A 57671-nucleotide genomic window follows, 5' to 3' on the forward strand; every position below is an offset into this window, starting at 1 on the left:
GTCATAAGTTATTGCACTCTGGTATGCATTTGGCTGGRCACTATAACTAAGTCTGTCACTGTATATCCAGCCCCACTGAGTAGCTTCAATATCTATCTCATTGGTATCGTTATGGCGGAAAAACATAGCAGCTACAATATTCGGATCGAGATTCAGTATTGGTGATGAAACCGTCCACTTGTATACACCATAGCTATAGTCAGTGGACGTTGTGTCAACTTCTGTTGAATACCAGGTATCTCCGACTTTCTGGATTGTAAGGTGTAGTTTCTGGTTTTCATCAATCCAAACATTATTGCTGGAACTGCTCCAGTAGTTACCACCAGGATTACCAGTTCCACTTCTTACCCACCACTCCTTACCACACCAATTTAAATAGGTGTCTGCAGCAGCGGTGTTTGCAATCAAAAGCAAGCCTAATGTACTTAACATTACTAGCTTTAGATATTTTTTGTTCATATTACTCATAATATGAATGGCATAACTTGATGAAAAATTAGCATGTTTTTCTTTTAATAGAAAAGTTCAAATATCTCAGAATTAATATAGAAGTTTACAAAATTTAAGCATTAATGATAATTAATTGGAGAATAAAGATTACTAAATCTTAAGACAGCATTTAAGAGGAAAAACACCCTCAATGACCAGACCCACTGTAATTTTTGGCGTAGTATAAATTAACTATTTATTTGTAAACATAACTATTTATATATATCTTATATCTAAAAGTCGTACTTCCTTTTCTATAAACTTCCTTTTCTATAATATAGAGCCGTAAAAGTATTTTTTGCTCTATTTAGTAATTCAGAATGTTCACTGATGGTAATTGTCCTTCTTTCTCGAACAGTAGATTTTTGCTTCAATTTGCAGTTTCCACAATCTTTTTTATTAAAATAGAAAGTGATCTTCATTGGTCATCGTTTAAGGAATTTTTTTGCCTGAAAGCTATTGATATTGCATTAGAAGCCGGCCTTAAATTTTGGCCTATTAAAATGAAATTGATACCTGGGTCCAGCTCATAATATACAAAATATTCGATAAATGTTAAGGGCATTAACGCAATTTGTCACGTTTCCTCACTTAAACAAAGATACATGAAAAAATACCTGCCTGAATACTGCGGCAACACTTTTAATACTATATATATTATAAGATAATCACTTTAAAAAACAGTGTTAATTTTTCAAAAAATATAAATATAAAAAACTGTAATAAGAGAAAATAGAATTGATCATAAAATGTTCCATCTTGTTAAATTAAACATAATATTTTTATTTATTAACTTCTATGTTCTTATTCACACATACTAACTAAAATTTATACTAATATTTCATTAAAAACAGAAAGTCAGATTAAATAAACTTTAGATTTTACAATTATACCTTAAACTCAAAAAATTAACAGGTTGTAACAGACTCTGACAACATATATGGAATATTTTTATTTATTATCATACACGTTTTATCGTTTCCACTTAAAGCAAAAGATCACTTGAAAAAGTAAAAGATCACTTTAATTCTGAAGATTTGTGAATGCAAAATTCAGGATATAAAGCTTGTATTACTGAGCTAAAATGTTTGCGTTTTAAAATAAATGCAAAAATAAAACATGGATTGAACAGGAAATAGTATCTTATGAACTCAATTTCATTTTCCAAACACAGACCTCATGTCCCTGAAATAAAATATATCCTATTGGTGTTCTTCAGTACGCGAATAATTTTGAGTATAATCGGGGTAATATCCCGTAAAATTTTATCAGTATACGGAGAGTCTCAATTCGCCTGTCAACCTAACTGGATAGGTCATGTCTGGCTGGATATATGGGGTGTTTGGGATACAGGCTGGTATATGAAGATTTCTCAGTCCGGTTACACTCCAGTTTCTCTGGGTCAGGTTATTTCACAGGAGACTAATATCGCATTTTTTCCCTTATATCCCTTACTTATGAGACTTTTAAGCCTGGTTACAGGAAATGAGTATCTTGCCGGCTTAATAATATCAAACTTTTGTTTAATAATTTCTTGCGTTTATCTTTACCGGCTTGTAAGGCTTGATTATGATGAAGACACCTCCATTAAATCAATAAAATATCTACTTCTTTTTCCGGTCTCTTTCATCCTTTCGGGAGTTTTCACCGAGTCCCTTTATCTTACTCTTACTTTGATGTGTTTCTATTATGCCAGAACAAGTAAATGGTACATAGTTGGAATCACAGGGTTCTTTTTATCCCTAACAAGGTCTACTGGTGTTCTTATCATTTTACCTTTACTTTACGAGGGCCTTATGCCCTTGATAAGAGATAAGGAAAACTTAAAAAACCTTAAAAACTCCATGCATAAGATACTGCCTCTGTTTTATCTCTCCCTAATTCCCCTGGGCACAATTTCTTTCATGATTTTTAACTATCACCTAACTGGAGATTTCATGGCTTTTGCACATGCTCAGGTAATGTGGCAAAGACATTTTGGAAATCCTCTGGAGACTCTACTTAACGGTTATCATGGGAATACTTGCACAGCCTTCGAGGCAGTTTTTGCCGTTATTACTATCTTTATAGTTATATTGTTTTACAGAAAGATCCGGTTTTCTTACTGGTTGTTTTGTATGTATTCTCTTTTCGTCCCACTTTGTACAGGAATTCAGTCCATGCCTCGTTTTATTCTTGTAATTTTTCCGATTTACATACTCTTTGCGGACATTACTAAAAACCACATTTCAGAAGACCTTGTTACGCTATCTTTTGCTCTTCTCCAGGGTTTTTTAATGGTTTTCTGGACTAATAGTTTCAATTTGGTGGTATAAAATGAGATTTTTTATAAATTTCATACAAGTACATGATTATTATTTTGCTTATTATATTTAAGTCACAAGTTGGAGTTAAAATGTATTCTAATTATGAACTAACAGTAATTATTCCCACCTTTAATGAAGAGGTCAATATTGCCAGGATGATCGAAGCTGTGAATTCAACCTTTTCATTAAATAAAATTCATGGTGAGATTCTTATTGTTGATGACGAATCTCGCGACAAAACTATTAAAATTGTCGAGGAGCTTATGCTGAAATACAATAATCTGAGAATTATTGTAAGGCACACAGACCATGGTCTTTCACAATCTGTAGTTGAGGGCTTCAGGCAGGCAAATTCGAACGCTTTTATGGTAATCGATGCCGATTTTTCTCATCCTCCGGAATTAATTCCTCTTTTTTATGAAGAAATAAAAAAAGGGACAGATATCGTCATAGGAAGTCGATATACTCGAGGAGGAGGCATTAAACAATGGCCTCTTAAACGTCGGATTTTATCTCTTGGAGCAACTGGCCTCGGAAGAATACTATTTCCTGAAATTACAGACCCTGTAAGCGGATTTTTTGCCCTAAAAAAGAAAGTGGTCTCTGGAGCTCAACTCCACCCAAGAGGGTATAAAATTCTGATGGAAGTACTTGGGAAAGGAAAATGGAATTCAGTTGTCGAGATCCCATTTACATTTACAGATCGGGAGAATGGAGAGAGTAAGCTCACTTTTTGCATCATAACTGACTATGTAAAACAAATTTCAAATATCGCTAAGTATTCTCTTGTTTTTCGTAATAACCATGTCTGGAATGAATGGGAAAAAATGGGAAAATTCTGTTTTGTCGGATTGTCCGGGGTACTGGTCAACGTAGGGTTTTTATATTTATTTACTGAATATATAGGCCTTTATTATATTATATCCAGTTTAGTAGCAATCGAAATATCTATCCTGAGTAATTTTTTCCTGAATGACTACTGGACATTTAAACTGAAGGATACGGCCAACAAATATACACAAAATAGATTTAAGAGATTCTTTTCTTTCCAGTGTATCTCAATTGTGGGGCTTATTATTAATATAGGAGTACTGTATTTCCTGACAGATTTCTTTGGTATCTATTATCTGGTTTCAAACCTCATAGGCATAGTAATTGTCTTTTTTTGGAACTATCTTATGAACAGACATGTTACATGGAAACTGAAAACTTACTAATAAAAGAAAAGAAGAATACATAGCATAGAAGTGCCGCTAAACACAGTACGAAAATTCAGTACGAAAATTCAGTACGAAAATTCAGTACGAAAATTCAGTACGAAGTATTGCCGAATCCCTCCTTTAATCATGGCTTTGTCAGCATTCTGTATTTCAGCGAAGATAACCATGGTTAAACTTTATTTCAAAGAAGTGCGATTTTTGCTTGGATTTCTCTTCAAAGCCACTATCAGATTTACATTTCGACCCTAAATTCCGCCTTTTTAGGCGCCTATATTCTTTTCTGTATTTCTGTGAGGTCAGAGGATTGCGATTTAAAAATTTTACCTTACATATGATGTGCCTAAGTCTAAGCACATGTATCGATGTCTAACGACATTTATGTGCCTAAAAATGCGGAACTAAGTTTGAAAGATATTACTGAAAAAAACTTTGACAAAAAAATCCATTTAATGTCGTAATCAATATTATGAAAAATAAATTCTGTTTAATTTTTAAGGGGGGTCGAAATCTAAAATATAGTACATATTTTACTTTTGGACATAACTTTATATCCAAAATACCAGATAGTTTATCATATTACGTGTTATCAATGAAATACGAAATCAGAGATTAAACATCTGATTTGATAGTTTAATGATATAGCTAAAAACTTTGTGTTTTATATAGAATGCATTAGTATTAAATTATGGAGTTCAAAGATCTCTGAAAAACCAATTGAATCCAAATGCTCAGAGACTTAATTAAGTTAGCTTTAAACGTTTAAGGTTTACTTAATCCTGTCTCTGGAGTCAAATCACGGGGTGAGAGGAAATGACAACAAGAGTACACCTATAAACGGTGTACTCTTGTTGCTTTCCTGCTGGAAAATATTGAGGCTACTATGGCTTCTTGAGAGAGTCGCTATAGTATTGTTCTACAATTACTGCTCCCTAAATAATTTATAACTATTTTGGGGAGTACACAAAAAGCTCTGTGATTGGAAACTGGTGAAGTTGTATGGAGAAGTAACTGAAGATGTGTACGGCGATCAGATAACCCTTTTTATGTAGAATAATCTTCAACGACTCAGTACCAAAATCTAGTGCATTGATTCCAAGTATGTCCAAAACGGTTTTTTTGAAAGCCGCGGAAAGTACTGAAGACACGGAAATAATTAGTAAAGGCGTGTTTCTTCCGTGTTTTCTGTGTTTTCCGTGTTTTCTATGTTTTTTGTGTTTTCTGTGTTTTCCGTGTTTGTGTTTTCCATGTTTTTGTGTTTTCCGTGTTTTTGTGTTTTCCGTGTTTTTGTGTTTTCCGTGTTTTTGTGTTTTCTGTGTTTAGCATGAAAATACTGTCATCTGCAAGCGCTTTCATTGGTTGTGCATGTTATTCAAAGAATATCATGTTTGTTTTCTGTGTTTTCTGTTTTTACCGTGTTTGTAATATCCAGACCGAATCACTCTGTGACCGGCTGCGTTTTCTGTGTTACAAAATTCCTGTGACTTTAAAATCAAATTGCGGGCGGCCACCCCACCCTAAACAGGCTGTCCTACAATTATTGGTAGTAATAAAAAGTGATATAAATAAAGCAAATAAGACCTTTAAATCAAAAAAGAAGGAATCCTTTTATTGCCAAAAGTAATTGTTGGGCAGCCTGTAAAGGACGGGGTATTCGTGACCCTCTGCGCTCCCGCAGTAATAAACAGTGATGATTTACTAATTTTAAAAAAGATCATGATGCTTAATGAGTATGACAACACAGTCCTATTCTTGACCCCACAAGCCTTTTTGTATACTCATCAGAAGGTGAGAGCATCACATCGTGGGAATTTCCCATCTCGACAATCTTTCCGGAATTCATAACGGCTATTCTGTCAGCAATCTTTAGTGTCAGGGAGAGATCGTGTGAAATATATATCATTGCAAACCCTCTCCTGTTCTGAAGGCCCTTTAAAAGACGCAATATATTTGCAGAGGTTGAAACATCCAGAGCCGAAGTTATTTCATCGGCAATAAGAAGTTTTGGCTCCATAACCATTGCTCTTGCTAGTGCAACCCTCTGCCTCTGCCCGCCGCTGAGTTCCCCGCAATATTTACTGAGGAAATTGTCAGTACTGGGAAGACGAACAAGTTCAAGGGTACTTTTAACCATTTTCAGTCTATCTCCATTGGATCCGATCTTATTGATATAAAGAGGCTCTTTGATTGCATCAAGCACAGTAAACCTGTTGCTGGTTGAACTGAATGGGTCCTGGAATACTATCTGAATACCGTTGAACCTGCTTCCATAGTTTCCCCCGACAACATTCCCATCCATAAACAATACCTCTCCGCACTCGGGCCTTATTACATTTGCAAGAATATGTGCGAGGGTCGACTTCCCCGAACCGGTCTGGCCGACAATTGCAAGAACCTCTCCTTCCCTCACTTCCAGATTAACGTTGTCAACTGCCTGAAGATCTTTTCCATCTGGTAGACGGTAGCTGAAACTCAGGTTTTTAGCCACCAGAAGGTCTGCTATGCCCCCTCTATGGCATGCAATTTCCCTCCCATCTCCTATCGGCGTCAGAACCGGAGAAACTTTACTGCAGATCTCGATTTTTTGTGTACATCTCGGGCTGAAAGGACAACCCTTAAACTCATCTCCTGTCGGAACATCCCCGGGAATTCCCCATAAATCTTTATAAACGAAAATATCCGGGGTAGAGTGGACAAGGCCCCTTGTATAAGGATGACGGGGAGATACGAGAATATCCCTTACAGGTCCTGTTTCAACAACTCTTCCTGAATACATAACAGCAATCCTGGACGCAACAGAAGATACAAAAGTGATATCATGAGAGATCATTAACATCGTATACCTGTTCTTCTTTTGAAGGTCGACCAGAAGGTCCCTGATTTCCTTTCGGGTAAATGCGTCAAGGGCAGAAGTAACTTCATCGAGAATCAGTAATTTCGGGTCGCATGAAAGAGCCATTGCCAGAAGAACCCTCTGTCTCATGCCACCGGATAGTTGATGCGGATATGAATCCATCCATTCAGGATCAAGACCAACTTTCCTGAACAGATCAGCACATTTACTCTGTGCTTTCTCAGGGCTGATATCAAGGTGCTTTATCATCGGTTCTCTTACCTGAACGCCCACTTTCATAACAGGGTTCAGCACCTCAAGACTGTTCTGAAAAACTATTGCAATATCCTTCCATCTGAATTTGTCCATTTCAGGTTCAGGCAAAGAGGAGATTAGCTCATCCCTGTAAAGAATTTCCCCTGAAATAGCTGTATTTTCCGGTAATAGCCCCATAATCCCGAGAGCAACAGTGGTCTTGCCACTTCCTGATTCTCCGACAATGCCCAGAATTTCTCCTTCTTCAATCTCAAAAGAAATGCCGTCAACAGCCTTAACAGTATCAATGTCAGTCAGATAGTGGCATTTAAAATCATTGATTTCGAGCAGACTCATGATCAGAACCCTTTTTTTATCTTTAATTTCGGATCCAGTATCCTTTCCATATCCCTGCTTATGAACGCAAGACAGAGCAGGAGGAAAATGAGCATAAACAACGGAGGCAATAACCACCATTTCCAGTAAGGTGTAAAATATATCGAACGGAAACTGGTTGCATGATTAAGCATCATTCCCCAGCTCTTGGAAGTAGGATCTCCGAGGCCCAGGAATGCAAGTCCTGCTTCGGCTATGATTGCGTGTGAGGATATGCCGATAACAAGCACAAAAAGGACAGGCAGAACTTCAGGAAATATATGCCTCCAGAGCAGGTAAAATGGTTTTGCGCCGTAGTTCCGAGCAGCAATAATATAGCTGTTCTTCTTTAGCGACAGTGTCTGGGAACGCGCAATACGTGCGGGTTTGGCCCAGCTGAAAAGAACAAGTATAAGAATCACGTTAAGAATACTTGGCCCAAGAAAAGCAGATATTACAATAAGAAGAGGAAAGCTTGGAAGAGCCATTGTTACATCAATTACTCTCATCAGGCCCTGATCAATGTACCCTCCACTATATCCTGCCAGTATTCCAATAGCTCCTCCCCCAAAACCTGCTATAAAGGCTACTGCAAGCCCTATTGTAAGGCTCATTCTTGCACCGTAACATATCTGTGACCAGATATCCATTCCGAGTTCATCGGTTCCAAGTATGTGTCCGGGACCGGGAGGTTCAAGTGAATCCCCTGTGATCTTCTGAGGAGGATAAATTGTAATCACAGGAGCAAAAACTGCCATTAAAATGATGCAGAGAATTCCAAAGATCCCAATTTTACCTTCAGTACTGAACCTGGAGAATGGCTTAACTATACTGCTGACAATTCTGTTTATACTGCTAACAATTCTGTTAATTCGGTCAATATTCAAAGCCTGAACAAACGAAAGTATTCCGGCATTTCCAGAGGCAGCAGTATCCTTTATCATATCACAACCCTCGGATCAAGTTTCCCGTATATTTTGTCAACCAGAAGGTTGCAGATAAGTATGGAAACTGCAATTACCAGGAGAATACCCTGAATAAGCGGATAATCCCGGCCGACTACAGCACTTCTGAGTGTCATCCCTATGCCTGGATAGGAAAAAACATTCTCAACTAGGACAACACCTCCCATCATTATGCCGATCGTAAAACCTGTTCTTGTCACTACCGGGAGCAGTGCATTTCGGAGTGCGTGCCGGATCCAAACTTTTTTTTCACCCAGACCTTTGGCTCGGGCAGTTCGGATGTAATCCTTTGTTGTCACTGTAATCAGTGTGTTTCTGGTGAGCAGGTACACGCCGGTCAGTTGTGAAAGTGAGAGAGTCAAAACAGGCAGAAAGGCATGGTACGATATATCCAGTATCTGCTCTGCCAGACCATTATAGTTTGCAAAGGGAGTAACAGCACCTGCAAGTGGAAAAAGCCTGAGATATACACCAAAAATCAGAAGAAGGATCAGGCCAAGCAGAAAGGAGGGAATTTCTGCAAAGGCAATCATACACGTCATCATAATTCTATCACTCCCCTTCTTCCGGTTCTTTGCCGAAAGTGTTCCGAGGATCACACCGGAGATTGTACTGATTACTGTAGCACTCACGACAATCAATATAGTCCAGGGAAGATGGAGCACTATTACGTCACTGACCGGCATTTTGTAATAAATACTCCTCCCAAGATTGCCAGTCATCAGGTTTTTCATATATGCTAAAAACTGTTCGGGCAACGGCCTGTCAAGTCCGTAATAGTTTATGTAATAAAGATGCTGCTCCTCTGTCATTACAATAATATCTTCCCCAACTTCATCTGCGGAAGTGGTTGAGAATGGGTCTCCAGGCATCATCCTTGGTAGAAAAAAATTAATGACAAGAATTACAAAAAGTGTTGATAACAACCTGAAAATAAACGAATTCCTGTCATTTACCATCCAATCATCTTACCCCTTTACTATCCAATCATCTGCCGTTAACTTCCCAGGTCATCATACCGGTATATACATCAGACTCAGAATGGTAGATTCCATCCACAGAGGCGTTTTTATAATAATCTCTTATTTTTTCTTTTGTCTCGTCATCAAAATCGCGTCCCCTTCCGATGAAATCTATTGCCTGGTCTGCAGTTTCTCGCCAGTCTGTTTTTTCATCCCATTTAGAATAGTTAACCCTGATCAGTGGCCTGTAGCCTGAGATATAAAGATACATGAATGGAAAAACTATACCGTTCATATTATTCGCAGAGTTTTCACCGAGTATTGAACTCCTTATATCACGATATGCCCTGTCCTCTTCTCTTCTCAAAAAATTACTATAATAACAGAGATTTTTTGAGCAAGCCATCATCTTGTCAAAACTTTCGATATCCTTTACTCCAGGGGTCATGGATGCAATTACCAGGTCAAATTCATTCCGGAATCCAAGCTCGTCTATGTCCGCGGTCCACCAGGAGCATTCAATGATATCTACCGGAAGAGACTCTTTTTTCACAGCATCTTTCAGTCTGTCGAGCATTCCGGATGAGATATCAAGTGCTGTCACCTCTGCTCCAATTTTTGAAAGAGGAAGAGTGAGGGTGCCGGGCCCGCACCCGATATCCAGGACTCTGGAACCTTCCGGAGTAAAGCCGGATTCTTCAAGTAATTCGAGAATCTCATCGGTCCTCTTTTTTCTGTTATCTTTTTCAATGTTATTGGCATAGTTTCCAGACCGTTTGTTCCAGAACTCTGCCATCCTGCCCTCATCCTGGATCATCCCATTACCTGTAGCTTTTTTCCAGCATTCGATCAGGTTATCCATGTTATCTTTTTGCTGCAATTCCATCCCTCTCTAAATACGAAAGAATACACTGTGTTCTCGCATGATGATCGTACCTGGTCATCCAGCCGTCATATTTTGAAATACGCCATACATCATACGATATAGTATAATAGAGCGGTATTGCGGGTACATCATTAGCAAGCACGGTCTGCATATTATATACTATTTCTTTTCGTTTACTATCGTTCAATTCCTGCAATTCCTGGGTGCCAAGATCATTCAGGGTATCGTTGTGGTAACCAAATATTGCTGCTCCAGATGATACACTTCCTGACTGTGAACCTGTATCACAGTACCTTGTACGGAGATAATCTGCGTCTGCCCCCCAGCCGCCAAAGCCGCTTATCGCAAGTTCAAAGTCTCCGCTCTTTAGATTGGCATCACGGGATTTGCTCTCAAGGGATTTTACCTGAACGTCAATTCCCACTTCACTTAATCTCTCTTTTATAAGTTCACCAATACGGACTTCGCCACTAGCAAGAGATAATACATATGACAGTTTTTCCCCATTGTTGTCACGTATTCCATCTCCATCTGTGTCAGTCCATCCGGCTTCTTCAAGCAATGCTCGAGCTTTATCCGGGTTGTAGTCATATTTCGGCTGGTCAGAGTTATACCAGATATGGTCTTCAGGGAGTATGCCCATTTTACCGGCTTTCCCTGCACCTCTTGCGATCTTTTCCACCAGTTCATCGCGATCAATGGCGTAAGCAAAGGCCTGCCTTATTCTACTGTCATTTAGCTCAGGACAGTTTTTCATATTGAAATAAAACTGGTAACCCCAGAAAGCCGGCTGCTGGACTATTCTTATATCAGAGTCTGATTTGAACCGGTCAAGAGTATCAGGCGATATACTTGTGAAATCTATTTGTCCCTGTTCAAAAGCTATTAATGAGTCGCTGACCGGAATAAACTCGACGGCTTTAACGACAGGCTCTGGTCCCCAGAAATTCTCATTTGCTACAAACCGATATGTTCCATGCTCTTTATTGTACTCATCAAGAAGAAACGGGCCAGTACCAATGACTGCTTCTGGATCAAGGAAGCTGGTAGGATCGGAGACATTTTCATATATATGCTCAGGTATGATTTTAAAACTCGTAAGCTTATATATGAATGTCGAAACAGGTTGAGCAAGTACGAATTTGACTGTACTGGAATTCACTACCTGAACATTATCTATAATACCGGACTCAATTCCACCTGCTATGGGTACATTATTCTGCTCATAATCGAAAGTAAATTTAACATCATTTGCTGTAAAAGGCACTCCATCGCTCCAGTTGACACCGTCACGGAGATAAATTGTATATTCTGTTCCATTTGAATTGACATCCCAGCTTTCAGCCAGCCAGGGAATTATACCTTTTTCATCCCTTTCGAACAGACTGTCAAAGATCATTCCAACTTTTGATGACCCCGGACCCCTCGGATATATCGTAAATGGCTGTGGATAGCCACAATCTCCTCCACTTAGATTAACAACATTCACATACTTTGATCCGTTGGAAGGGTTCTCAACCAATGCCCCGGTCTGATCAGAACTGTTTTCAGCCGATGTCCCTGCCTGAGCACTGTCCTTATTAGTACAGCCCGCTGTCATTAAAATCAGGGCTATCAGGAAAATAGAAAATAATAACTTTTTTTTCTCCATCAAAGAACACCTATTTTGTGAATTAACCTGCCTAATCACCTGCAATAGGAATAAAGATACTAATAACGCCTACGTGTTATTACTTAAAACTATAAGAGTATTACTAAATGTATTTGAAATAAAAAAACTTTATTAAATAAACTCCCAAAAAAATATATTAATTTGACAAGAATTTCCCAAAACAAAGTCAACCCGTTCAAAATATAGTTCTTGCCAAAAAAGAATTACTTTTCACTGAACTTTCATCCAGAATTATAATTCCATCTGCATAACCCAAAGAATACTCTCATTCATGGCTCTACAGAAATCTCGGAAAAAATGCAAAACGTAATCAAAATCATAGAGGTTTATAAATGTAAAAAAACGGACAAAATAGATTCAGAAGTAATTGCACAACTTGCATTGAATAAGATGGTTCAACCATCAAGAGTTTTTCCGAAAAGGCATAGAGAATTCAGGTCATACGTTAGGTTCAGACTAACTATTGTAAGGAAAAGAACCGATATTAAAAATGAAGCTCATGCTATCCTTTCTTCCGAAATGTTACATCTGGGTGATGTACTTACTGATATTTTTGGAAAAAATGGGAGAGCAATTCTAGCTGGAATCTCTTCAGGTAAGAATGTTGATCATATTATAGAATCACTTTCTTCAAATGTAAAGAAAAAAGGTATTCAGATAAGAGATATTCTGGACAGAGAAATCTCCCAGAGTGCTGCAATCAGACTTCAGATATGCCTGAACCTTATAAAACATTTAGATGATGAAATTGAAGTTATGGAAAGGGAAATTTTCAATTATGCTTATCAAAAGCATAAAAGGGAAATGGAAATTTTGATGTCAGTTCCAGGTATTGGAGAGCTTGGTGCGGCAACTCTTATTGCTGAAATAGGTGATTTCAGGGATTTTTTATCGGGAGATAAACTTGCTTCATGGCTTGGTCTGGTTCCAAATGTGTATCAATCTGCAGATAAATACTATAACGGCAGAATCACAAAGAGAGGATCGAAAACAGCAAGATGGATTCTGATACAGATTGCTCAGGCAGCAGCAAGAACGAAAAATAGCAAGTTAAAAGAGTTTTTTAACAGGAAAAAGAAGTCGATTGGACATTCTAAGGCAATCGTTGCTCTGGCAAGGAAAATTGCAACAATAATATGGCATCTTATCACAAAGGATGAGATGTACGAAGATGAAAAAGGATATAAAAAGGGAGAAATTCAAAAGAGAAAGATTGTTGAGACTGAGATATTCTCGGTTGATGAACGGATTAAAATAATTAGTGGAATATTCGCAATTATGGGAAAAGAGGGACGAGAGAGTACATGAGGAAGATATCTTCATGTACTTTCATGCTAAATAAATTAAATAAATGTTTTAAGTGTTTTATTTCAATAATTTCAGAGCTTCTCGGCAAGCAGCAACAGCGGGAGCTCCTGAGGTGATAAAGATAACTTCCATGGCTTCCATGATTTCTTCTTTAGTGACTCCATGATTAAGAGCACTTTTCATCTGCGCCACTGTACAGGCCTCACACTGCTTAGATGCCACAACTGCAAGAGCCATAAGGATTTTTGTTTTTGCAGGCAGAGCCCCGTCAGATAATAATTTTCCATCACAACGTCTGTACTTTGTAAGAAACTCAGGATCAAGTTCTTCAAGTGTTTCTAAGATCTGGGGCTTAAATCCCATTTTCTTTTCTATACTCTCTACTGTTTTATGGTCTGCCAAATTATGTCACCTACCTATAGAATAATATGTAGAAATATCAGACATTTCTTTTTATATTAAGACTTGACTGGTAAATAAAGAACTGCACAACTATAAATTTATAGATGAATCTTTGATTAAGCCCGTTCTGACCGATTTTCAACCCTTCTAGATTAGTACTTAGGGGCAAAGAAATTAGGGGCAAAGAAATAATGCCAATAAATTAAATTGGAACTAATCCTTCGGTCTGATGGACAAACTGTAAAAATTTCGAAACCAGCTTTTTAGACGCAGCCGATGTCCCCAATAGTGGCTTCAATGCATTCACGACACATCATTCTGGGAAGATCTTTTTTTAGTGTCAAATGGGGAAGTGGATATCCTCCTTTCATAGGTAACTCTACTTCTTTGATATGATCCATGCAGAGACCTTTTCCACAGACAATGCAAACTCCTACTGCCTCACTTACTTTATTTTCTTCAGAGCAATCATAACATTTCAGCATTTTTTATCACCTCAACAAACTCCATTATCAACAAACTTCATTAAATAGACAGTTTTCCTTCAGGGCATCATGGCAAGAGTAGCACATAATTCTTTTAATGTGCTCAATGTCAGGCTTCAGTTCAATTGGATAACTTCCTTCCCAGACAGGAGTTTCCTCGCGGATAAGATGCTCTTTGCAAACCCCTCTACCACACGCAATACAAATCCCAACGGCGTCCGTGTCTTTACCTTCTTTAGCGCATTCATAGCATTTCATAAGCTTTCCTCCAGGTAAGAAAAAAATTGTTTATTTATCTGAAAATTTGGTTAAGGAATGATAAAAATATAACTTCAAATTTTCAGCTTGGGAATTGATCTGCAGTTACATTTCCCTAAATAATCATTTTTGGCAACAAAAACCTTTGATATTATATTTGAATCATTCCTAAATGCATGAAAGTATAATTTATTAATTAAGTTATACGGATGATTTTATTCCTCAACAAGAGTCATTTCCTGTCCACAACAAACAAGAGTTCCTCCACCTACTTCTTCTACTACAACTTCGTTACCGCATATCTCACAAAGATATCTTTCCCCTTTAGCAGATACACCCATAAACCTTTCACTCCTGTTCCTTTAAGTTATTATCTCAAAGCAATTTAATTAAACTTTCCTGTTGCTAGACTTATTCCGTTTTTAGAGAACAATCCAAAAATTCAAAGCCAATTCTCTGAAAACTTTAATAACAAAAAATTAAGTTTGCTATGGGTGAGATCTTAAAAGACATATGTCTTTATGTACCGTAAAAAGGTTATCAAAGAACAAGGCACTATTATCTTTTCATGTTTTTCATAAATATGGAACGTGCTTGTTTTCTGATTTTATTAAGGACTCACCCACTAGCGAGAGCCTGCTTACTTGCAGGTGTCAAGAAGCCCTTTCTTTTTACCTCCCCTTTGTTCAGAGGGGCGTATCGGCTCAACTTTTGCTTCTTCTTCCTTTGTTTCTGCCTTCTTTTCTTTTTCATGATGGGTCATAGATTCAACTCCTAAATTAGTTATACTTTTAACAATTTTTATAGATTATTATAGTTTGATCAAATTTATCAACTTTCAAATGATTTCCAATTTTTATGATTCTCAATTTTCATGTTATGTTCAGATTGCTCCTGCCAACTTTTTTAAATACATTGACAGTTTTTTCCCATCCCTCCTTATGACCAATAAGACATCAACTGAATCAAATTTGAGAATATATACACAATTTAGATATTTCATTATCCTGGGATCACAAAATTTGAGATTGATTCTGCTAGTAATTAACTGAAATCAATCAAATTCTTTTATGTTACAATAAATAATTCTCCCAGTAGTTACTCAATTATCCTCTTAATTATTTTAAATTATTTATATGAAAAATTGTTTCTTAACAAAAGACAGTTTAGCATAAAATATTTTAAAGCCGGAAAATAATTTTATATTAATAAAGTATGCTGATTATCTGTATAATATCATTTTTTCCTTGTGCACAGACATTACAACAAAACCTACGCATTGAGATTTTTTAAAATAAATTTTATGTCAAGTGGGTAAATCAAAGTTGCGCTGGCGCATTCCGCAACAAGTTATTGGGATATTCGACTGAAATAAAAAGAGGAACAGGAGAGGAAATACTTCCGATCATAGAACTAACAGAGTCTTATATCTTACAGATTGTTTTAACTAAAAATAATCAAAAAACATACATGATATTCTTCGAATAACATGCCCCAAAAATGAAAGTACTTGAGAGCACTTTCATGCCAAACGTACATGATACTCTTCGAATAACATGCACAACCAATGAAAATGCTTGCTTGATGGCAGCATTTTCATGCCAAATATAAAGAAATGAGTAAAGAAGAACAGACCTTTTCGATGAAAATGCCTCCAAAAATTAGAGAGTTTTTTGGAAGGGAATATTTTTGCGCTGAAATTTTTTTGATGGCTAACCAGTAGCTACTTTTACGACTCTATCTCCTTCTGAAGTTACATGAATTTTCTCACTAACAAGTAAAATAAAACAATAAAGCAAAGGATAAGGAATAAGTGCATCAATGCTCCAAGCATCACTTCAGAACTTACGTCGTGGTCTTTAAAATAAGGAATATTTTGTTTCAAAGTGGAGAGGAGATTGCCAATCGAGTCTGTCATGGTTGTAAAATAATTTTTCCTATATATAGAATTATAGTTTTGAGTTTCTTGTAACTTTTCTGATAATACCCGATTCTGCGCCGTTTCATTGAGAAAATGATCAGGGTTCAAGTCTGATTTTTTGAGATCCTGAATTTTACAGTTCAATATAGAAAATTTAAAAAGCTACAATACAATAAATATTGATAGTATATTTGTCGGGCATCTTCCAGGCAAATAAAAAGTTAACAAAGGGAAAGAGATGGCCAGTTATAAACATCCGTGTAACTACTGCGGTAAATTAATCGCTCGTGATTCTAATTTCTGTCCTTTCTGTACGCATGAGAACCCTCTTGGGCCTATGAGATGCCCTGTATGCAGGTACCCTCTTGAGGACGGGGCAAAAGTCTGCGGACACTGCGGCGTTTTGCTGTGGATCACATGTCAAAGTTGCGGAAAAGAAACATTTCTCGGGGATAAATGCAGCAATTGCAGTGTTCCTCTTTTAATTGTCTGCCCTAATCCTAAATGCAGGACTGAACAGTCCCCTGCAAGCAAGAATTGTATCAAATGCGGTAAACCGTTGAGGTAATAATATGGGATTCAAGACATCACAACTCCAACCTTTTACAAGGAACTATGAAGACAACAGTTCAGAAGCAGGTTTCCAGTTTACTTTCTACTGTGACATCTGTGAAGACGGCTACAAAACAAGATTCATCGAATCCAAAACATATAAGAAGACAGGCCTGTTTGGCATGGTTGGAAGAGCCCTTTCTGCAGGCTCCGACCTTGTAGGCCAGTACGGTGTTGGAAATGCACTGGAAAGAGGCGTGGATATACTCAACGACCGAAAGCAGGGAATGTCTCCTGAATGGCGCAAGGAGTGGGAAGATGCCTTTGAAATAGCCCAGAATGAGGCAAAAGAACATTTCTTCAGGTGCCCAAGATGCAAGCACTATGTCTGTGAAGCCGACTGGAATGAACAGGATAATCTCTGTGTAGAATGTGCACCAAGGGAAAATGTTGAGCTGACTGCAATTAGAGCAGAACGCATGGTAGATGAAATGAGGGACAAAGCTGAAAATGCAAATGTATTTAAAGGAAATATAGAGAGAAGGCAAACTTTATGTCTGGAATGCGGCAAACCCTCAGGTGAAGGAAAATTCTGTAATAACTGCGGAGCATCCCTTACCCTTACAAAATGTCCAAACTGTGGCAACAAGGTCTCCATTGGTACCAGGTTCTGCGGAGAATGTGGTACAAAGTTAAATTAATCTCTCTGAGTGAACTACTCCTCCCTGAATCCTTCGCCTGACAGCTCAGGTTCGAGGTAGGAGCTTTTGGTTCATTATTTTTTCTATTGAAGGATAAGACACACAAGTCCTTCTTTGCGTTCCGCGGGTGTCGGATAACTAAATAATTAGTGGAATATTCGTAAATTTATTTGATTTTTAAAAATTACCTCTCATGCCCTTCTTGCAGCATGGACAAACATACGTTAACCTTCCAATCCCTGACCGGAGGTTGCCCAGCCAAAAACTATATAATTAGGCAATACCTAACTAACTATCCAGATCCAGCATGACAGAGAAAAAAGAGCATTTGTTATTAGTCTTTGAAAATCTGATCAAAATCAAAAGCGAATGCTCCTGTGAGATCCTCTCTCAATGCGGGTTATCGGATATCACTATAAAACAGATTGGGTATCTGAAGATTATCGATGAACATGGGGACGTGACTTTTAGCAGGCTTGCTAAGATCACCCGAAACTCAAAGCCAACCATCACAGAGATGGTAAACAAATTCGTAAAAATGGACTGCGTGTACAAAGAAAAGTCCTCGGAAGACGGGAGAATATTCTACATTCGCCTGACTGAAAAAGGACGGAGAATAGCTCGTGCCGAAGAAAACGCATTGTTGAAGGTCATTGAAAAAATGGCAGGATCTCTGGACGAGAAAGAAATTGACACGCTTATCGACCTCCTTGAAAAGGTGTGGTGATTTTTTTTGTCCAGCGAAAAAGTTAGGTTAATTCAAACTAAATAATTGGACTGACCTGGTAGACAGAAGAACAAATTCAAAAAAATGAGACGATTGACAATGTATCCAGAACAACCCGATGAAAACAGAGAAAGCATCGTAATGCCGCTCTTTGAGGTAGTTGTCTACCCGAAAAGCCGGGCCAAATTCCTTGCTGACAAAGTCACAGGAGAAACCCTCCTGAATGACATGAAAAACGCTGAATCTGTATATGCCATCGGGCTGACAGTACAAAGCGGCACAAAACCTTCCGACCTAACAGAGGATAAACTGTACAGAACTGGAAATCTCCTTTATATTAAATATGTCCAGCCTGCCGATAACGGATATCTCGTTGTTGCAAGGGCTCTCGAAAGGGTAGAGGCTATTTCTCTGTATAGGAAAAATGGGCTGTTCTACACAACTTACAGGCCTGTCCATGATCTACCGGATTTCGATGAGGATGCTGAGACCGAGGTAATGGCAAATATAAAAAAGACAATTCACGAGATCAGCAACAGGTTCCAGGGCTCCGAGAAGTTTACCCGGTCAATAGACAAGATGGACTCCATTGACCAGATAATAGGCTTTGTCATGCCGTATATACCCGTAAAACTTGCCGAAAAGCAGGACCTCCTGGAGCTTGCCTCGGTTCGTGAGAGGCATCTTGTGTTCCTTCATATCCTTACAAAGCATAAAGAAAATATCAATCTCCAGATCGAAATGGCAAGAAAAGTCACTGACAAAATAAGCAAGTCAAATCGAGAGGCAATGCTCCGCGAGCAACTGAAAGTGATTCAGGAAGAGCTCAATGAAGGGGATGACTCGCTTTCAGGCGATGCTGCATACAGGGAGAAAATTGAAAACTCAACCATGCCTGATGATGTAAAAAAGAAGGCATTTTCCGAATTAAAGAAACTCGAAACCGGAGGCAGTCACAATCCTGAAGCCCCTGTTATAAGGAATTATCTTGACCTCCTGATCGACCTTCCCTGGGTAACCGAGGAGAAAAAGAGCATCGATATTGCCGAAGCCCGTCGGGTGCTTGAGAGCAACCACAACGGACTGGAGAAGGTCAAAGAGAGAATAATCCAGCACCTGGCAGTCATGAAATTAAAACACGAGAAGCAGGGCTCAATTCTGCTCCTGATAGGGCCTCCCGGAACCGGAAAAACAAGCCTTGGGAAAAGCATTGCTGATGCGCTGGGCAGAAAATATATCAGGGCCAGCCTCGGAGGCGTCAAGGACGAAGCCGAAATCCGGGGACACAGGCGGACATATATCGGTGCCCTGCCCGGAAGAATTATTCAGGGCATGAGAAAAGCAGGCACTAAAAACCCTGTATTTATTCTTGATGAGGTCGATAAGCTTTCAGCTTCGTATTCCGGAGACCCGGCAAGTGCTCTCCTGGAAGTCCTTGACCCTGAACAGAACAGCACGTTCTCAGACCACTATCTGGAAATCCCATATGACCTGTCCGATGTCCTGTTCATAGCAACAGCCAACTCTCTGGCAAGTATCCCCTGGCCGCTTCTTGACAGAATGGAGACCATTGAGATCTCAGGTTACACAAAGAATGAGAAACTTGCAATTGCAAAAGACCACCTGGTGCCTGGCATACTGGAAGACCACGGCCTTGATGCGGAGAAACTTAAAATTGAAGATGAAGCCCTGCAAGTAATCATCGAGAAGTATACCCGCGAAGCTGGTGTCCGTGGGCTTAAAAAGCAGCTTGCTAAGATTGCAAGGTTTGTGTCCGAAAAGATCGTATCAGGCAAGGCCGACCTTCCTTACGTGGTCAGGGCTGATATGCTCAAAGAAATTCTCGGAAAAGAAATAATCCGGCAGGAAGAAGCCAGAAAAGAGAATGTCCCAGGCGTTGTCACAGGGCTTGCATGGACGCCAGTGGGAGGAGATATCCTCTTCATAGAAGGCACGTTTATGCCAGGCAGTGGAAAACTCACGCTTACAGGCCAGCTTGGAGATGTGATGAAGGAATCTGCAAAGATATCTTTGAGTCTTGTCAGGTCAAGGCTTGCAAACACTGCAAACAGCTTTGACTTTACTTCAAGCGATATCCACATCCATGTGCCCTCAGGTGCAACCCCGAAAGACGGCCCTTCAGCAGGCGTAACCCTCTTTACCGCCCTCACATCCCTCATAACCGGCAAAGCGGTTGACCCCAAGCTTGCCATGACAGGGGAAATAACGTTGAGCGGTGCAGTACTGCCTGTTGGAGGCATAAAAGAGAAAGTTCTGGCAGCTCACAGGGCAGGCATAAAGAAGATAATCCTGCCAAAAGAGAACGAGAGGGACCTTGAGGATGTACCTGAAGATGCCAGAAACGAACTTCAGTTCGTGCCTGTAGAGACCATCGAAGAGGTCTTGAGAGAAGCTCTGGATATTGATCTGCCCAGGCCGGTAGTACCCTCATATTCAGGAAACAGCTTTGCAATTACGCATAGTGTATAAACGTTAAGAAATGCAGGATTGGGCTTACGGTTTTCAGACCATAATACCCATCCAATTTTTCTTCCTGATTTCCTCCTGATTTTTCTTCTTGATTTTTCTTTTTGATTTCCTCCTGATTTTTCTTCCTGATTTCCTCCTGATTTTTCTTCCTGATTTTTCTTTTTGATTTCCTCCTGATTTTTCTTCCTGATTTTTCTTTTTGATTTCCTCCTGATTTTTCTTCCTGATTTTTCTTTTTGATTTCCTCCTGATTTTTCTTCCTGATTTTTCTTTTTGATTTCCTCCTGATTTTTCTTCCTACTTTCCTCCTGATTTTTCTTTCTGATTTCCTCCTAACTTTCCTTCCTGATTTCCTCTAATTTTCCTTCCTGATTTCCTCCTGATTTTTCTCCCAATTTTTACCCAGAAAACTTTGAAAAAACGTCTTTCCTCTTCATAGAAAAACATGCAAAATGGTATTGAGAATGGAATAAAAGACGGCTCTTTTAAAGTTCTGGATTGTCATTAGAGTCTGATTTACAAAACCGGAACTCCATCAAAGCCAAAAAATCAAAAATCACCATGTTTGAAGTTAAAAACATAAAGATTATGGAATTATATCTTAGTTTACTTTTTAGGGCATGTCAAAAAGTATTATACTTATTATAACTTTTATAGTTAGAAGCGTGCACAAATTAACTGATATTTAATATTATAAACTATTGTAACTGATACAACATGCCACCATTGACTTTTTGGATAGGCTCTACGTAACAATTTAGCCTACTCAAATAAGTTTATTGATATTCGTTTTGACTTCACATATAAGTATGATAATTAATGGAAAATGTAAAAAAGCAATCAATACAAAATTAAAGAAAATCAACTTACAGAAGTTAGTTCATTGAATATCAATAAATATGGCTGTTTGTTGTTTTACTCAGACATTTGCTTTCAGTTACTGCGGAAATCCTATAGAAAATAAAACATTAATCATGTAGTAGCAGACGATCAAAATGAAGCAATTAGTTATATTATCGATTCTGATTATAGCTGTGCTTTTTACAGCTGGTTGTACTGAGCCAAAACCTACCCAAGAGTCTCATTATAATGGTTCCATTGTCAATACGACCGAACTTGAGCAGATAAATACATCACTTGAGAAAGGCCCGGTCTTTTTGAAAATCGGCGCCGAATGGTGTGGGCCATGCCAGAAAATGGAGCCTATCCTTCAGGAACTGGCAAATAAATATGAAGGAAAAGCAACGATCATGTCTGTAGATCTAGAACAAAGCCCTGAATTTATTGAGTATTTCGGAATAAGCTCTATTCCTGACTCATCTGTGATCATAGGTATTGAAAACGGAGAATACGTATATATGCAAGAGGATGGAAACGTCAGCAAGGACAGGTTCACGGCCAGAATTCTTGGACTCAGGGATCAGCAAGAATTCGAAAAAGTTCTGGATCTAGCGCTGCAGAAAGAAAATATCAAATCCAAATAAAATCCCCAAATAAAATCTCCAAATAAAATCTCCAAATAAAATCCCCAAATAAAATCCCCAAATAAAATCCCCAAATAAAATCCACTTTTTGCAGTAAAATTTCAAATTCATAATTTTTTGTGCTATCTATTTTTCTGCAAAGTATGCATTTGGAAAGTCACATCCTGCCTGTCTTAAATATATTATATATAAGCCACAGTCCAAAGATGCTGGCAATAACGAAACTGAATGTGCCAAGAAAAGGAACACCCCAAACAAGAGGTCTCATATGTGTTTGAATGACCAGAGAGGAAGCGACAATCATAGCAGAGATAATCAAACTGATAGATAACCGATTACTTGCAACGTCAATCTCGGACACCAGCCGGTTGCCGTCCTCAGATTCAAATTTTATTTTCAAATAGCCATTTTCAGCATGATCAAGTATATGTGAGATTTTATTCGGTGCTTTTCGAAAGAGACGTGTCCAGCTTGAAATATTGTTATAGGCTTTGTGAGCCAGGCTTTGTGGATAAAAACGCTTTTTCAATTCGTTTTTTGCATAAGGTTCGAGAAGTTCGCTAAAATTTAAATCCGGGTCCATTATAAGTCCAAAGCTTTCAACAGCCACTATACCTCTAACCAGTAAGACTATATTATGAGGCATCGCAACCTGGTGGTCTCTTAAAATGCTTATCAATTCTTCAATTATCATGGAGGCATCAAGGTTTTTGAGAGACTTACCATAGTATTTGGATCGAAAAGATTCAACATCCTCTTTCAATAACCTTGTGTCTGCATAAGAGTCTATACAACCCATATCTCGGAGTAACTCGATGAACAACGAACTATCTCCATTAACTAAAGCTACCATGCCATCCAGAAACATATCGCATATTTCCGAGGAAAGATGGCCTGTCATTCCAAAATCAAGAAAAGCTACGATTCCGTTTTCCATTATAAGGATGTTTCCGGGATGCAGGTCTGCATGGAAAAAGCCATCTTCAAATACCTGCTGCATGAAAGCTTCTATGACTACAGAAGCTATAGTGCTCCTATCAAAGCCCTGCCTGTCCAGTAAATCCACACGGCTACTTTTTATACCTTTGATATATTCCAGCGTCAACACACATGTGTTTGTATAGTCCCAGTAAACCCGTGGAATATGGACCTGGCTATTTTCCCTGAAATTGTCTGCAAAACGATCTGCGTTCCAGCCTTCCTGAGTATAATCTATTTCTGCAAGAATACTGCGAGATAACTCGTCAACAATCTCAATCGGCCTGTATAATCTCGCCTCTGGCATATGTTCATCAACAAGTCTGGCTATACTGTACATAATGTCCAGATCAGATTCGATTACCTCCTTTATGCCAGGACGCTGGACTTTTACGACAACCTCATCGCCATCTTTTATCTTTGCCCTATGCACCTGACCAATAGATGCACAGGCAAGTGGTTTTTTTTCAAAACATTCAAATAATTCTTCAATGGGATGTCCGAGCTCTTCTCTTATAATTAGTTCAACTTCTTCAAACTCAAAAGAAGGCGCCTCGTCCTGAAGTTTTGCAAACTCGGCAGCATATTCCAGAGGAATAAGGTCATGCCTCATGCTCAGCAATTGACCTAACTTAATGTAGGTCGGACCCAGTTCCTCAAGTATCTTACGTACTCTAATCGGGCCTGAAGTGTTGAGTCTGTCTATCTTATCTTTATTGTTAAACTTATAGGTCAAGTCCCTGATACTGCTCAAACCTATCTTTTCAACAACATATCCAAACCCATACTTCTGGAGAACCTCGATTATCTGGCCATATCGTTTCAACATGGCATAGCGATGAAGCTTTTTACGTATCATAATGTCATTAGCCTGGAATTTTTATGGGGGTTGTTAATTTATTTTTATAATAAGTTAACAGGATATATTATATATTTTTAGTTATCCTTATATTAGAGTTCCTGTTTCTTATCCCGTTTTCATATTATTCAAGTTATTTACAAACTCCAGGTCCCAGGAGATAAAGAAATTCCTTAAGCTTCAGGTAGGGAGATAAAGAAATTCCTTAAGCTTCAGGCAGTTTCATCACATCATTAAAGAGGTGTGTAAAAATTCAAAGTTGTCCACCGCTTCAGGAGGAAGTCCTATTTCTTCAAACATCTCCCTGAAAAATGCGCGATATTTCTTTTCAGGTATCGACTCTCCGACGCTTCCGACATGCATTATGATTTCAAGCCTGACCTTTCCTGAAGAATCGAGTTCAACTATATACTTGTTCCCTGTGTACCTGTTACCCTTATCAAAAGTCACGACCCCTGCCTTTGGGACAAAATAACTTACTGAACCTACCTGGTTCCCGTCCTTAAAAAAAACTTCTTTCGTATCCGAGCCTATATCGGGGCCTCCATAAAAGCCCAAAACGTAATTGTCGTAACTGGAATCATCACTGTTTTCCGTAAGATACGCATGTACAGCCGGAAAATCTGGAGACTCTTTTACCTGTATTTCGGCGTCCCATGTCTGGTTTTGTGCAGCTTTTTTCAGAGCCTCAAGATACTTTTCCGAAGCTTTTTCATCCGAGCCGAAGAGGAGCCCTAATTTTTCAAGCATCCAGGAGTCATCAGGAAATTCCGATAGCTGTAAAGGGGACTCGGGGTCGGAATGGCTAAAATTCGAGACTGCAATACAGGTTCTGATCCCGGTTTCAGTTCCGTTTTCACATACAAAGACCATAAGTTCGGAGTCATCTTTATAGTTAAGCCGTATATTCTGCACAAGAACAGCACTTCCGAAGTTTTCCCGGACTTCAGGGACATCTCCTGGTTCAAAGCCCGAAAAGTTTCCTGGCCAGGGCCATGAGCCTTCTACCTCATAACCAGCTTTCTCAGCTTTCGTAAGTACGGAATTGTAATCAAAAGACCCAATATCAACTTCTTCGGAGTAGTACAAGGAACTGTCAAGCAATTCCATTAATAAGAAAGGGCCGTAGAGAAACAGCATAAATAGAATGAGCGGGAGCAATAATAATATCAGTATGGCTTTTTGCTTATTCATGAAACTCTCAACTCTGGAAAAGCATCCGTGGACTGGGAGGCTGTTAGTGTTCCTTTGTTCCTTATATGTAGTATCTTAAAAATACTGAAATTATAATTGGAGTTTTTCACATTATTATATGAAACAGGCCAACTTAATAAATAATTTATATATTTCCATTACTGAGTTAAAAAATTACCTATCATTCGAGAAAAAAGCGCAGGTAGACCAAAGAATCTGGCTCGGAAACTTTTCCAGGGTTCAGAAGCCTGCCCATTGTGATGTTATTTGTGACATTAATGGTCCCAATAATCTGTAACGTAGTGAAACTTATAACCATAGTGATTACATAAAGAAAACTAAGGGCCTGTATTGCCTAACGTACCTATATTGCGAATATAAATGTAAAGAAAGTTAAAAACCCGAGGTAAAAGTCATGAAAGTGATAGCAATAAACGGAAGTCCTCGAAAGAACTGGAACACAGCCACCCTGCTGGAAAAAACCCTTGAAGGTGCAGCTTCAGAAGGTGCAGAAACCGAATTAATCCACCTCTATGACCTTGACTTTAAAGGCTGTATAAGTTGTTTCGCCTGCAAATTAATAGGTGGAAAAAGCTTTGGAAAGTGCGCAGTAAAGGATGAACTGACACCTGTGCTTGAAAGGCTGGAGGAAGCCGATGCCGTAATACTCGGATCGCCAATTTACCTTGGAAATTCCACAGGAGAAATGCGATCCTTTATGGAGCGCTATATATTTCCGTATATAACCTACTCTACTGACACACAAACATTTTATCCCAAAAATATTCCTGTTGGTTTTATCTACACTATGAACATCACTGAGGACCTTTTTGAGATGGTTGGGACTAATAAGCTTATTGAGGCAAACGAATGGGTTGCAACAAGGATATTTGGTTATTCCGAATCGTTATGCAGCACCGACACATCCCAGTTTGATGATTATTCAAAATACTCTTCGTCTATTTTCAATCCTCAGGAAAAGGCAAAAAGGCGAAAAGAAGTATTCCCTCAGGACTGCCAGAAAGCCTTTGAGATGGGAGCCAGATTCGTTAAACGGCAAAAAGCTCTGAAAGAACAGAACAAAAGCAATAAAACTTGAGTTATTTTACTTCCTGATACCGATTTTTAACTCCTGTAATATCGAAAACATCCACCAGTTTGTCTGGCGGCCCTGCCCAAAAAGGAGAAATACGTGGAAGGAAGAAGGCGTAAAAATACGAAAAACAGGAAAAAGAAGATTAAAAGATAAAAGGGATCTTCATCATCCCCTATGGATAAAATGATTTCCAATTCAAGGCTGCATTGGTTTTTATGAGGACATTATGAGGATAATCGCATAGTAAAATATTTTGTCACAATTATAGGATCAAATCTTCCTGTCGTTGTCGTCAAACCTATTACTGTTATCTCGTTTGTTCCTGTCATTGTCGCAGGGTGCTATATTTAACTTAATGATAAAATTGTTACTTACAGTGCAAGACAGTACAAAACAGAATGCCAGGAAAACTCCCAGCATCTGTTTTATTTTCAATACATGACCCACTCCAAACTTTAATCGAACCCATTTCTTTATCCAGATTGTTGTTTATTTAATAGAGGGGTGTATGACGAGATAACTACCTTCTTATACAGCCAATCCTCATCGTTTTTTATAGTGACTTTTACATAGTGGCTTTTACATAGTGGCTTTTATCTGCTGTAGAATACATAGGAGTACTCGTAGTAGTAGCTATAGAATTTGTTGTAAGAACTGCAGAACGTATTGTAGCTGACGAACCAGCTCATATACATTTTGTACCATTTGTTGTACTCTTTGCCATGTTTCTTATTGTTCCACTTTTTCCTGTCGTTATCCCACTTTCTCTTATCGTTATCCCACTTTCTCTTATCGTTATCAAATTTTCTCTTGTCGTTATCCCACTTCTTTCCGTTGTAGTTGTCAAACTTAAATTTATTTCCATCCTTTTTGTTCTTATTATTGTCCCAAGGAGCTGCACTGACTGATGCAACTGTCACTGACAGTACAAAACAGACTGCCAGGAAAATTCCCAATGTCTTTTTCATTTCTAACACATACCTCACTCCAGAAATTTATTCTCCAGAAACTTATTTAAACTCTTTTTATTTGTAAAACGTTATTTATTTCTTTGGTTTTTATTTTACTTTGTTTATATTACGTGATTTTGTTTTATACCTTAAATTACCTGTTAAATTTACTCTGTTCAATTCACTTGTTCTAGGTGTCCTCACTTGTTCTAGGTGTCCTGCCGACTACACGCAGCTTGACAATTTTAAAATTCGTTATATAAAATATAAATATACTTATACCAAAAAATAGCTTAAAAGGGTTTAATTAATGAAATAATAGTTTTAAATGGTTTAATTTGTAAAATAAATGTTTTTAAAACTTAAAACTTATTTTTATCGACATATAACGTGTTTAATGCTTATAAACCGCCTTAACATTGGTGTTTCAAGGCGAACTGCCAGGATCTAAGGTATATAAGCCTTTTAACAGATTCAAAAAAACCCTGTTGTATTTGTTCTTTATATACGATCAACAATTTGCTTTGTGATTGTGTCTTTGAATTGCCGCTTCTGTTATCGATTAAGCATTTTTTGCCTGAATACAGGTTTTTTCAAGCAAAATGGGCTTTAATGGAAGTTTTTAGGGAAAATAAGTTTTTTTAAACTTTAAAATCGATATATCTTAATAAATAATAGAAATGACATGAAAAAAACCGATTTAAATCATTAGATCTTACAAAAAAGTGAAAAATTTGCTTATTTTATTTTCCAGGCACATGCATAGGAAGCTACTTTGCGATTAATGACAGCACAAGAGCTATGCAGTACGTAGCCTAACTAAAAAACCAGTATCATGAGCTTAAAACGCTTTATCATTCCTGCTGATTCGGTGGACGTGGTAAGGTCCAGGAATCTCAGCCCGCTAGCGTCAAGCACTTCTATGGTCAGGTGCGTGTACTTTCGGTTTGGTATTCGTGGAAAAGTCTAATAATATATGAAATCGGACAGCTTTGTTTAAGAATTGTCCAGATCGCAATCTTTAAGGTAAGATGGAAATTCATTTTCCAGGAACTCGATATCCGCTTCATGTAACGAAAAAGTGCATAAACGAATTGCAAAAACAAGCTCTAAAAACAATTTCAATATCAGTTGTAACCCAATATCAGTTGTAATCCAATATCAGTTGTAACTCAATATCAGTTGGACCTCAATATCAGTTGGACTCCATTCGGATCGAACCTGAAATCTATATGAAATCATATGGCAGACAAAGCTAAAGATGTTCTAGCAATGTGAAAAAGAAGGTGACATTCTGGATAAATAATATTGAAGATAAAAATATTGAACATAGCATTAATGGGGATTGGGCATCCGGTTATTGGGGAGTTGGGGGGTATGGGGGGTTATTAAAAAGAGTTAAAAGGTCTCTTATGACCTTCCCAGATGCCCAATACGCTAAGAGTACTTCATTGTATATAAACTTAAAGATTTAATCGCATATTGGCTAAGGATAGTCAAATTATGTAAAAAATAAACCTATGAAAAATGGCTCTGGTGTTACGATGGAAACTTTCAATAAAATCTCAAATTTAGGGCATTTGTGATGCCAGATTCATATCTATAAGTCCGAGGCCAAATAATGCAACTACCAAATGAGATACAATGAATTTTTTCCGGATCATAGTCTTCTTCAAAGACTGAGAACGTCATACATTCTTTTCCTACATTCTGCGCCTATAGTTTGGATGCACCACTTTCTCTTCGACCAGGGCTTATTTTTGCTTTTTTTAAAACAAGCCTGATGCTCTCTTTGTTTATTGTCTCAAAACCTTCTTTTTTCTTCAATTCTTCAGTCAGCAGTGCAAGTGTCCACTTTTTTCTTCCATCAGGAGGTGGAGTACACGCTTGAGCTATGATTTCCGCAATGTGTTTCTCTGTATATTTTATGGGTTGACCGGTTCTTGGATTATCTTGAAGAGCTCTTTGGAGACCTTCCTCCAGGTATCTCTTCTTGGTTCTCCCAACGGTATTCCTGCCGACATTCAGTATTTCAGCGATCTCCAGATTCTTTTTATTTTTGTTTGCAAGTAATAGAATTCGTGCTCTGATCAATTCTCTTGCATTTTTCTGTCCTTTTTTAACAAAGTCCTGGAGGTATTGCTCCTCGTTATCTTTAAGTTTGATTTTCACCATAAAGAGCTCTATAACATTTTAAGTATATAAAAACGCACTAAATTTAAATTGTTATGGCCTCGTTTCTAAAACATAGTTTCTTAAAGTTTTTAATTTGTCTTTCTCAACTCATTTATTCTGTGACTTATATTGTGACGAAAACCATTGCAGCTACAACCGTGGTCCATTTTCCATCCTTGTCGCCGTTTGCGGTCTGGCACATATGGAATGTGTCAAAGATATGCCCGCTCGCCTTGTATACCTGCTCTCTCTCATGCCAGGCCATTTCTGCGTTAAACTCTATTCCAAGGGTGGTCGCAAGCATTGTTGCCGCCAGGTCTTCAGCATATTCTCCTGCAATAATTTCTTCTTCTCCAAAAGAATGATGTTCGGAAATGTACCCGTAGTTGTCTTCATTTACAGGAACTGCAGTCCCTATGGCTGCAGCCATTAAACGATGAGGCTCATTAGTATCATTCCTTGCAAGTACACAATGGACAATGGCACCAGGTTTTAACTCTGAAAGTCCTTCTTCTCTGGGTACGACTTTGCAATTCGGGGGCAGAATACTCGAAACACTTACAAGATTGAATTTCTCAATCTTTGCAGCCCTTAGCGCAAGTTCAAAAGATGCTAATCGGTCTTTGTGTACCCCTGTACCCTTTGTCAAAAATGATTTTTTTGGGATCATGTTAACTCCTTCAGGACTTACGCAGTTGAAATGAAGAATCAATAGCTTCAGACCGTTAACTGCCTAAAAACCGACTTTAATCCACAGTTTTTGCCTTAATTGATTTTGCTTCTCAAGTGCGTAAGTCCTATCCTTAAGAGATTTATGCATTTACTGTGTGGTTTCCATTGTATGAGCAACCGATACACGTTATAAAATTTTCAAATTTGTTTGAAAATTTTTTAATTGTTGTAAGTTAAACTACTGAGCTCATAGTTATATCTTTAATTTCTGAAACGTAAGCCACAGTTATGAACTTTACCCTTTTTACTCATAATTTTCAGAGATAGAGAATTCTCCACAGGAATTACAACCCAGCGAATGGACCTGCCTGTTTAGTTCTGTAAAGCCATCATCTTTTTTCCCCTGCCCAGAAAGAGCTTTTTCATAGACATTAGAATTTGCAACCCCTTCAAAGATAAATCTTGTCTCTATCGGAATTTCACCTGCGTGGACTTTTATATCTTTTTTTTGTACATTAACTGTAACCTGGTCAGGGAGAAGCCCGGATTCGGCCATATAATCAAGAATCAGCTTTCTTCCAAACTCCTCAGCAAACTCCACGGCTTCACTCCGGATTATGAAATGCCTCCTTCCTACAGGTGTGTACACAAAGACCCCTTTTGTTTTAAGGTCATACTTGGACTCACTGTAAAGCGTGCGCACTGTTATCTCAATGCGTTTTGTCCCTTTTCCTGCAAGAGCTCCGACGGCATTTCCAACCTCTGAGTGTTCAGGAGCAAAGACTTCGGCATCTATGAGCTTCTTCAGTTCGTCCACATATGCCCTTACCGGCCCTCCAAGCAGGACAACAGGGATATCCACTTTAAAACGAGCGAAGAAATTGCCATCAAGCATTTTTTCAATTTCTTTCCTGTCCACTCCTTCCATCAGAAAAGCAATGAGGTCTCGGGCCATGTTTCTGGCAAAGAGCCGCTTAACATTTAGACAGAACTCATCCCTGTCAATCCCTATGAAGTTTGCAAGCAGAGTAGCTCCGATTTCCGAAGCTTCAACATTCCATTCAGTATATTCACCAAGCACATGAAGCGCATCTGTTGGGGTAAAACCGATTACCTGAACAAGCCGCTTCTGGATTAGAGAATCCATTACTCTCTTTGGAGGGAGGATACTTTTGTCCCAGTAGACATCTTTGAGGGAACGCGGTTCGTCCCGTATAAGGGCAAGGAGCTCTTTTTCTTCCCGGTTCAAATTGACAGGTTTCTGTTCTGTCCGGACAAAGAACTTTGTTGCCTGGATATGTTCGTCCAGCTTGAGCCTGTCCGGAATCCAGCGCTTTTTCAGAGTGTTCATAAAATCGGGGTACAGGACTGCTGCCCTGCAGAGAGGGATAACCCGCCTGGGGCCTATGTGTATATTGCCGCTCTGGACCCAGATATGACTGTCTCCGCCCATAGCCGAAGTTTCCATACGCAGAGCTCTGACTTTTGTTTGCCAGCCTCCCACAACTGCTCCTGCCTCACTGAGGTCTGGCAGTCCTTTATGGACCAGGGAGACATCCGTGCTTGTTCCTCCGACGTCAATTACAGTGCAGGTCTCGTGCCCGGACAGATAGGAAGCTCCAAGGAGACTTGCTGCGGGGCCTGAAAAGACCGATTCTATGGGTTTTTTCATAGCTTCCTGCATGCTTACTACAGAACCGTCGCAGCGGAGCATGGCAATTCTCGGGTTGAGGCCTCTTCTTTCTATCTCAGTTACTATCGTTTTTAAGAAGCCTTCTGCTACAGGCAGGAGCTGGGCATTGAGGTAGGCAGTAACTCCCCTTTCATAAGCCCCGAGCGACTGGGCCAGTTCATGCCCGCAGACCACAGGCAGCCCTGTCAATTCCTGGATCAGGGTTTTTACACGCAGCTCATGCTCCGGATTTCGCACACTGAAGTAAGAAGAGACTGCAAAAGCCGATACCCTGTCTTTTATTTCAAGTACGAATTTTTCTACTGCCGGCAGGTCAAGGGCTGCGACTTCCTCGCCATTACTGTCATGCCCTCCCTTTACCATAATCCAGTTCTCAATTCCCGAATCTTCAGGAACATCATAATTTCCGATAAGGATGAGCCCAACAGGATATCCTGTTCCTTCAAGGATAGTATTGGTGGCAAGAGTAGTTGAAACCGAAACTACAGTCACGAGTTTTATCTTTTCCGGGTCAAGTCCGTCAATTGACTTCTTTATTCCTTCTATAGGATCAGGATAAGTTGTGAGGGCCTTGTTTGAGCATACAACTTTTCCATCCGATTTCCTTATTAAAACCGAATCAGTATAAGTTCCACCTGCATCAATGCCCAGATCATATGCCATTTTTGAACTGCATTCCATTTTTATATCTCCACATTTACTTTCTGGCGTTTTTGCATTACTCTTTCCTTGCCATTTGTAATGCTGTTCCTTTTATGCCATTTTTAATTACTTGCTGATGTTCTGACCGCAAAATCAGGACATTACGTCCAATTCTGTTCGGTCCTCAGGAGCTGGTGAGAGACTAAAGACCAAACACTGAATTAATTATTGCATTATTGCACTATTGAGGGTAAATATAAATATTCCGGGAGGTTTCCGGAACTCAAACTTTTGGCATTCCAACTCCAACGAAAACAAGCTTTGTCTCTAAGGGTACTGCCCCTGCTTCACTAAGAGATATATCTTTTCTACTGACTTCGATCTGGATCTGTCCTTTGTCGAGCCCTGCTTCGGTCATGTATTCCATGATGAGTTTTCTTCCCAGAACATCGGCATATTCCAGAGCGTCTGAGTAGCTTCCAAAGGTTTCCCTGCCCTGAGGCGAAAACAGAAGAACGAGCCTTTTCTTATCTTTTGAGTAGGCGCTTTTGATCAGGATTTCAATTCTTTTTATGCCCTTGCCTACAACGGCTCCGACAGCGTTTCCTACTTCGGCATGCTCCGGGATTATGATGTCGGCATCGAGAATTTGTTTCAACTCCCTGGTGTATGCAACTACAGGGCCTCCTATCAGCACCACAGGGATTTTCATTTTGAACTGTGTAAACCTGTCAGAAAGCAGGATTTTCTCGATTTCGGAGGACGGCACATCCGTCTGGATAAAAGATACTAGGTTTAAGGCCATATTCCTTGCAACGTCCTGTTTTATCTGTTTGCAGATCTCGATATGGTCGGTCTCGGTATATCGTTCCAGAAGTTTTGCTCCTACCCTTGAGGCTTCTTGGTCCCAGGCTGTATATTCTCCGAGCACATGAAGCGCATCGGTTGGGGTAAAACCTATTGCCTGGACCAGGCGTTTTCTTATGAGCGAATCAAGCAGACCCGGAGAAAGCGTTTTCCTGGTCTCCCAGAAAATATCATTAAGCGATGCCGGAAAATCTCCTATCCTGTCAAAGAGTTCTGCTTCAAATTTTCCGAGGTCTGAGGGTTCAATGCCTGTCCTTACAAAAAACTTAGTAGGTTGCACATTTTCGTCAGGATGCATAGCTCCAGGAATTCTTCCTTTTCTCAGGACTTCAAGAAAACCGGGGTATTTAACCGCTGCAACGCAGAGTGGGATAACTCGCCTTGGGCCGATATTTATTTTCATGTTCCTGATCCAGACATGGCTGTCCCCTCCCATTGCTGAGGTTTCCATCCGGATAGCTTTTACCTTTGTCTGCCAGCCTCCGACTACAGCGCCCTCCTCACAGAGTTCAGGAAGCCCGTTTTCGAGCATGGAAACATCCGTACTTGTCCCGCCTACGTCAATAACTGCACAGGTCTCAAGCCCTGAAAGGTGTGACGCTCCTACAAGGCTTGCTGCAGGGCCCGAAAAGATAGACTCGATTGGTTTTTCCAGGGCTTCGTTAATGCCCACTACCGAACCGTCACATTTGAGCATCAACAGCCTTGAGTCCATTCCTCGCCTGGAGATTTCTTCCCTGATTGAGCGGATAAACTGGTTTGCAATAGGAATCAACTGGGCGTTCAGGTAGGCTGTAACCCCTCTCTCGTAGGCTCCAAGGTCAAGTGAAAGTTCGTGTCCGCAGACCACAGGCATCCCGGTAAGTTCCTGGATGCGGGATTTGACTGCCAGTTCATGAGCAGGGTTTCGGATACTGAAATAGGACGAGACTGCAAAGGCTGAAACCTTATCCCTAACCTTACTGACAAAAGCTTCCACAGCTTCCATATCAAGAGAAACCAGTTCGGCTCCGTGATGGTCGTGCCCTCCTTTTACGATAGTATGAAACTCAATATCCTTTCTTTCCGGAATTTCATAATCTCCTACGAGGATCAACCCTACAGGATAGCCATTTTTTTCAAGGATTGTGTTTGTAGCAAGCGTTGTTGAGACCGAAACCATTTTTACGTCTTTTAAATATTTCTCATCCAGCCCGTCTATGGAATTTTTAATTCCTGTGAGCAGGTCAGGATAGGTGGTAAGCGCCTTGTTCGAATCTATCACTTTGCCATCTGAGTCCCGAATGATAATCGAATCAGTATAGGTGCCTCCTGCATCAATTCCCATGCTGTATTGTATCTAAATGCCTCCTGTTCATTTTTTAGAATTGGGGTTCATGAATTGGGTCATGAGATAGTTTATATGGTTAAAATTGCCGGGCATATATTATATTTAAAAGTATTTTATTCATGTGCATAATATGCTATTGGGAAAGTTAGTGGTTTTTGACAAATAAAAAGGAAAAAATCTAAGACGGTTTTAGGTAAATAATAGACGATTTCAGGTAAGTAATAGACGATTTCAGGTAAGTAATAGACGATTTTATTTAAATATTAAATTATTTTAGTCATGTACTATGTAATTTTTTGCAAATACTATTTTTGATTGTTAAGTAATGGTATTAGATAAAAAATCTGAAATATTAATATTAAGTTTAACAAAAATATGTTTATTTCAGACTACAAATTAATTATTGGACCCGCACAAAAACTCAAACTTAGTTTTTGAATCCCGCGATGGGGTAATTATCTAAAAAACTTATAAGAAAAATGAGAAGGAAAGTAATTCTGAAACATTTATGAATTTGGAAATAAAAGTTGGTTTTGGAATGAGCTCATACTTTCGATAGAATCCTGAATTAAAAAAGTACTTTACTATTTGACACACAATTAGTAATAGAAAACGTACATTATACTCTTCGAATAACATGTACAAGCAATGAAAGTGCTTGCAGATAGCAGCATTTTCATGCTAAACTAGAATCAAACAGAAGTCCTAATTTTAGGAGTTGGTAAATTTTATGGGAGATCAAAATGATGAAATATATCTCACAGAAGTGCAAGCTTGCAAACTGGATTTTTTAGAATGGACACCTGAGAAGGGAGTGAATGTTAGTGAAACGTCAAAACAATTTGCAAGGGAGTTTCTAAATTTATCAGGTACAGAAGACGATGGCGAGAATAAAAAATTTAACGGGGCTAAAAAGACATTCAATGAAATAGCTTCATTATTAGTCCAGCGTAAAGCAGAGAGTGACGGACTGATTCCTAAAGCAGCCATAGATGAAATAGCAGAACAAAGCGGAACTACAGATCGTAGAGTTTATACAGTACTGGAAGCTTTAGAAGCTGAGGGATGGAAACCATAAAAGCTATGAAGAAAGAACGAGTGCATCGATTCTGAAATAAATACATACTAATAAAATAATTACAGCTTATGACGCAAACATTATTTTAAAGTCACATGGAATTTTGTAACACGGAAAACGCAGTCGTCCGAAGAGTGATTCGAAAGATTGATTCGAAAGATTGATTTTATCTGGATATTACAACCACGGAAAACGCGGAAAGCACGGAAGAGCCAAGCATTTACTACTTATTTCCGTGTCCTCTGTATCATCCGTGTCTTCTGCATCATCCGTGCCTTCCGTATCTTCCATGCCTTCCGTATCTTCCATGCCTTCCATATTTTCCATGCCTTCCGTATTTTCCATGCTTTCCGTGGTTTTTAAAAAGCTCATTTTTGGCATACTTCGGAATCAACGCACCAGCTGGTGTTATATAATTTGTTATATTGTTGACAATGCAAAACATTAAAAAAAGATTAACTGTGAAATAAACGTCTCTATCGACTTGCTCTCACTGACACGTTTTTACTTCTTTTCCGCTACTGTGATTTTTATAGTGAACTCAGTTCCAGAGTCCCTGTTCAAGTCAAGTTCTCCGTCTAACTGGTCTACCAGGATGGTTACCAGTTGTATTCCAAGGGTATCGGAGTCTTCCAGACTGATGCTCTCAGGTATGCCTGCTCCGTTATCTGAAACGACCAGGATATAACTGGTACTTTTACATGCTTCGTTACTATCTTCAATTCCGCTATCTTCAGATTTTTCACTTATTTCCCGTGAGAGTTTTATTTTAATTTCTCCTGTTTTCCCACCTGGAAATGCATGTTTGAGGGAATTTGAGACCAGCTCATTAATAATCATTCCTAACGGAACTGCAGCATCCATATCAAAGAAAATATTTTCCTCTATTTCCAGAACCATTTTGACTTCCGAAGCTCCAACGTTGTAACACCTGAAGAGCTCCTCAGTCAGTTTTTGAAGGTAAGTTGCAAAATTAAGAGTACTGACTTCTTTTGATCCATACAGTTCTTCGTGGATCAAAGCCATAGAAATAACCCTGTTCTGGCTGTCCCTGAAAGCTGCAAGCACCTTTGAAGTATCATAAATCTCATTGACAGCGAATTTTTCAGCCTGCAGGTCTAGCAGAGACGAGATTACCTGCAGATTATTTTTAATTCTATGATGAATTTCCTTTTTACGGGCTTCTTCAATTTTTTTCAGGAAATTTTCAGCTTCCTTTTTCTCAGTAATATCCATTGCGACGCAGATGATCCCGATAATGTTTCCTGTGGCATCGTGCAGCGGCTCCGTGGTCATATCATGGACCAGATTACCACCAGCAGAAGCTGACCTATGGGTGACTACCTCGTCACGTCTACCTGTGCCACTGTCTAATACCTGACGCTTGATAGCGGTAAATATCTCAGCATCCTCCGGCTGATATATCTCGTAGTCACGCTTACCCAGGACATCCTCGATTTTGAAGCCAGGCGCAGGGTTGTACACCCACGTGTACCTCAGCTCGAGGTCCTGACTGAACATAACAATTCTTGAGCCTCTCAGGGCGAGACGAAAGCGTTCCTCGGACTTTCGCAGTTCTTCTTCTATCCGCTTACGCTCTGTGATATCCTTCATTATTCCGAGGACTTTGTTTGTAAGATAATTTCCCTTTTGAAGACAGACCCCATGATCTTCAACATGGATATATTCTCCGTCCTTCCTTCTAAAACGATATTCAAGGTGGAAATTCCTCTTATTTTCAGTGTTCCTCACGTCATGGCTGCAGCCGTTTATCTTTTGATTCCAGACTTTCTTCTGGTCTTCAGGGTGGACATTGTTTATCCATAGTTCAATACCGGTGTCCAGCAGTTCTTCCTGAGTATATCCTGTAATCTCTTCTATGGTGCCTGCCCAGTAGATTTTATTTTCCTCGACATCGTGCTCATATATTAACTGACCTGTCTGTTCCGTAACAATCCGATATCTTTCCTCACTATTGTGAAGCCTTTCTTCGGCTTTTTTACTCTCGGTTATGTCTCTGGCGATAACCGAGATAGCCATAAGCTCTCCGAAGATATCGAAAACCGGAGAAAGAGTCATTGAGACATCTATAACCGTACCGTCTTTTCTTAACCGTGAAGTCTCATACTGGTGAATTTTTTCTCCCTGTTTTATCATTTCAGTCAGTTTTTGTGATTCATTTACCAGGACGGAAGGCATTAAGACTGTTGCAGGCTTTCCCAAAATTTCTTCAGCTGGATATCCATAGATTTGCTCTGCCCCAAGGTTCCAGCTGGTAATGAAACCATCAAGAGACCGGGTTACAATAGCATCATTTGAATATTCCACTATATTCGCTAAGTTCTGAACTCTTTCCTCTGCTTTTTTACGCTCAATGGAATACTGGATAGAACGTTTCAATAATCTGCCATCTACCTGCCCTTTGACCAGATAGTCCTGAGCACCTGTCTTTACAGCCTCAATTCCGATATTTTCATCATTCATTCCTGTCAGAATTATAATGGGAATTCGTGAATTCCTTGAATGAATTTCAAGAAAAGTATCAATACCGTCGCTGTCTGGCAATCCCAGGTCAGATAATATTATATCAAACCGATTCTCTTTAAGAAGGCTCAAACCTTCGTTAAGGGTCTGAACGGTTTTAAATTCGTACTGAAAGTCGGTGAATCCTTCGAGCATCTCTTCAATTAAACCTGCATCCCCGGGATTATCCTCAAAAAGCAAGATTTCTACTTTTTTATACATAGTCAAACCGTCCTATCCGGGTGATTCTGGCTTTACTTTGATGGCAACTTTACAATCTCAAGCCAGAAATTTTCTATGGACTTAACTACGTCTAGAAACTGATCAAAGTCAACAGGTTTAGTAATATATGCATTGGCGTGCAGATTATAAGATCTCAGGATGTCCTCCTCAGCTTTGGAAGTAGTTAAAACCACAATAGGTATGTTTTTAAGTTCATCGTCGCCTTTCACTTCCTCAAGAACCTCGCGCCCGTCTTTTTTTGGTAAATTTAAGTCCAGAAGTATTATATCCGGGCGCGGGGAACCTGAAAACTGTCCTTCGCCACGTAAAAAAGCGATTGCTTCTTCTCCGTCCTCTACAATATGAAGAATGTTCCCGATTTTTGCATCTTCGAAACCTTCTTCTATTAGTCCAATATCGCCTTTACTGTCTTCTACTACAAGAATCTCTACCGGTTTATATGCTATTCGAGTTCTCATTTATATGACCATCCTGGTTATATGTCAAAAATTTTGAGCTTTCCCGAAACTGGTTATCTAATTTGAGCCGAATATATAAAATTTAAATTTTTTATAGGGATTAATTTTTATATCTAAATTAAATTTTTTTATAAAAATTAACTTTTTACTGTATAGTCGTTATCACGAATTCACGGTATAGTCTTTATCACAAACTTTTATAGGAATTACTGGTAAAGTGAAGTAGAAAGTAGAGCCCTTCCCTGGTTCAGATTCTACCCAAATCTGTCCTCCATGCCTTTCTATAATTTTTTTACAGATCGAAAGCCCTATACCTGTACCGGGGTACTCTTCTCTTTTATTAAGTCTTTTAAAAACCTCAAAAATCCGTTCAGAGTATTTAGGGTCAATTCCAATCCCATTATCCTTTACTGAAAATAACCATTGACCAGCTTTTTTTTCGGCAGAAATTTCAATTTCCGGGGCATTTTCACTGCGGAATTTTATAGCGTTGCTTATAAGATTCTGGAACAGTTGAGTGAACTGGACAGGGTCCGCCATTACTACAGGTAAAGAACCAGAAGAGATACTGGCTTCATTTTCTTTTATGGATACCTCTAAATCAAATAAGACTTTATCCAGAACAGATTTGCAATCTGTAGGTTCGAATTCTCTGGCTTTTGTGGTCACCCGAGAAAATTCCAGAAGGTCGTTAATCAGGTTTTGCATACGGGAAGCCCCGTCCACAGCAAAATAGATGTATTTGTCAGCCTTCTCGTCAAGCTTTCCCTGATATTTTCTTTGTAAAAGCTGTAAATAACTTGCTATCATTCTCAAGGGTTCCTGCAAGTCGTGGGACGAGACGTAGGCAAATTGTTCCAGTTCCGCGTTTGAGCGAGCAAGCTCCTCTAATTTAAGTTTTAACAGTTCTTCTGCCTTTTTCCGTTCGGTGATATCACGGGCGGCTGCAAAAGCTCCAATAACCGCACCATTTTCGTCTTTATAAATTGAAGCGTTATATAAAACAGGAGTTACGCGACCGTCCCTGTGCTGAATTTCAAGTTCGTAGTCCAGTACCAAACCTTCCCTGAAGACATGTTGATATCCTTCTCTAGCTTTCTCAGGATCGGTGAAATAGTCTGAAAAATCAGTCCCTATTAACTCATTTCTTGAATAACCGGTAGCCAGTTCTGTGGCTTTATTTACATCGGTTATCCTCCCATCAGGGCCGATAGTGACCATGGGGTCAAGGCTGGCTTCTATCAGACTACGATTATAAATGCTTGACAACCTCAGAGTTTCTTCTGCTTTTTTTCGCTCAGTAATGTCTCTTGCAATAACGGAGAAAGCTATAAGTTGGTCAGAAACATCCAAAACCGGAGAAAGAGTTACTGAAATATCTATTAATGTACGATCCTTTCTTAACCGTACTGTTTCATAGTGCTGGATTCTTTCTTCCTCTTGAATTTTCTTAGCTAATTGCTTTATCTCTCCTTTACGATTATCTGGCTCAAGTATTGAGATATTTTGTCCAATAATTTCCTCGGCGAGATAGCCATAAATCTGCTCTGCTCCTTTATTCCAGCTTGTAATAATGCCATCAATAGACTTTGTCATAATGGCATCATCCGATGATTCTACAGCACTCGCCAGTACCTGTATCTTTTCTTCAGCTTTTTTCTGCTCACAAATATCACGTGCAGCTGCAAAAACCCCAATAACTTCTCCAGTTTCATCCCTATAAACCGATGAATTATACAAAACAGGCGTAATCTGCCCGTTTTTATGTTGAATTTCCAGAGAATAATTTCGCACCAGCCCTTTCTGGAATGCATTCTGATATCCTTCTCTGGCTTTCTCAGGCTCGGTGAAATAATCCGAAAAATCAGTCCCAATTAACTCCTTGCGGGAGTAACCCGTAACAAATTCGGTTGAATTATTTACATCAGTAATTTTACCATCCGGACCGATAGCTACAAAGGGATCTATACTGGCTTCAATAAGACTGCGGTTATACGTGTTAGCCAGCTCTAAGGCTTTTTCAGCCTTTTTTTGCTCAGTAATATCCTGAACTGTTCCTCTCATATGGACAGGGATATTTTCCTCATTAAGAATAACCTCAGCCTGTTCATGTACTATACGCTCTTCTCCACTGGCTAAGGTAATCCGGTGATTAATACTGTATTTTTTGCCGTTTAAAGCTTCTTTAACGGCATTATTTACATAATCTCGATCATTCGGATGTACATAACTCAGAAACGCATCGAAAGTTGCCCCGAACTCTTGAGGGCTGCGTCCGAAGATGCGATATATCTCATCAGACCAGTATAACTCATTAGTTACAATATTCCAGTCCCAGTTTCCAAGGTGTGCCATCCTCTGAGCTTCAGAAAGACTCCTTTCGCTCTCTTTCAAAGAATTATAAGCCTTTTCAACTTCTGATGTCCTTTCTTCAACTAATTCTTCTAAATTATCAAGGGTTTCTTTTAACCTGGCTTCAGCTTCTTTTATTTCTGTAATATCACGAGAAATAGCAAGGACAGAAGCCACTTCGCCGTTAACAAACTCAGGTACTATTCTTGTGTTAAAATAGTATTCTTTTCCCTGAGGCGATCTATACTGGAATTCCATTTTCCCGGGTTTTCCTGTTGCAAAAACGCTATGACGATGTTTGTCCCAGAACTTTATCTGTTCAGGGTCTTTTCCCAGTTCATAATTGGTTTTCCCGATGATTTCTTCCTGAGAATAGCCATAAACTTCGACAGCGGCAGGATTTACATACATATGGCGATTTTTTTTATCAAAGCGGGCAATTATGTCAGGAGAATTTTCTGCCAGTGTGCGGAATTCGTTTTCACTCCTTTTCAGGGCTTTTTCAGCCTGTTTGCGTTCGTTAATATCAATAGCAACGTGCACACTCCCAATAATTTTCCCTCTGGAGTCATAGAGTGGCGAAACGCTCACTATGAAATAACCACCCAGGCAGTCCTCGAAAATTTCCGCAGTATGTTCAAGTCCGTCCTCAATCAAAAGTCGGTGTGGACAAAAAGAGGGAGGATAGGCTGTCCCGTGCACAGCACAATAGCAGGTTAACCCAATGCATTCTTCCGGTTTCAGCCCCAATCTTGCAGCCATTGCTTTGTTTGCACGAACAATCCGGTATTCGTTGTCAATTATGGCTATCAGGTCTGGCATGGAATCAAAGGTAGACCCCCAGTACTGTGTGACTTGAAAAATTTTCTCTTCTTCCTTTTTGCGCCTGGAGCTTTCTATTTGCGTCCATTTATCTTCTTTTTTAATCAGGGCAAACTGGTGGTTGATAACTACATCAATAATTTCGGTTGCACTGCACCTCTCGAGGCAATATGTGCACAGGGCTATCATGGAATAGCTGCCAATGATGCTGTCGATCTCTTCTTCATAATCGACAAAACTGTTCCAGTATTTTTTTTCCAGCCAGAAGGTGTTTCCGCTTAACCTTAAACCGTCGTAACCGTCGGCCAGGGCTCGATTGAGTTTTTCTATCCAGCCGTTAAGTACTCTTTGCGAATCGAAACTTCCCTCTTTGACATACCAGTAAATGTAAGGAATAATCTCAATTTGTCCTTTTTCGAGATAAACATCAATCTCAGGAATAGCTTTTCTAAGAGCTCCTTTTGCCTCTTCCACATCCAGGGGCTCTGATGTAACCCACATGCAGAATTCGTTATTTTCCAGGCCGGCTTTAAAATAAGGAACAAGTATGTCAATTAAATCCTGTTTTGTCTGGTAGAATTGGCAGAAGTGCGTTCCCCAGGGTACCCCTCCAATAATGTCAATCCCAGATTTTCTCAAGCTTTTTTCCATTTCAACCCTTTCCGAATTCAAAGGTAATTTAAAGCTAGTATTTAACCAGGTGCGAGAAATTCGTAACCTTCAAGTTATTTGTCACCTGTAAGATCAGGCAATTTTTCTAAAATTCTGCCATATCAATCAGTTTATTCATTATCCCTTTGCCAGGACTTTCAAAACCCAGGACATGGCAGTAAAACATTTGATGCAATCGCTCAATCTAATCGTTCGATGTTCAACGCTAAATTTTTAACCCACTTTCTGCAAAGTTTTTAGACTCTGAGTGCTTTCTCATACGCCAAGTATCCATTATTTCTCAACATATGTTGATCAATAGTTTATGGCCAGGATTTCAAGATTGCATTACAGTTTCCATTGCTATCGATTTCACGTAAACGTTCCTTATTAAAAGGGAGTTAAAATATTTTTATAAAAAGTAATAAATACTTTATTTTTCCAAAGGCAGTTGTAAATAAATTATACATTAGTTATGTCCTTTACGAGTTATTAGTTATAAAACTGCCTATAATAAATATCAAAATATTTAGTTGTAATCAAAAATTATTAAAAAAGATGCGCGATGGTTATTATCATATATTAAAAATGAATATAATGTATGGCAATACTTATGAAGTAAAGTAACTTTTATAAGGTAACATTTATTTTACAATTATGTTAAGTTTTTACAGCACATATTAATTTTTTACAGAGTATCGTAGTTTTTATAAATGCCGTAAAGATTCTGAGATGCAGTAAATATTATCACTTCGTGAAGATTGAACGCTCATGTAGCATTTCTGTGTCGGCGTGAGTTTATCGATGCTTACATCAATTATTTAGCTCACTTTTTTGTTTCTGTTTCTATTTTTGAACGTATCATTTTAGCACGATTACGTTTTGTTGTAGCTTCCCTGTTCCTTCTCATTTTATCCAGCAAAGAAGCGTAGCTTTCTAGGAGGTCGGCAAGCTCAAGACTATTTTCCCCTTTGGTTTTTTTCGTAACTCTAATTGCTCGCTCATAATAAGGTTTGGCCTTGAGATACTTATGTTGCTCGTGGAAAAATATTGCTAAATTATTAAGGCAAGTGCTTACATCTGGATGTTCAGGACCAAGTGCTTTTTCTGTGATTTTCAAGGCACGGATACAAAGAGGTTCGGCTTCAGAATACCTGCCTAAAGCTCTATAAACTCCAGCCAAGTTGTTAAGGCGATTACCTACATATGGGTGTTCGGAGCCAAGTGCTTTTTCTGTGATTTCCAAGGCACGGATACAAAGAGATTCGGCTTCAGAATACCTGCCTAAAGCTCTATAAACTCCAGCCAAGTTGTTAAGGCGATTACCTACATCTGGATGTTCGGAGCCAAGTGCTTTTTCTGTGATTTCCAAAGCACGAATACACAGAGGTTCAGCTTCGGAGTACTTGCCTAAATCGCTATAAACCAAAGCTAGATTATTAAGGCAAGTACCTACATGTGGATATTCAGAACCAAGCGATTTTTCAGTGATTTTCAGGGAACGGGTATACAGAGGTTCGGCTTCAGAATACTTACCCAAATTTCGGTAAAGTTCCGCTAGATTGTTAAGACTCTTACCCACCTCTGGATGTTCAAGGCCAAGTGCTTTTTCTGTGATTTCCAAGGCACGGATATACAGAGGTTCGGCTTCAGAATACTTACCCAAATTTCGGTAAAGTTCCGCTAGATTGTTAAGGCGATTACCTACATCTGGATGTTCGGAGCCAAGTGCTTTTTCTGTGATTTCCAAGGCACGGATACAAAGAGGTTCGGCTTCAGAATACYTGCCTAAAKCKCTATAAACTCCAGCCAAGTTGTTAAGGCGATTACCTACATCTGGATGTTCGGAGCCAAGTGCTTTTTCTGTGATTTCCAAGGCACGGATATACAGAGGTTCGGCTTCAGAATACTTACCCAAATTTCGGTAAAGTTCCGCTAGATTGTTAAGGCGATTACCTACATCTGGATGTTCGGAGCCAAGTGCTTTTTCTGTGATTTCCAAGGCACGGATACAAAGAGGTTCGGCTTCAGAATACYTGCCTAAATCKCTATAAACTCCAGCCAAGTTGTTAAGGCGATTACCTACATCTGGATGTTCGGGGCCAAGTGCTTTTTCTGTGATTTCCAAGGCACGGATATACAGAGGTTTTGCTTCAGAATACTTGCCTAAAGCTCTATAAACTCCAGCTAAGTTGTCGAGACTTTCTGCTATGGTCGGATCATCTGGATTTAAAGTATTTTCTTGAATCTTTAATGCACGCAAGCATAAAGGTTCAGCTTCTGAATACTTACCCAAAATATCATAAAGTTCTCCTAAATTATTGAGACTCTCTGCTATAGCTAGATTATCTGAATTTAAAGTATTTTCTCTAATTGCTAATGTACGCACACATAATGGTTCAGCTTCTGAATACTTACCCAAGCTTATGTAAAGTTTTGCTAAATTATTGAAACTCTTAGAGATATCAAAATGTTCGGGTTCCAGAATCTTCTTTCGAATTTCCAACGAACTTTTCAAGAGTAACTCACTTTCCTTAAAACGTGCACGTTTATGCAGATAGCTGCCAGCTGCATTTAACAATTTTGCAGACTCTTCAGTTTCGATATCCCACAACCCAATATATTCTGCACAGATCTGAGCATGAGGAAGAAGCTTATCGCAAAGTTCCCAATTTTCATACTTAACTTCAGGAAATGCACAGTTTACAGCTTTAACAACACGCTCAGCCCAGAGTTTCTGTTCATCTTTTTCCATCCCGTCTTTAAGAACGGCTTGTACAAGGCGGTGGATATCATAAGTATGGGAACCAGCATCACGGTTAATTAAAGAGTATTGCCAGAGTGGATTAAGAATTTCATCAAAAACTAGTGGATCTATATCAGCCTCAGCAAATGCGACAGAAATTAATGGTCCTAGCTCATCCGCACCTTTATAAAATATCTCGGAAGGTATTTCATTTGGATTAAGGAAAGCGCTAACATATAGAAAATCTGCGGAGACCTTTGAATTTTTATTCACTTCTTCAAAATTCATTAACCAGGTGGTTGATATCGATTCTGGATACTTTAGTTTATCAATATTAGACTTTTCCAGCAGCTTCAGACCACGTATTTTATAGCTAGCTAGATAATCTTCAAAGCTGGAGTTATTTGCATAAATATAGGCTCCTGCTTGTTCTAAAGCTAATGGAAGACAACCAAGCTCATGCACAAGCTTTTCAAGGGCTTCGAGTTCTAATTGATTCAAATTAGTATGCAATGTGCGCTTTAGCAGAAAACTTTTAGCTTCTTCAATGGACATTTCCTCCATATCAACCAGTTTCGTAATATCCAGTGTATCAAAAACTCTTAACCTTGAGGTTAGGAGGATATGTCCGTTTGGATTTGGAGGAAGATAGTTCTTTAAAAAAGAAATGTTATCTGCGTTGTCAAAAACAAGTAACCAGTTCTGGTGGTTTCTAAACCAGTTTAATACAGCTGAAAGAATATTATTCTGGTCTGAGTCATTTTTAACCGGTAAATTCAATAATTTTGCAATATCGACATAGCTGGAGATTATTGAATCTTCAGAATCAGCTTTTACCCAGAATATGAGTTCATATTCAGACTGATAACGATAGGCATATTCAATCGCAGTTTGTGTTTTTCCAATGCCTCCGAGTCCGCACACCGCAACAGGTTGAGATACGGCAACTGTGTTGTCTAAAAGAAGAGCTTCACGGATCTGTTTTAACTTATCCTCACGTCCTGTAAAACGAGGGTTTCTTGAGTAGGGAACATTTGAGATTGTGTTTTTTGTTTCCTGCTCCAGATCAGACGGCAAAATTTGTACAGAACTGGAATCAGGATCTTCATTAGTAGGCGGATTTGTAGAAGTCGAAGATAAGCTTTTTTCCTTCATTTTGGCATTCAGGACAGCAGTTATTTCAGAAGGAAACTTCTCAACGCGGGGATGTGGTACAACGTCAGAACTATTATCAATTACAATAGGAATTTTTTGTCCAACAAGGACATCTAAAACAGGTTTATTTTTGATTTTAAAGGTATTAATATAGTCTTCACGCACAAAAGAACCATATGAATCAAAGTCTTCAGGATGTAAATCAACTTTAAGACGAACGCTACTAGAATCAATAAAATCGATTTTAGTATAATTGTGTAACCACCAGTAAATCCTGTTCTCTGGGGTTATGGAAAAAATCTTTACAGTCTCTAGATTAACACGTGTACTACTTATGTCGAGTTCATCAGCAAAACGCAGAAGTGAAGCGACCATCTTTTTGCGACTATTAGGATCACCATTGAGATAGTCAGGACAATCATTAATTGACAATTTAGAGTGGAATTTACATACATCCATTAAGTCATCCACGAGATCATAAGGTATACTTTTGCTACCGTTAGATAATACCGGGTCTTTTCCTTCATACAGGTAATCAATCCAGGCTGCTGAGAGAAGATGATGATTTTTACGGATCTCTTTCTGCTGTTCTAGAGAATATTCATTTGTGGTTCTTGCACTAAACACCTCGTCGAATCTCGCACCTAGACTTTCAGCTTTCTTCTTTATTTCTGGATATCTGGCAATATCGCATTGCATTCCAATATCATGTAAATAGATACCTGCAAGAAGCAAATAGATCTCATGCTGAGAAAATTTTGCATCCGGATTTGCCTGAAGTAGTTTGTCTGCAAAGTAAGCAACTCTTTTACTGTGCTCTTCACCGTGATCTGTGTAGTCCTTCACTATTCGAGGAGCTTCATTTGCCCAAATATTTTCCATTATCCCACGAATTAAAGTAAGGCTTCTGGATAACTTAATATCAGAAACATAGTTTGCTAAGATACGATTTTCTACTTCTGTAAATCCGGGCATATTGTTTCCATCTATAAGTTGTTCTTAATATTGAGAAGATAATCACTTACCAACAAACTCACATCATAAAATGATATAAATATTGTTAATTTGTCACTCGTAGGTATAGGATAAACAAAAAGGGCCCTTCGCTATTTCGTATGGATAAGATGATTTTCAACTCAAGACCGCATTGGTTTTTATGGGAACATTATGAGGATAGCCACACAAAACAACGAAGAGCCACAAAAAGAAATTGTTTTACAAATTTCGGTCAGGCGCGCTGCGCGCGGACAAGAACGACAGAAGACGGTATTAATGTCGTCTCGGAAAGATCAAAGTGGTTATTTGAGCCTTATTTCACGAAAAAACTATACTTCTGGCGCCAAAATCATTTAAAAAGAACTCAAAATTCTCAAAAATAGATACAGTAAATACTATCAATTCCCAAAGACGGAAATAACCGGTATTTACTGCATTTTAAATTAGGAGTTATAGATTGCTGAAAATATTTCATCAGCTTCTTTTTCTAAATTACGTTCCGCACTCCCAGCCGCTCATGTAGCATTCCTGTGTCGTCGTGAGTTCGTCGATGGTTATGCCCATTGACTGAAGTTTCATCTTTGCCACAAAAGTATCAAGTTCCAGAGGTACCTTATGGACCCCGTTCGGAAGCTTGTTTTCGGCAATATAACGCACACAGAGGGCCTGGTTTGCAAAACTCATATCCATGACTTCGGCTGGATGGCCGTCACCGGCAGCCAGGTTAACCAGCCTGCCTTCAGCTATGACATTGATGCGCCTGTCGCCAAGGTCATATTCTTTTATATTGTGTCTTACGGTCCGGGTGGATTTTGCAAGAGATTCAAGGGCTTCCATATCGATTTCTACGTTAAAGTGGCCGGAATTTGCAAGGATTGCTCCGTCAGGCATGGACTTGAAATGTTCGGCTGTGAGGATATCCCGGTTTCCGGTGGTGGTTACAAAGAGTTCACCTAATTTTGCAGCATCTGCCATCTTCATGACCCTGTACCCGTCCATCCTGGCTTCAAGTGCTCTTACAGGATCGACTTCGGTAACTATTACATTTGCCCCAAGGCCTGAAGCACGCATTGCAACTCCGCGACCGCACCAGCCATAGCCTGCAACAACAACGTTTTTGCCTGCTACCAGGAGGTTCGTGGTCCTGTTAATCCCGTCCCAGGCAGACTGGCCTGTCCCATAGCGGTTGTCAAAAAGGTATTTGGTCATGGCATCGTTTACTGCGATTACCGCCATTTTCAGGGCTCCTTCTTTTTCCATCGCATGGAGCCTGTGGACACCAGTTGTTGTTTCTTCGCAGCCTCCAAGGATATTCGGAAGCAGGTCGGTCCTTTCTGTATGTAATTTGAATATAAGGTCTGCCCCATCATCTATTGTGATATCGGGTTTAATGTCCAGGACACGGTCGATTGCTTCGTAATATTCCTGGCTCTCGACTCCGTATCTTGCAAAACAGCATATGTTCTTGCGGGTGCCGAGGGCAAGGGACACGTCGTCCTGAGTGCTGAGAGGATTGCAGCCGGTAATTGCTACCTCTGCACCGCCTGCAGCGAGAGTCTCTACAAGGACTGCAGTTTTTGCTTCCACATGCAGAGCCATCCCTACCTTCATCCCCTTAAGGGGTTTTTCCTCCTCGAATTTTTTCCTTACGATGGCAAGTACGGGCATATGGTTTCTTGCCCAGTCCATCTTCATGTTTCCGGATTCTATGAGTTCTTTTTCGGTCATGTTGATCCCGTGCTATCAAGTATGCAATTGAGTTCGATCTTTATTCTGGCTTCAAACATAAGTGTTTATCTTTTACTCACTCAGATTACTAATTCAGGTCCCACAGTGGAACATTATTGGCATCAATTATTCTTGACATAAATTATTCTGCAACGAATTATTCTTGACATAAATTATTCTGCAACGAATTATTCTTGACATAAATTATTCTTGAAATGAATTATTCTTGAAATGAATTATTCTTGAMATRAATTATTCTTGACATAAATTATTCTTGACATAAATTATTCTTGACATAAATTATTCTTGACATATATTTTTTTTGTCATAATTTGAGTTTTTAGGCGTTTACCTTTGCAACAAGCTCTTCTGCAGCTTTTTGAGCCTCTTCCATTACCTTCTGCTCGTCCAGGGCCAGCACTTTGTAATCATCCATAAGGACTTTTCCATTTACAATTGTTGTCCTGACATCGCTTCCTTTTGCAGAGTACACAAGGTGAGAGGGAACATCAAAGCAGGGGGTAAGATGCGGTTTTCTCATATCTACCACGATAAGGTCCGCCTTCATTCCGACTTTCAACATGCCGGTTTCCGTGCCAAGGGCTTTTGCACCGTTTATCGTACCCATTTGGAGCACTTGCTGCGCAGGAAGAGCAATTGGATTGAAAGTATTGACTTTATGCAGAAGAGCAGCCGTTTTCATCTCCTCAAAAAGGTCAAGGTTATTGTTTGAGGCACAGCCGTCAGTGCCAAGGCTCACATTGACTCCTTTTTCTAGCATCTTGTGTACAGGTGCAATTCCTGAAGCAAGTTTCATATTACTTATGACATTATGGGAAACATTCACTCCTCTTTTTTCCAGGATTTCTATGTCGCCGTCCGAAAGCCAGACGCAGTGAGCAGCAAGCACATCCGGCCCTAAAAACCCTATGTCTTCCAGGAGGTGCACTGAACATTTTCCGTACTTTTCTTTCATGGCCAGGAGTTCGGCTTCCGTTTCAAGGAGATGGATATGGATTCCTGCACCGTCCCTGCTGGCCTCTTCCCTAACCTTTGCAAGAAATTCATCAGAGCAGGTATTCGGAGCATGGGGCCCATACATTGTTTTTATCCTGCCGTCAGCCGCTCCCTGCCAGGCCCGGACAAAGCGCTTTCCTTCCTTAAGGTCTGTTGCTCCTTTTTCTTCGTTCCAGAGTTCTATAAGCCCATGGCAAAGCGAGGCCCGAAGCCCTGATGCCTCAACAGCTTTTGCAGTCTCGTCCATATAAAAGTACATGTCTGCAAAAGATGTAGTGCCTGACCTGATCATCTCCATGCATGCAAGCAGACTGCCTTTATATACATCATCAGCAGTCAGCTTTGCCTCGGCAGGCCAGATATGCCCTTCGAGCCAGTCTGCAAGCTGTAAATCGTCGGCATAACCCCGAAAAAGAGTCATTGCGGCATGAGTATGCGTGTTCACAAGCCCTGGCATTACTACCGAGTGTTTTGCATCAATCACGGTATCGGCACTTTCGCTGGTCTTTTCCCCGATCTCCGTAATCTTTCCGTCTTCGATGACAACAGTCCCGTTTTTGAGGTCTCCCGCATCAGGGTCCATTGTCATAACGTAAGCATTTTTTACAATTATGTCAGCCATACAATCAGATCCGTAAGGTAATGAACTGAAACTGTTAAATTATTCTCTTAATTTAATAATTCTATCCAAATTAAAGAAGTACTGGACTTAACAGACAAATGAAATTAAAAGGTATTGGAATTAAGAGGTTATCCTAAAAAAAGTTGTCCTGAAAATTACGCTAAAAACATGTGAAATATTCATAAATTTATGAGAAAATAAGAATTCCTGAGAAAATAGGAATAAATCAGTTCCAAAATCTAGTGATTTTTTAATTTTACTTTCATCACAGATTTTGGCATTGTGTCCACAGAAGCCTAAAAATATATAGGCGGCGTTTTGTTGGAATTTACCAAATCTATTATAGGGTTCTTTAAACTCATATTTCAAATTTTAGCATACTTGTACAAACTCATGGTACAAATATGCCACTTAATTGAGGTTCTATTAATCAAATGGCTACTATACAGGAATTATTTGCCCCTATTGACAGAGAGTAGAAATATGAATTTAAAGAACTACTGACATTTAGGTGTTAAAAAACAACAATCGGATAGAGATGGGCAATCGGTTTATTCGCTTTCAGAGTATATTCCCGGTCTTGTATTTGTTGTCACTATTATGTAATTTGTTTTTGTTGTAGTATTGCTGCCTGCAACATTGGTTACTGTAAGTGTAACCTTATATTTTCCTTCCTGTAAATACTGATGTTTTGGATTCTGAACTGTTGAAGTTTTTCCATCTCCAAAACTCCATTTCCATTTAGTTGGTATTCCTGTACTTTTGTCAGTAAAAGCAACAGTCAATGGAGCTTTTCCTGAGGTCGGTTTCGCCGAAAATGAAGCAACTGGTTTTGTTACCACTTTTATATAATTTGTTTTTGTTGCCGTGTTACTGCCTTTATCATTTGTTGCTGTAAGTTTAACAGTATAACTCCCTACTTTGGAATACTTATGTGTTGGATTCTGCTTGGTTGAAGTTGTTCCGTCTCCAAAATTCCATTTCCATTTAGTTGGTACCCCTGTACTTTTGTCAGTAAAGGCGACAGTTAATGGTGCTTTTCCTGAGGTTGGAGATGCAGAGAAAGAAGCAACTGGTTGAGTAGATGCTACTTTAGCAAACTTCTGAATTCGATTATTTAAAGTATCGGCAACATAAACATTGCCTAGGGAGTCGATAGTAACGCCCTCAGGATCACTAAATTGGCCGTCGCTGCTGCCATCAGAACCCCATTTGGTAATAAATTTCCCACTGCTGTCAAATTTTTGAATGCGATTATTGCCTGAATCGGCAACATAAACATTGGCAGAGGAATCTACAGCGACACCAACGGGACCATTAAATTGTCCGTCGCCGCTGCCCTCTGAACCCCATTTGGTAATGAATTTACCGTTGCTGTCAAACTTCTGAATGCGGCTATTGCCCGTATCGGCAACATAAACATTGCCTGAAGAATCTACAGCAACACCCTGAGGCCAATAAAATTGCCCGTTACCGCTGCCCTCTGAACCCCATTTGGTAATGAATTTACCGTTGCTGTCAAACTTCTGAATGAGACTATTATCATCGGTAACATAAACTTTGCCAGATGAATCTACAGCGATACAATTTGGTTTAACCTCACCACCCATAGGGTCCATATACCATGAATCTGAACCCCATTTGGTTATGAATGTGCCGCTACTGTCAAACTTCTGAATGCGAAAATTCCATGAATCGACAACATAAACATTGCCAGATGAATCAACGGCAACGTCAGGTGGAGAATCAAATTGTCCGTCGCCACTGCCCTCAGAACCCCATTTGGTTATGAACTTACCGCTGCTGTCAAACTTCTGAATGCGATTATTTAAAGTATCGACAACATAAACGTTGCCAGATGAATTGACAGCAACATTCTCAGGATACTCAAATTGACCGTCGGCGGTGCCGCTTTTAGAACCCCATTTGGTAATAAACTTCCCATTGCTGTCAAACTTCTGAATACGATAATTCTCTACATCGGCAGCATAAACATTGCCTGAAGAATCTACAGCAACACCCTTAGGCCAATTAAATTGTCCGTCGCCGTTGCCATCTGAACCCCATTTGGTAATGAATTTACCGTTGCTGTCAAACTTCTGAATGCGATTATTCAAAGTATCGACAACATAAACATTGCCAGAGGAATCGATAGTAACACCCTCAGGATCAATAAATTGACCTTCATCGCCTCCTTCAGAACCCCATTTGGTAATAAATTTCCCACTGCTGTCAAATTTTTGAATGCGATTATTGTCTGAATCGGCAACATAAACATTGCCAGAGGAGTCTACAGCAATACCAGATGAGCCATCAAATTGACCGTTGCCGCTGCCCCCTGAACCCCATTTGGTAATGAATTTACCGTTGCTGTCAAACTTCTGAATGCGATGATTATATTTATCGGCAACATAAACATTGCCAGAGGAATCGATAGTAACACCATCAGGACCATGAAATTGTCCGTCGCCGCTGCCCTCTGAACCCCATTTGGTAATGAATTTACCGTTGCTGTCAAACTTCTGAATGCGGTTATTGCCCGTATCGGCAGTATAAACATTGGCAGAGGAGTCTACAGCGACACCAACGGGACCATTAAATTGTCCATCGCCGCTGCCCTCTGAACCCCATTTGGTAATGAATTTACCGTTGCTGTCAAACTTCTGAATGCGGTTATTGCCCGTATCGGCAATATAAACATTGCCAGAAGAATCGACTGCAACACCCATTGGATTGTAAAATTGTCCGTTGAGGCTTTCATCAGAGCCCCACTTTGTAACAAAAGTATAAGTTTCAGCATGCGTAACAGAAGCGCTCATCAATCCAAGAAATAATACAATAAAACATAAAAACACTTTATTTCGAATAGTAAATTGTTGAAATCTAATTTTTAAACCCTCCTTATCTATTAAAATCCAGTTGGAAAGTTAACCTCCCTAACGTAAAATTTTTTAGAAGATTGCCGATGCGAAACTTAAAATTGATGAAAATAGCTTACTGTAACTGTCTGTTTTTAAGCTATTACTCGCAAATTTACCCGTTTTAAATAAAACAGTATATAAATTCAAAGTATATAATAATGAACAGATGTTGGGATGTTAATATATTTCAGTAAGCAATGAGAGAGACTTATCCTCTTTAATTGATAACGTTTTTCAAAATTCCATAAAATTAAAAGGCAATTTAAGCTCCTGGAGCTAAAAAGCCATGTGGTGATCCTGGTAATAAAATTTACGAATATTTTCTCAAAGCAGATTTAAAGTCAAAAATAAAGAGGAGTAATAAACTCCTCGTTTCACTTGCTCTCAATGTGGGCGTGTCCTCAAGTTACTGAAAACCGGAGCATAAGAACTTTCTGTATTTTCCTTAATTAGGGGTAGTACTCGCTTTTTCGGAATTGATCAGTAACTCATGGACACTACCGAAAAGTTACACTATGTCTAAAATGCAAAAGAAATTGTTTCTCGATGATTATTACAGTTTATTTGGGTAGTATGCAGAGAAAAAAGAAGTTTAAGGAAGGAAGAAAATGAGAAATCACAAGAATTTGGAACTGAGTCAATAAGAACTCTTGAGAAATAGGCTTTTTGCATTGTTTGCGCTTTACTGCCGGACTTTGTACTTATCAAAATCTCAAAGCCTACCAGGATCTACTCAAACCTGATTCTTACTTAGAGTCCCTGTCCATCAATTCCAGCTTCCAGGTTCAGTGCTTTAAGATAAATACGCATGATTTTTAGCCTTTCTTCGGCAATCTTTTTTGCAGCATCGGTGTTCAATTTTTCAGGAATTGTGAAAGGTTTGTACTGCATATATTCATTAAAGCCTTCAATAGGGTCTTCAATGTACACGGTTCTTTTTGAACTTCCTTTATCCATCCCTGTTGTGTGCTTTAACATCCTGAGGGCTCCCATGGAAAGAACAGCCCTGAAGATCCCCACTGCTCCAAGGGCGTCAAGCCGGTCGGCGTCCTGCAAAATTCGGGCTTCTAGGCTATCCGGCTTTTCCCCTGCGCTGAAGCGATGCGTCCGGATACAACCTGTAACAGCTTCAATAACCTCTTTTCCGAGCCCTGTTCTCGAAAGAAATTCAGAGGCAATATCGGCACTGTATACGGCATGGTCCCCGCCTTCTTCATGTTCCTTAATTACACCGACATCATGGAGGAGAGCTGCAAGCTGAAGTACGAGAAGGTCTCCCCCTTCTTCCTTCTGGATTTCCAGGCAAAGGGCTTCTACCCGGTTTATATGGGACATATCGTGGGAACTGGGCTCACCTTCAAGAAAAGTGGCTACAAATTCCCTCGTTTTTTCTATCAGGTCCATATTCAGTGTTCCAATTCTACAGCCATAGCTTTAAGGTATTCCTGGATTTCAGAAATCGCCTCTATGAGGGTTTTTTTATTATCATAAGTCGTGATTAATTTCACAAGTTCTTCATTTCTCTCCTTTTTCAGTTCCACTCCGAACTTGATCATGTTTTCTAGTGCACGGGTAAGGTTGTCAACTATCGAGATTGTAGACATCTTTGAAGTCCGTGAGAGAGGGTTCAGGTCAATAGCTATGACTGTTTTTCCCATTTCTACAAGTTTCTCACACCGGTCTCCGTCTTCCAGCGGGACAAGCACTACGTCTGCAGAATATATCCCCCGGCTTTCTACCAGCCGCCTGGCATGAGAGAGTTCAAGGCTTGCATCCGGATTTTTCCCGAGCACCTCGGAAGCCCCGTTGGCTTTGAGTTGTTCTATTATAAGGTGGACCCTTGTTTCGGTCCTGTGAAAAAGATTGACCTCGAGCTTTGCTCCTGTTACATCTGCAAGGGAAACAATTTTATCAGGAGCAAGAGCTGCAGCATTGCCGTTTACGGAAATTACAGGATTTTTTGCCAGTAGCAGAGCAGCAACTGCCGCCCTTTCAGCATACAGGGCAGACTTTGTGCTTCGCTCACCTATAAGGTAATCAAAGCTTTCGCCTCTTCCCTGAGAAATCAAACCCTGAATGCTTGTCATTCCCATTTTTACCCCGGCTGCAACCTTTTCACGGGCTAGCAGGGACTCATACCTCGGGTGGTCTTTGGGTATCTCGGTCATATCGGTCGCTTACCTTTTTTAATTGACTTTCCAGCATCTTTTTTTATTTATGAACTTAATCCGTAAATGAGTTTCATCAGTTTTAACATACCTGCTTGAGTATCAGTTTTAACATACCTGCTTGAGTATCAATTTTAACATAAACTGCTTAAGTATCAGTTTCAACATGAACTGCTTGAGTATTAGTTACAACATAAACTACTTGAGTATCAGTTTTAACATAACCTGCTTGAGTATCAGTTTTAACATAACCTGCTTGAGTATCAGTTTTAACATAACCTGCTTGAGTATCAGTTTTAACATACCTGCTTGAGTATCAATTTTAACATAAACTGCTTAAGTATCAGTTTCAACATGAACTGCTTGAGTATTAGTTACAACATAAACTACTTGAGTATCAGTTTTAACATAACCTGCTTGAGTATCAGTTTTAACATAACCTGCTTGAGTATCAGTTTTAACATAACCTGCTTGAGTATCAGTTTTAGCATAAACTGCTTGATTATCAGTTTTAGCATAAACCGCTTGATTAGTTCAGACACTCAAATAAAAAACTAAAATGAGTAATCTGAATTATATATTACTATTTGATCCCAACTTTCGACCTTTACTTCATTTTAACTCTCTTTAAATTATAAGGAAATTAATTACGCAGCAATTTTCTGCATGTATTTTTTATTTTCCTGGCCCATTCAAAATATGTTCTGCCTGAACTCATTCGTTCATCAGCTTCGGTACACAGGTGCTTATGCCGTATTCCAGCACCACCCCGAATTCCTGGAGGGCTTCGTAGAGACGGAACTGTTCTGAGTAAGGGGCAATTGCGAAAACCGTATCCCCAAGCATTGCCTGGGAAGCTAGCCCACCATTTGCGTTTGCAGCTTCGATCACATCTTTTGCCTTGCTGCTCATAAGGTCTGCTTTACTGGCAAACACTTTTGACTGCTGCATGAAGTTCTCAAGAGTGGGCTTTTTAAGCAGCTCGGACATAGCTTCTTTTCCCGCGCTGTTAATTCTTGAGGCTGCAGCTTCATCTCTCAGGACCGAACCGGTAGAGATCTCGCCAAGCACAATACAAAAAACCCTGGCTTCGGAAGTCGGAATTCTGTCTACAAGCCCAAATTCGGGTCCACCCGGCTGCAGTCTGATAACGACTCCACCGCTTGACTGGGCAGCAATATCACCAAGTCCGCTGCAATTGATGACCTCAGCCACGTGGGCATATTCAGTCAGACTTTTTACGGTCTGATCCAGGGAAAGTGCATTATTCAGGGCATAGGCTGTCCCTAGAGCTCCTGCACCTGAAGCTCCAAATCCGCATCCGGTTGGGATTTCTGACCAGCTCCTTATTCTTACAGGCAGTTCCGTCATCATTTCTGCGACAGTCCGAGTAGTTCTGCCTTCAACTCTCTTTCCATTAAGGAAAATTTCGGTTTTTTCCACAGAT

40 protein-coding genes and 2 pseudogenes (1 of these 42 running past the window's edge) are annotated in these 57671 nt (G+C 39.5%); 11 read left to right on the forward strand and 31 right to left on the reverse strand.

What is annotated here, in order from left to right; all coding sequences use genetic code 11:
- The coding region (locus FXW07_RS08345; protein ID WP_229395042.1) for a hypothetical protein at positions 1-432 on the reverse strand (432 nt) is incomplete at its 3' end.
- 1289 nt (positions 433-1721) lie between these two features.
- Between FXW07_RS08345 and FXW07_RS08350 the strand changes: the two genes are divergently transcribed.
- The gene (locus FXW07_RS08350) at positions 1722-2804 is read left to right on the forward strand and encodes a glycosyltransferase family 39 protein (protein ID WP_229395043.1); all 1083 of its coding nucleotides are present in this window, start codon (positions 1722-1724) and stop codon (positions 2802-2804) included.
- A gap of 80 nt (positions 2805-2884) precedes the next feature.
- Positions 2885-4012 carry a glycosyltransferase family 2 protein gene (locus FXW07_RS08355; RefSeq protein WP_229395044.1) on the forward strand — a complete coding sequence of 376 codons (1128 nt, stop codon included), beginning with the start codon at positions 2885-2887 and terminating at the stop codon, positions 4010-4012.
- A gap of 1723 nt (positions 4013-5735) precedes the next feature.
- Here the strand turns inward: FXW07_RS08355 and FXW07_RS08360 are convergent.
- The 5 genes from FXW07_RS08360 to FXW07_RS08380 are packed head-to-tail and all read right to left on the reverse strand — an operon-like array spanning position 5736 to position 11939.
- Positions 5736-7457 (reverse strand): ABC transporter ATP-binding protein, encoded by a 1722-nt coding sequence (locus tag FXW07_RS08360; protein ID WP_229395045.1) that lies wholly within the window; start codon positions 7455-7457, stop codon positions 5736-5738.
- 2 nt (positions 7458-7459) lie between these two features.
- The gene (locus FXW07_RS08365) at positions 7460-8419 is read right to left on the reverse strand and encodes an ABC transporter permease (RefSeq protein WP_229395046.1); all 960 of its coding nucleotides are present in this window, start codon (positions 8417-8419) and stop codon (positions 7460-7462) included.
- Positions 8416-9399, reverse strand: coding sequence for an ABC transporter permease (locus FXW07_RS08370; RefSeq protein WP_229395047.1), 984 nt, complete (start codon positions 9397-9399; stop codon positions 8416-8418). Before FXW07_RS08370 ends, FXW07_RS08365 begins: the two co-directional genes overlap by 4 nt.
- A gap of 28 nt (positions 9400-9427) precedes the next feature.
- Positions 9428-10288 carry a class I SAM-dependent methyltransferase gene (locus FXW07_RS08375; RefSeq protein ID WP_229395048.1) on the reverse strand — a complete coding sequence of 287 codons (861 nt, stop codon included), beginning with the start codon at positions 10286-10288 and terminating at the stop codon, positions 9428-9430.
- Positions 10266-11939: an ABC transporter substrate-binding protein gene (locus FXW07_RS08380; RefSeq protein ID WP_229395049.1), complete on the reverse strand. Its 1674-nt coding sequence runs from the start codon at positions 11937-11939 to the stop codon at positions 10266-10268. The genes FXW07_RS08375 and FXW07_RS08380 overlap by 23 nt, the downstream gene beginning before the upstream one ends.
- 357 nt (positions 11940-12296) lie before the next feature.
- Between FXW07_RS08380 and FXW07_RS08385 the strand changes: the two are divergent.
- Positions 12297-13268 (forward strand): annotated as a pseudogene (locus FXW07_RS08385) (IS110 family transposase); the annotation flags it as partial.
- A gap of 57 nt (positions 13269-13325) precedes the next feature.
- On the opposite strand, the gene FXW07_RS08390 reads toward FXW07_RS08385, so the two are convergent.
- The 5 genes from FXW07_RS08390 to FXW07_RS19280 form a co-directional block, all read right to left on the reverse strand.
- The gene (locus FXW07_RS08390; protein WP_048120117.1) at positions 13326-13670 is read right to left on the reverse strand and encodes a carboxymuconolactone decarboxylase family protein; all 345 of its coding nucleotides are present in this window, start codon (positions 13668-13670) and stop codon (positions 13326-13328) included.
- Between the two features lie 263 nt (positions 13671-13933).
- Positions 13934-14155, reverse strand: coding sequence for a DUF2180 family protein (locus tag FXW07_RS08395; protein WP_229395050.1), 222 nt, complete (start codon positions 14153-14155; stop codon positions 13934-13936).
- A 27-nt stretch (positions 14156-14182) separates the two neighbouring features.
- On the reverse strand, positions 14183-14413 hold the full coding sequence (locus FXW07_RS08400; protein WP_229395051.1) for a DUF2180 family protein: 231 nt from the start codon (positions 14411-14413) through the stop codon (positions 14183-14185).
- A 215-nt stretch (positions 14414-14628) separates the two neighbouring features.
- A complete protein-coding gene (locus FXW07_RS08405) occupies positions 14629-14754 on the reverse strand; it encodes a desulfoferrodoxin FeS4 iron-binding domain-containing protein (protein WP_048120120.1) in 126 nt (41 codons plus the stop codon).
- Between the two features lie 299 nt (positions 14755-15053).
- Positions 15054-15176, reverse strand: a complete 123-nt coding sequence (locus FXW07_RS19280) for a hypothetical protein (protein WP_255678980.1) — start codon at positions 15174-15176, stop codon at positions 15054-15056.
- 1396 nt (positions 15177-16572) lie between these two features.
- Between FXW07_RS19280 and FXW07_RS08410 the strand changes: the two genes are divergently transcribed.
- The 4 genes from FXW07_RS08410 (at position 16573) to lon (ending at position 20804) form a co-directional block, all read left to right on the forward strand.
- Positions 16573-16902 (forward strand): zinc ribbon domain-containing protein, encoded by a 330-nt coding sequence (locus FXW07_RS08410; protein WP_229395052.1) that lies wholly within the window; start codon positions 16573-16575, stop codon positions 16900-16902.
- A 4-nt stretch (positions 16903-16906) separates the two neighbouring features.
- Positions 16907-17587 (forward strand): zinc ribbon domain-containing protein, encoded by a 681-nt coding sequence (locus tag FXW07_RS08415; protein WP_229395053.1) that lies wholly within the window; start codon positions 16907-16909, stop codon positions 17585-17587.
- Positions 17588-17894: 307 nt separating this feature from the next.
- A complete protein-coding gene (locus tag FXW07_RS08420) occupies positions 17895-18314 on the forward strand; it encodes a MarR family winged helix-turn-helix transcriptional regulator (protein ID WP_048120128.1) in 420 nt (139 codons plus the stop codon).
- Between the two features lie 99 nt (positions 18315-18413).
- Positions 18414-20804, forward strand: a complete 2391-nt coding sequence (gene lon, locus FXW07_RS08425; protein WP_229395145.1) for an endopeptidase La — start codon at positions 18414-18416, stop codon at positions 20802-20804.
- Between the two features lie 297 nt (positions 20805-21101).
- On the opposite strand, the gene FXW07_RS08430 is transcribed toward lon, so the two are convergent.
- Positions 21102-21251, reverse strand: coding sequence for a hypothetical protein (locus FXW07_RS08430; RefSeq protein WP_229395054.1), 150 nt, complete (start codon positions 21249-21251; stop codon positions 21102-21104).
- Between the two features lie 548 nt (positions 21252-21799).
- Here FXW07_RS08430 and FXW07_RS08435 point away from each other — a divergent pair.
- A complete protein-coding gene (locus tag FXW07_RS08435; RefSeq protein WP_229395055.1) occupies positions 21800-22288 on the forward strand; it encodes a thioredoxin family protein in 489 nt (162 codons plus the stop codon).
- Between the two features lie 157 nt (positions 22289-22445).
- On the opposite strand, the gene FXW07_RS08440 is transcribed toward FXW07_RS08435, so the two are convergent.
- From FXW07_RS08440 to FXW07_RS08450, 3 genes are all read right to left on the reverse strand, one after another.
- Entirely contained in the window at positions 22446-24125 is a 1680-nt protein-coding gene (locus FXW07_RS08440) for an AarF/ABC1/UbiB kinase family protein (protein ID WP_229395056.1), read from the reverse strand.
- Between the two features lie 225 nt (positions 24126-24350).
- Positions 24351-25265 carry a hypothetical protein gene (locus tag FXW07_RS08445; RefSeq protein WP_229395057.1) on the reverse strand — a complete coding sequence of 305 codons (915 nt, stop codon included), beginning with the start codon at positions 25263-25265 and terminating at the stop codon, positions 24351-24353.
- A gap of 235 nt (positions 25266-25500) precedes the next feature.
- Positions 25501-25638 (reverse strand): hypothetical protein, encoded by a 138-nt coding sequence (locus tag FXW07_RS08450; RefSeq protein WP_229395058.1) that lies wholly within the window; start codon positions 25636-25638, stop codon positions 25501-25503.
- A 96-nt stretch (positions 25639-25734) separates the two neighbouring features.
- On the opposite strand from FXW07_RS08450, the gene FXW07_RS08455 reads away from it, so the two are divergent.
- Positions 25735-26418 carry a flavodoxin family protein gene (locus FXW07_RS08455; protein WP_229395059.1) on the forward strand — a complete coding sequence of 228 codons (684 nt, stop codon included), beginning with the start codon at positions 25735-25737 and terminating at the stop codon, positions 26416-26418.
- A 590-nt stretch (positions 26419-27008) separates the two neighbouring features.
- On the opposite strand, the gene FXW07_RS08460 is transcribed toward FXW07_RS08455, so the two are convergent.
- Positions 27009-27383, reverse strand: a complete 375-nt coding sequence (locus tag FXW07_RS08460; RefSeq protein WP_229395060.1) for a hypothetical protein — start codon at positions 27381-27383, stop codon at positions 27009-27011.
- 1256 nt (positions 27384-28639) lie between these two features.
- Here FXW07_RS08460 and FXW07_RS08465 point away from each other — a divergent pair.
- Positions 28640-28840: a hypothetical protein gene (locus tag FXW07_RS08465; RefSeq protein WP_048120144.1), complete on the forward strand. Its 201-nt coding sequence runs from the start codon at positions 28640-28642 to the stop codon at positions 28838-28840.
- 175 nt (positions 28841-29015) lie between these two features.
- Here the strand turns inward: FXW07_RS08465 and FXW07_RS08470 are convergent.
- The 4 genes and pseudogenes from FXW07_RS08470 to FXW07_RS08485 form a co-directional block, all read right to left on the reverse strand.
- Positions 29016-29540: pseudogene (locus FXW07_RS08470) on the reverse strand (helix-turn-helix domain-containing protein); the annotation flags it as partial.
- Positions 29541-29664: 124 nt separating this feature from the next.
- On the reverse strand, positions 29665-30210 hold the full coding sequence (locus FXW07_RS08475; RefSeq protein ID WP_229395061.1) for an arginine decarboxylase, pyruvoyl-dependent: 546 nt from the start codon (positions 30208-30210) through the stop codon (positions 29665-29667).
- A 306-nt stretch (positions 30211-30516) separates the two neighbouring features.
- Entirely contained in the window at positions 30517-32568 is a 2052-nt protein-coding gene (locus tag FXW07_RS08480) for a hydantoinase/oxoprolinase family protein (RefSeq protein WP_229395146.1), read from the reverse strand.
- Positions 32569-32830: 262 nt separating this feature from the next.
- A complete protein-coding gene (locus tag FXW07_RS08485; RefSeq protein ID WP_229395062.1) occupies positions 32831-34741 on the reverse strand; it encodes a hydantoinase/oxoprolinase family protein in 1911 nt (636 codons plus the stop codon).
- A gap of 733 nt (positions 34742-35474) precedes the next feature.
- Here FXW07_RS08485 and FXW07_RS08490 point away from each other — a divergent pair.
- On the forward strand, positions 35475-35822 hold the full coding sequence (locus tag FXW07_RS08490; protein WP_229395063.1) for a hypothetical protein: 348 nt from the start codon (positions 35475-35477) through the stop codon (positions 35820-35822).
- 177 nt (positions 35823-35999) lie between these two features.
- Here FXW07_RS08490 and FXW07_RS08495 read toward each other — a convergent pair whose 3' ends face one another.
- From FXW07_RS08495 to FXW07_RS08545, 11 genes are all read right to left on the reverse strand, one after another.
- Entirely contained in the window at positions 36000-36203 is a 204-nt protein-coding gene (locus FXW07_RS08495; RefSeq protein ID WP_229395064.1) for a hypothetical protein, read from the reverse strand.
- A 123-nt stretch (positions 36204-36326) separates the two neighbouring features.
- The gene (locus tag FXW07_RS08500; protein ID WP_229395065.1) at positions 36327-38567 is read right to left on the reverse strand and encodes a PAS domain S-box protein; all 2241 of its coding nucleotides are present in this window, start codon (positions 38565-38567) and stop codon (positions 36327-36329) included.
- Between the two features lie 32 nt (positions 38568-38599).
- Positions 38600-39046: a response regulator gene (locus FXW07_RS08505; RefSeq protein WP_229395066.1), complete on the reverse strand. Its 447-nt coding sequence runs from the start codon at positions 39044-39046 to the stop codon at positions 38600-38602.
- A 162-nt stretch (positions 39047-39208) separates the two neighbouring features.
- Positions 39209-42871 carry a PAS domain S-box protein gene (locus FXW07_RS08510; RefSeq protein WP_229395067.1) on the reverse strand — a complete coding sequence of 1221 codons (3663 nt, stop codon included), beginning with the start codon at positions 42869-42871 and terminating at the stop codon, positions 39209-39211.
- 826 nt (positions 42872-43697) lie between these two features.
- Entirely contained in the window at positions 43698-47747 is a 4050-nt protein-coding gene (gene fxsT, locus FXW07_RS08515) for an FxSxx-COOH system tetratricopeptide repeat protein (protein ID WP_229395068.1), read from the reverse strand.
- A gap of 513 nt (positions 47748-48260) precedes the next feature.
- On the reverse strand, positions 48261-49496 hold the full coding sequence (locus FXW07_RS08520; RefSeq protein WP_229395069.1) for an adenosylhomocysteinase: 1236 nt from the start codon (positions 49494-49496) through the stop codon (positions 48261-48263).
- A 340-nt stretch (positions 49497-49836) separates the two neighbouring features.
- Positions 49837-51135 (reverse strand): amidohydrolase family protein, encoded by a 1299-nt coding sequence (locus FXW07_RS08525; RefSeq protein ID WP_229395070.1) that lies wholly within the window; start codon positions 51133-51135, stop codon positions 49837-49839.
- A 551-nt stretch (positions 51136-51686) separates the two neighbouring features.
- The gene (locus FXW07_RS08530; protein ID WP_229395071.1) at positions 51687-53954 is read right to left on the reverse strand and encodes a PKD domain-containing protein; all 2268 of its coding nucleotides are present in this window, start codon (positions 53952-53954) and stop codon (positions 51687-51689) included.
- 852 nt (positions 53955-54806) lie between these two features.
- The gene (locus FXW07_RS08535) at positions 54807-55460 is read right to left on the reverse strand and encodes an HD domain-containing protein (RefSeq protein WP_229395072.1); all 654 of its coding nucleotides are present in this window, start codon (positions 55458-55460) and stop codon (positions 54807-54809) included.
- Positions 55461-55462: 2 nt separating this feature from the next.
- Positions 55463-56224: a 4-phosphopantoate--beta-alanine ligase gene (locus FXW07_RS08540; RefSeq protein WP_048155100.1), complete on the reverse strand. Its 762-nt coding sequence runs from the start codon at positions 56222-56224 to the stop codon at positions 55463-55465.
- 714 nt (positions 56225-56938) lie between these two features.
- Positions 56939-57671, reverse strand: partial view of a pantoate kinase gene (locus FXW07_RS08545; protein ID WP_229395073.1) — the 3' portion only. 170 nt of this gene lie beyond the right edge of the window; 733 of the gene's 903 nt are visible here — the last part of the coding sequence; its start codon lies beyond the right edge, outside the window; the stop codon is at positions 56939-56941.

Origin of the sequence: Methanosarcina sp. DH1 (assembly GCF_020804205.1) — an archaeon.
In the GTDB taxonomy this organism is placed as follows: domain Archaea; phylum Halobacteriota; class Methanosarcinia; order Methanosarcinales; family Methanosarcinaceae; genus Methanosarcina; species Methanosarcina vacuolata.

Coding starts and splice junctions, on each gene's coding strand:
- FXW07_RS08355 (WP_229395044.1), top strand. CDS start 2,885: ATGTATTCTAATTATGAACTAACAGTAATTATTCCCACCTTTAATGAA.
- FXW07_RS08360 (WP_229395045.1), bottom strand. CDS start 7,457: ATGAGTCTGCTCGAAATCAATGATTTTAAATGCCACTATCTGACTGAC.
- FXW07_RS08365 (WP_229395046.1), bottom strand. CDS start 8,419: ATGATAAAGGATACTGCTGCCTCTGGAAATGCCGGAATACTTTCGTTT.
- FXW07_RS08370 (WP_229395047.1), bottom strand. CDS start 9,399: ATGGTAAATGACAGGAATTCGTTTATTTTCAGGTTGTTATCAACACTT.
- FXW07_RS08375 (WP_229395048.1), bottom strand. CDS start 10,288: ATGGAATTGCAGCAAAAAGATAACATGGATAACCTGATCGAATGCTGG.
- FXW07_RS08380 (WP_229395049.1), bottom strand. CDS start 11,939: ATGGAGAAAAAAAAGTTATTATTTTCTATTTTCCTGATAGCCCTGATT.
- FXW07_RS08395 (WP_229395050.1), bottom strand. CDS start 14,155: ATGCTGAAATGTTATGATTGCTCTGAAGAAAATAAAGTAAGTGAGGCA.
- FXW07_RS08400 (WP_229395051.1), bottom strand. CDS start 14,413: ATGAAATGCTATGAATGCGCTAAAGAAGGTAAAGACACGGACGCCGTT.
- FXW07_RS08405 (WP_048120120.1), bottom strand. CDS start 14,754: ATGGGTGTATCTGCTAAAGGGGAAAGATATCTTTGTGAGATATGCGGT.
- FXW07_RS19280 (WP_255678980.1), bottom strand. CDS start 15,176: ATGACCCATCATGAAAAAGAAAAGAAGGCAGAAACAAAGGAAGAAGAA.
- FXW07_RS08410 (WP_229395052.1), top strand. CDS start 16,573: ATGGCCAGTTATAAACATCCGTGTAACTACTGCGGTAAATTAATCGCT.
- FXW07_RS08415 (WP_229395053.1), top strand. CDS start 16,907: ATGGGATTCAAGACATCACAACTCCAACCTTTTACAAGGAACTATGAA.
- FXW07_RS08420 (WP_048120128.1), top strand. CDS start 17,895: ATGACAGAGAAAAAAGAGCATTTGTTATTAGTCTTTGAAAATCTGATC.
- lon (WP_229395145.1), top strand. CDS start 18,414: ATGTATCCAGAACAACCCGATGAAAACAGAGAAAGCATCGTAATGCCG.
- FXW07_RS08430 (WP_229395054.1), bottom strand. CDS start 21,251: ATGTTTTTCTATGAAGAGGAAAGACGTTTTTTCAAAGTTTTCTGGGTA.
- FXW07_RS08435 (WP_229395055.1), top strand. CDS start 21,800: ATGAAGCAATTAGTTATATTATCGATTCTGATTATAGCTGTGCTTTTT.
- FXW07_RS08440 (WP_229395056.1), bottom strand. CDS start 24,125: ATGATACGTAAAAAGCTTCATCGCTATGCCATGTTGAAACGATATGGC.
- FXW07_RS08445 (WP_229395057.1), bottom strand. CDS start 25,265: ATGCTGTTTCTCTACGGCCCTTTCTTATTAATGGAATTGCTTGACAGT.
- FXW07_RS08450 (WP_229395058.1), bottom strand. CDS start 25,638: ATGGTTATAAGTTTCACTACGTTACAGATTATTGGGACCATTAATGTC.
- FXW07_RS08455 (WP_229395059.1), top strand. CDS start 25,735: ATGAAAGTGATAGCAATAAACGGAAGTCCTCGAAAGAACTGGAACACA.
- FXW07_RS08460 (WP_229395060.1), bottom strand. CDS start 27,383: ATGAAAAAGACATTGGGAATTTTCCTGGCAGTCTGTTTTGTACTGTCA.
- FXW07_RS08475 (WP_229395061.1), bottom strand. CDS start 30,210: ATGATCCCAAAAAAATCATTTTTGACAAAGGGTACAGGGGTACACAAA.
- FXW07_RS08480 (WP_229395146.1), bottom strand. CDS start 32,568: ATGGCATATGATCTGGGCATTGATGCAGGTGGAACTTATACTGATTCG.
- FXW07_RS08485 (WP_229395062.1), bottom strand. CDS start 34,741: ATGGGAATTGATGCAGGAGGCACCTATACTGATTCGATTATCATTCGG.
- FXW07_RS08490 (WP_229395063.1), top strand. CDS start 35,475: ATGGGAGATCAAAATGATGAAATATATCTCACAGAAGTGCAAGCTTGC.
- FXW07_RS08495 (WP_229395064.1), bottom strand. CDS start 36,203: ATGCCAAAAATGAGCTTTTTAAAAACCACGGAAAGCATGGAAAATACG.
- FXW07_RS08500 (WP_229395065.1), bottom strand. CDS start 38,567: ATGTATAAAAAAGTAGAAATCTTGCTTTTTGAGGATAATCCCGGGGAT.
- FXW07_RS08505 (WP_229395066.1), bottom strand. CDS start 39,046: ATGAGAACTCGAATAGCATATAAACCGGTAGAGATTCTTGTAGTAGAA.
- FXW07_RS08510 (WP_229395067.1), bottom strand. CDS start 42,871: ATGGAAAAAAGCTTGAGAAAATCTGGGATTGACATTATTGGAGGGGTA.
- FXW07_RS08520 (WP_229395069.1), bottom strand. CDS start 49,496: ATGACCGAAAAAGAACTCATAGAATCCGGAAACATGAAGATGGACTGG.
- FXW07_RS08525 (WP_229395070.1), bottom strand. CDS start 51,135: ATGGCTGACATAATTGTAAAAAATGCTTACGTTATGACAATGGACCCT.
- FXW07_RS08530 (WP_229395071.1), bottom strand. CDS start 53,954: ATGAGCGCTTCTGTTACGCATGCTGAAACTTATACTTTTGTTACAAAG.
- FXW07_RS08535 (WP_229395072.1), bottom strand. CDS start 55,460: ATGGACCTGATAGAAAAAACGAGGGAATTTGTAGCCACTTTTCTTGAA.
- FXW07_RS08540 (WP_048155100.1), bottom strand. CDS start 56,224: ATGACCGAGATACCCAAAGACCACCCGAGGTATGAGTCCCTGCTAGCC.